The sequence below is a fragment of the Paraburkholderia fynbosensis genome, from assembly GCF_902859935.1.
GTDB classification, from domain to species: domain Bacteria; phylum Pseudomonadota; class Gammaproteobacteria; order Burkholderiales; family Burkholderiaceae; genus Paraburkholderia; species Paraburkholderia fynbosensis.
Genome location: NZ_CADIKI010000015.1, coordinates 1 through 57,671, shown reverse-complemented (window position 1 = coordinate 57,671; position 57,671 = coordinate 1). Strand labels below are relative to the sequence as shown.

At 60.8% G+C, this 57,671-nt stretch carries 49 protein-coding genes and 1 pseudogene (1 of these 50 running past the window's edge); 24 read left to right on the top strand and 26 right to left on the bottom strand.

The genetic code is table 11. The features are described 5' to 3' along the window. Positions 1 to 1,069, top strand: partial view of an adenosyl-hopene transferase HpnH gene (gene hpnH / locus HV770_RS23605; RefSeq protein WP_175163518.1) — the 3' portion only. The gene continues 83 nt to the left of window position 1, outside the view; the window shows 1,069 of its 1,152 coding nt (coding positions 84-1,152); its start codon lies off the left edge, out of view; it ends in the stop codon at positions 1,067 to 1,069. Positions 1,070 to 1,181: 112 nt separating this feature from the next. Here hpnH and HV770_RS23600 read toward each other — a convergent pair whose 3' ends face one another. Next, a complete protein-coding gene (locus HV770_RS23600) occupies positions 1,182 to 1,784 on the bottom strand; it encodes an MlaC/ttg2D family ABC transporter substrate-binding protein (RefSeq protein ID WP_175163516.1) in 603 nt (200 codons plus the stop codon). 212 nt (positions 1,785 to 1,996) lie between these two features. Here HV770_RS23600 and hpnN point away from each other — a divergent pair, with 212 nt between their 5' ends. Both hpnN and HV770_RS23590 read left to right on the top strand, forming a co-directional pair. Then, the gene (hpnN, locus tag HV770_RS23595) at positions 1,997 to 4,612 is read left to right on the top strand and encodes a hopanoid transporter HpnN (RefSeq protein WP_175163514.1); all 2,616 of its coding nucleotides are present in this window, start codon (positions 1,997 to 1,999) and stop codon (positions 4,610 to 4,612) included. A 2-nt stretch (positions 4,613 to 4,614) separates the two neighbouring features. Then, positions 4,615 to 5,619 carry an MlaA family lipoprotein gene (locus HV770_RS23590; RefSeq protein ID WP_175163512.1) on the top strand — a complete coding sequence of 335 codons (1,005 nt, stop codon included), beginning with the start codon at positions 4,615 to 4,617 and terminating at the stop codon, positions 5,617 to 5,619. A gap of 192 nt (positions 5,620 to 5,811) precedes the next feature. Here the strand turns inward: HV770_RS23590 and HV770_RS23585 are convergent, their stop codons facing one another. The 8 genes from HV770_RS23585 to HV770_RS23550 form a co-directional block, all read right to left on the bottom strand. Continuing rightward, positions 5,812 to 6,291 (bottom strand): acyl-CoA thioesterase, encoded by a 480-nt coding sequence (locus HV770_RS23585; protein WP_175163510.1) that lies wholly within the window; start codon positions 6,289 to 6,291, stop codon positions 5,812 to 5,814. Between the two features lie 170 nt (positions 6,292 to 6,461). After that, the gene (locus HV770_RS23580) at positions 6,462 to 7,196 is read right to left on the bottom strand and encodes a phosphorylase (protein ID WP_175163509.1); all 735 of its coding nucleotides are present in this window, start codon (positions 7,194 to 7,196) and stop codon (positions 6,462 to 6,464) included. Positions 7,197 to 7,199: 3 nt separating this feature from the next. After that, positions 7,200 to 9,251 (bottom strand): squalene--hopene cyclase, encoded by a 2,052-nt coding sequence (shc, locus tag HV770_RS23575; protein ID WP_175163507.1) that lies wholly within the window; start codon positions 9,249 to 9,251, stop codon positions 7,200 to 7,202. After that, entirely contained in the window at positions 9,248 to 10,516 is a 1,269-nt protein-coding gene (hpnE, locus tag HV770_RS23570; protein WP_175163505.1) for a hydroxysqualene dehydroxylase HpnE, read from the bottom strand. Before hpnE ends, shc begins: the two co-directional genes overlap by 4 nt. 4 nt (positions 10,517 to 10,520) lie before the next feature. Next, positions 10,521 to 11,369, bottom strand: coding sequence for a presqualene diphosphate synthase HpnD (gene hpnD, locus HV770_RS23565; RefSeq protein WP_175163488.1), 849 nt, complete (start codon positions 11,367 to 11,369; stop codon positions 10,521 to 10,523). A 204-nt stretch (positions 11,370 to 11,573) separates the two neighbouring features. After that, positions 11,574 to 12,512 (bottom strand): sensor domain-containing diguanylate cyclase, encoded by a 939-nt coding sequence (locus HV770_RS23560; protein WP_175163486.1) that lies wholly within the window; start codon positions 12,510 to 12,512, stop codon positions 11,574 to 11,576. Further along, entirely contained in the window at positions 12,509 to 13,132 is a 624-nt protein-coding gene (locus tag HV770_RS23555) for a chemotaxis protein CheC (protein WP_175163484.1), read from the bottom strand. Before HV770_RS23555 ends, HV770_RS23560 begins: the two co-directional genes overlap by 4 nt. After that, entirely contained in the window at positions 13,125 to 13,493 is a 369-nt protein-coding gene (locus HV770_RS23550; protein ID WP_175163482.1) for a response regulator, read from the bottom strand. Before HV770_RS23550 ends, HV770_RS23555 begins: the two co-directional genes overlap by 8 nt. A 687-nt stretch (positions 13,494 to 14,180) precedes the next feature. On the opposite strand from HV770_RS23550, the gene HV770_RS23545 reads away from it, so the two are divergent. Together HV770_RS23545 and HV770_RS23540 are read left to right on the top strand one after the other, a co-directional pair. Next, complete coding sequence (locus HV770_RS23545; RefSeq protein WP_175163480.1) at positions 14,181 to 16,475, top strand: hybrid sensor histidine kinase/response regulator; 2,295 nt, start codon at positions 14,181 to 14,183, stop codon at positions 16,473 to 16,475. Between the two features lie 225 nt (positions 16,476 to 16,700). Next, positions 16,701 to 17,723, top strand: coding sequence for a hypothetical protein (locus HV770_RS23540; RefSeq protein WP_175163478.1), 1,023 nt, complete (start codon positions 16,701 to 16,703; stop codon positions 17,721 to 17,723). A gap of 103 nt (positions 17,724 to 17,826) precedes the next feature. Here the strand turns inward: HV770_RS23540 and HV770_RS23535 are convergent, their stop codons facing one another. Then, positions 17,827 to 18,381: an NADPH-dependent FMN reductase gene (locus HV770_RS23535; RefSeq protein WP_175163477.1), complete on the bottom strand. Its 555-nt coding sequence runs from the start codon at positions 18,379 to 18,381 to the stop codon at positions 17,827 to 17,829. 456 nt (positions 18,382 to 18,837) lie between these two features. On the opposite strand from HV770_RS23535, the gene HV770_RS23530 reads away from it, so the two are divergent. Then, positions 18,838 to 19,044, top strand: a complete 207-nt coding sequence (locus HV770_RS23530; RefSeq protein ID WP_121319760.1) for a hypothetical protein — start codon at positions 18,838 to 18,840, stop codon at positions 19,042 to 19,044. Positions 19,045 to 19,309: 265 nt separating this feature from the next. Here HV770_RS23530 and HV770_RS23525 read toward each other — a convergent pair whose 3' ends face one another. The 3 genes from HV770_RS23525 to HV770_RS23515 form a co-directional block, all read right to left on the bottom strand. After that, entirely contained in the window at positions 19,310 to 19,597 is a 288-nt protein-coding gene (locus HV770_RS23525; protein ID WP_175163427.1) for a hypothetical protein, read from the bottom strand. Between the two features lie 255 nt (positions 19,598 to 19,852). Continuing rightward, the gene (locus HV770_RS23520) at positions 19,853 to 20,143 is read right to left on the bottom strand and encodes a DUF1272 domain-containing protein (protein WP_175163475.1); all 291 of its coding nucleotides are present in this window, start codon (positions 20,141 to 20,143) and stop codon (positions 19,853 to 19,855) included. Between the two features lie 133 nt (positions 20,144 to 20,276). After that, positions 20,277 to 21,653 (bottom strand): GntT/GntP/DsdX family permease, encoded by a 1,377-nt coding sequence (locus HV770_RS23515; RefSeq protein WP_175163473.1) that lies wholly within the window; start codon positions 21,651 to 21,653, stop codon positions 20,277 to 20,279. Positions 21,654 to 21,873: 220 nt separating this feature from the next. On the opposite strand from HV770_RS23515, the gene HV770_RS23510 reads away from it, so the two are divergent. Continuing rightward, entirely contained in the window at positions 21,874 to 22,857 is a 984-nt protein-coding gene (locus tag HV770_RS23510) for a sulfonate ABC transporter substrate-binding protein (protein ID WP_175163471.1), read from the top strand. An 85-nt stretch (positions 22,858 to 22,942) separates the two neighbouring features. Here HV770_RS23510 and arsC read toward each other — a convergent pair whose 3' ends face one another. Continuing rightward, a complete protein-coding gene (arsC, locus tag HV770_RS23505) occupies positions 22,943 to 23,302 on the bottom strand; it encodes an arsenate reductase (glutaredoxin) (protein ID WP_175163469.1) in 360 nt (119 codons plus the stop codon). 1,350 nt (positions 23,303 to 24,652) lie between these two features. On the opposite strand from arsC, the gene parA reads away from it, so the two are divergent. Beyond that, positions 24,653 to 25,315 carry a ParA family partition ATPase gene (parA, locus tag HV770_RS23500; protein WP_121319770.1) on the top strand — a complete coding sequence of 221 codons (663 nt, stop codon included), beginning with the start codon at positions 24,653 to 24,655 and terminating at the stop codon, positions 25,313 to 25,315. Between the two features lie 25 nt (positions 25,316 to 25,340). Then, entirely contained in the window at positions 25,341 to 26,396 is a 1,056-nt protein-coding gene (locus HV770_RS23495; protein ID WP_175163467.1) for a ParB/RepB/Spo0J family partition protein, read from the top strand. A gap of 46 nt (positions 26,397 to 26,442) precedes the next feature. Here HV770_RS23495 and HV770_RS23490 read toward each other — a convergent pair whose 3' ends face one another. Then, positions 26,443 to 27,792 (bottom strand): replication initiation protein, encoded by a 1,350-nt coding sequence (locus HV770_RS23490; RefSeq protein WP_175163465.1) that lies wholly within the window; start codon positions 27,790 to 27,792, stop codon positions 26,443 to 26,445. Positions 27,793 to 29,889: 2,097 nt separating this feature from the next. Here HV770_RS23490 and HV770_RS23485 point away from each other — a divergent pair. After that, a complete protein-coding gene (locus tag HV770_RS23485) occupies positions 29,890 to 31,116 on the top strand; it encodes a DNA-binding protein (RefSeq protein ID WP_175163463.1) in 1,227 nt (408 codons plus the stop codon). Positions 31,117 to 31,166: 50 nt separating this feature from the next. On the opposite strand, the gene HV770_RS23480 is transcribed toward HV770_RS23485, so the two are convergent. The 3 genes from HV770_RS23480 to HV770_RS23470 all read right to left on the bottom strand — a co-directional run bounded on the left by HV770_RS23480 (position 31,167) and on the right by HV770_RS23470 (position 33,461). Continuing rightward, positions 31,167 to 32,249, bottom strand: a complete 1,083-nt coding sequence (locus tag HV770_RS23480; RefSeq protein WP_175163461.1) for a tyrosine-type recombinase/integrase — start codon at positions 32,247 to 32,249, stop codon at positions 31,167 to 31,169. A gap of 58 nt (positions 32,250 to 32,307) precedes the next feature. Beyond that, on the bottom strand, positions 32,308 to 32,706 hold the full coding sequence (locus HV770_RS23475; RefSeq protein WP_175163459.1) for a DUF2471 family protein: 399 nt from the start codon (positions 32,704 to 32,706) through the stop codon (positions 32,308 to 32,310). Positions 32,707 to 32,822: 116 nt separating this feature from the next. Further along, a complete protein-coding gene (locus tag HV770_RS23470; protein ID WP_175163457.1) occupies positions 32,823 to 33,461 on the bottom strand; it encodes a helix-turn-helix domain-containing protein in 639 nt (212 codons plus the stop codon). Between the two features lie 167 nt (positions 33,462 to 33,628). Here HV770_RS23470 and HV770_RS23465 point away from each other — a divergent pair, with 167 nt between their 5' ends. After that, positions 33,629 to 34,828, top strand: a complete 1,200-nt coding sequence (locus HV770_RS23465; protein WP_175163455.1) for a glycine C-acetyltransferase — start codon at positions 33,629 to 33,631, stop codon at positions 34,826 to 34,828. 13 nt (positions 34,829 to 34,841) lie between these two features. Further along, positions 34,842 to 35,873, top strand: coding sequence for an L-threonine 3-dehydrogenase (tdh, locus tag HV770_RS23460; RefSeq protein WP_121319785.1), 1,032 nt, complete (start codon positions 34,842 to 34,844; stop codon positions 35,871 to 35,873). An 83-nt stretch (positions 35,874 to 35,956) separates the two neighbouring features. Here tdh and HV770_RS23455 read toward each other — a convergent pair whose 3' ends face one another. Next, positions 35,957 to 36,607 (bottom strand): YceI family protein, encoded by a 651-nt coding sequence (locus HV770_RS23455; protein WP_175163453.1) that lies wholly within the window; start codon positions 36,605 to 36,607, stop codon positions 35,957 to 35,959. A 108-nt stretch (positions 36,608 to 36,715) separates the two neighbouring features. Between HV770_RS23455 and HV770_RS23450 the strand changes: the two genes are divergently transcribed. The 7 genes from HV770_RS23450 to HV770_RS23420 all read left to right on the top strand — a co-directional run bounded on the left by HV770_RS23450 (position 36,716) and on the right by HV770_RS23420 (position 45,390). Further along, entirely contained in the window at positions 36,716 to 37,438 is a 723-nt protein-coding gene (locus HV770_RS23450; protein ID WP_175163451.1) for a TetR/AcrR family transcriptional regulator, read from the top strand. A 13-nt stretch (positions 37,439 to 37,451) separates the two neighbouring features. Beyond that, positions 37,452 to 37,931 (top strand): nuclear transport factor 2 family protein, encoded by a 480-nt coding sequence (locus tag HV770_RS23445; protein WP_121319791.1) that lies wholly within the window; start codon positions 37,452 to 37,454, stop codon positions 37,929 to 37,931. A 221-nt stretch (positions 37,932 to 38,152) separates the two neighbouring features. Then, the gene (locus HV770_RS23440; protein WP_175163449.1) at positions 38,153 to 38,671 is read left to right on the top strand and encodes a hypothetical protein; all 519 of its coding nucleotides are present in this window, start codon (positions 38,153 to 38,155) and stop codon (positions 38,669 to 38,671) included. Between the two features lie 1,441 nt (positions 38,672 to 40,112). Beyond that, complete coding sequence (locus HV770_RS23435) at positions 40,113 to 41,132, top strand: DUF6236 family protein (protein WP_175163447.1); 1,020 nt, start codon at positions 40,113 to 40,115, stop codon at positions 41,130 to 41,132. A gap of 362 nt (positions 41,133 to 41,494) precedes the next feature. Then, positions 41,495 to 43,324, top strand: a complete 1,830-nt coding sequence (locus HV770_RS23430; protein WP_175163445.1) for a hypothetical protein — start codon at positions 41,495 to 41,497, stop codon at positions 43,322 to 43,324. Next, entirely contained in the window at positions 43,321 to 44,892 is a 1,572-nt protein-coding gene (locus HV770_RS23425) for an argonaute/piwi family protein (RefSeq protein WP_175163443.1), read from the top strand. The genes HV770_RS23430 and HV770_RS23425 overlap by 4 nt, the downstream gene beginning before the upstream one ends. Positions 44,893 to 44,940: 48 nt before the next feature. Continuing rightward, a complete protein-coding gene (locus tag HV770_RS23420; RefSeq protein ID WP_175163441.1) occupies positions 44,941 to 45,390 on the top strand; it encodes a hypothetical protein in 450 nt (149 codons plus the stop codon). Positions 45,391 to 45,423: 33 nt separating this feature from the next. Here HV770_RS23420 and HV770_RS23415 read toward each other — a convergent pair whose 3' ends face one another. The 4 genes from HV770_RS23415 to HV770_RS23400 all read right to left on the bottom strand — a co-directional run bounded on the left by HV770_RS23415 (position 45,424) and on the right by HV770_RS23400 (position 51,980). Next, positions 45,424 to 48,588, bottom strand: coding sequence for a DEAD/DEAH box helicase (locus tag HV770_RS23415; RefSeq protein WP_175163439.1), 3,165 nt, complete (start codon positions 48,586 to 48,588; stop codon positions 45,424 to 45,426). Next, complete coding sequence (locus HV770_RS23410) at positions 48,578 to 49,384, bottom strand: Hachiman antiphage defense system protein HamA (RefSeq protein WP_246291123.1); 807 nt, start codon at positions 49,382 to 49,384, stop codon at positions 48,578 to 48,580. The genes HV770_RS23415 and HV770_RS23410 overlap by 11 nt, the downstream gene beginning before the upstream one ends. Before the next feature lie 62 nt (positions 49,385 to 49,446). After that, entirely contained in the window at positions 49,447 to 51,030 is a 1,584-nt protein-coding gene (locus tag HV770_RS23405) for a tyrosine-type recombinase/integrase (protein WP_246291121.1), read from the bottom strand. Beyond that, complete coding sequence (locus tag HV770_RS23400; protein ID WP_175163435.1) at positions 51,027 to 51,980, bottom strand: DNA-binding protein; 954 nt, start codon at positions 51,978 to 51,980, stop codon at positions 51,027 to 51,029. Before HV770_RS23400 ends, HV770_RS23405 begins: the two co-directional genes overlap by 4 nt. A 402-nt stretch (positions 51,981 to 52,382) precedes the next feature. Between HV770_RS23400 and HV770_RS23395 the strand changes: the two genes are divergently transcribed. Next, positions 52,383 to 53,324, top strand: coding sequence for a hypothetical protein (locus HV770_RS23395; protein ID WP_175163433.1), 942 nt, complete (start codon positions 52,383 to 52,385; stop codon positions 53,322 to 53,324). Further along, positions 53,224 to 53,610, top strand: a complete 387-nt coding sequence (locus HV770_RS23390; RefSeq protein ID WP_175163431.1) for a BON domain-containing protein — start codon at positions 53,224 to 53,226, stop codon at positions 53,608 to 53,610. Before HV770_RS23395 ends, HV770_RS23390 begins: the two co-directional genes overlap by 101 nt. 676 nt (positions 53,611 to 54,286) lie before the next feature. On the opposite strand, the pseudogene tnpC reads toward HV770_RS23390, so the two are convergent. Continuing rightward, positions 54,287 to 55,237: pseudogene (tnpC, locus tag HV770_RS23385) on the bottom strand (IS66 family transposase); the annotation flags it as partial. A 29-nt stretch (positions 55,238 to 55,266) separates the two neighbouring features. Further along, positions 55,267 to 55,449, bottom strand: coding sequence for an IS66 family insertion sequence element accessory protein TnpB (gene tnpB, locus HV770_RS39825; RefSeq protein WP_175163759.1), 183 nt, complete (start codon positions 55,447 to 55,449; stop codon positions 55,267 to 55,269). Between tnpB and HV770_RS39820 the strand changes: the two genes are divergently transcribed. The 3 genes from HV770_RS39820 to HV770_RS23365 all read left to right on the top strand — a co-directional run bounded on the left by HV770_RS39820 (position 55,371) and on the right by HV770_RS23365 (position 57,306). Beyond that, positions 55,371 to 55,733 (top strand): DUF5372 family protein, encoded by a 363-nt coding sequence (locus HV770_RS39820; protein WP_175163757.1) that lies wholly within the window; start codon positions 55,371 to 55,373, stop codon positions 55,731 to 55,733. The genes tnpB and HV770_RS39820 overlap by 79 nt on opposite strands. 177 nt (positions 55,734 to 55,910) lie before the next feature. Next, complete coding sequence (locus tag HV770_RS23370) at positions 55,911 to 56,375, top strand: helix-turn-helix domain-containing protein (protein WP_175163429.1); 465 nt, start codon at positions 55,911 to 55,913, stop codon at positions 56,373 to 56,375. Positions 56,376 to 56,661: 286 nt separating this feature from the next. Further along, positions 56,662 to 57,306 carry a recombinase family protein gene (locus HV770_RS23365; RefSeq protein ID WP_246291119.1) on the top strand — a complete coding sequence of 215 codons (645 nt, stop codon included), beginning with the start codon at positions 56,662 to 56,664 and terminating at the stop codon, positions 57,304 to 57,306. 58 nt (positions 57,307 to 57,364) lie between these two features. Here HV770_RS23365 and HV770_RS38230 read toward each other — a convergent pair. Continuing rightward, the coding region (locus tag HV770_RS38230; RefSeq protein ID WP_217468639.1) for a hypothetical protein at positions 57,365 to 57,671 on the bottom strand (307 nt) is incomplete at its 5' end.

Sequence of the window (57,671 nt, the reverse complement as noted above, 5' to 3'; positions counted from 1 at the left end):
TGCCCTGATGCTGGAGCCGCTGTTCCGCTGCAACCTCGCCTGCAACGGCTGCGGCAAGATCGATTATCCGGACCCCATCCTGAACCAGCGTCTGTCGCTGGAAGAGTGCCTCGGCGCCGTCGACGAATGCGGCGCGCCCGTGGTGTCGATCGCCGGGGGCGAGCCGCTGCTGCACAAGGAAATGCCGCAGATCGTGAAGGGCATCATCGCGCGCAAGAAGTTCGTGTACCTGTGCACGAACGCACTGCTGATGGAAAAGAAGATGGACGACTACGAGCCGAATCCGTATTTCGTCTGGTCCGTTCACCTCGACGGCGACAAGGAAGCACACGATCACTCGGTGTCGCAGGAAGGCGTGTACGAAAAGGCGGTGGCCGCGATTCGCGAAGCGAAGCGCCGGGGCTTTCGCGTGAACATCAACTGCACGCTGTTCAACGACGCGGTGCCGGAACGCGTCGCCGCGTTCTTCGACACGCTCGGTCCGATGGGCGTGGACGGCATCACAGTTTCGCCGGGTTATGCGTACGAACGCGCGCCGGACCAGCAGCACTTCCTGAACCGCGACAAGACCAAGCATCTGTTCCGCGAAATTTTCAAGCGCGGCAACAACGGCAAGAACTGGTCGTTCAGCCAGTCGGGCATGTTCCTCGACTTCCTGGCCGGCAATCAGACGTATCAATGCACGCCGTGGGGCAACCCGGCGCGTACCGTGTTCGGCTGGCAAAAGCCGTGCTATCTGGTCGGCGAAGGTTATGTGAAGACCTTCAAGGAGCTGATGGAAACCACGGAGTGGGAAAAATACGGCACGGGCAACTACGAAAAGTGCGCCGACTGCATGGTGCACTGCGGCTTCGAAGCGACCGCCGTGATGGATACGGTTGCGCATCCGCTGAAGGCGTTGAGGGTGAGCCTGCGTGGTCCGAAGACCACGGGCGCTTTCACGACGGACATTCCTTTGGGCAAGCAGCGCCCGGCTGAATACGTGTTCTCGCGTCACGTCGAGATCAAGCTCGACGAGATTCAGCGCAGCGGCAAGGGCAAGAAGGTGCAGACGGCAACCGCGCACTGATGAGTCAATGAGGCGGCCTCGCGCCGTCCCGGATTGTGCCCGACAAAAAAGCGCGGTGGCCAGTCGGCCACCGCGCTTTTTTTTTCTTTTGCGGCCTTGTATCAGTTGGGCGTCAGGCGCCGCGCGCGTTATGCGCGGTCAGGAACTTGATCAGCCCGTCGATCCCGCCTTTGGCGATCTGATCGGCGAACTGAGTCTGGTACACCTGGATCAGCCACGCGCCCATCATGTTGATGTCGTAAATCTTCCAGCCGGACGGGCCCTTGGTCAGCCGGTAGTCGATCGCATCATCGCCGCCGTTGCTGATGACGTGCGACTGCACGACGACGTCCGTCGCGCCGGCCGGCACGTTCACCGGCTGGAATTTGAACTTCACGTCCTGGTCGCGCAGTTGCGAAAGCGACGCGGCATAAGTGCGCACTAGCAGCAGCGTAAACTGCTCGTACAACTGCTTCTGCTGTTCAGGGGTGGCGGTCGCCCATGCCTTGCCGACCGCGATCCGCGTGGTGCGCTGGAAGTCGGTGGCCGGCACGAAGCGCGTCTGGACCAGACCGGTGATCTTCGCCATGTCGCCGCCGCGTGCCTGGGGGTCGGCCTTCATCGCGGCAACCGTGCCTTCGACGGCACTTTTTACGATCGCATCGGGCGCAGTTTGCGCGTAGGCCGCCGTGGACACCACGGCCGCCGCCAGAAAAGCAGACAGATAACGTTTCATACGTTCGTCAGGACCTGAGAAAAGTAAGCGCCTTGGGCCTGCGAGCCCAAGGCCAAAGCAGGATAGACCAGTATACCGACAATGCGTTCCCGCCCCTGAAAGCCCTTGCGGGAGCCGTACTTGCTACCGAAGTCGGGTTAAAGCGCTCTGGCTCTGTATACTTGTGCACTTTCGTTAAAAACAACATCCGTGATAAGGCTACGTTCGCCTACATGCTGAAGTCATCTATTGTCCGTCTCGTCGCCTCTTCGGTGCGCCATCCGTACAGGATCATCGCACTGTCGCTCGTGCTCGCCGTTCTGAGCAGCTTCTATGTTGTGCATAACTTCAAGATCAACACGGACATCAGCCGTCTGATCGAAACCGACAAGCAATGGACGGCGCTCGAAAACGCGCTGAGCCAGGCCTTCCCCAATCGCGGCGACACCGTGCTCGTGGTGGTCGAAGCGCGTGCGCCGGAATTCGCCGACGCCGCCGCCAACGCGCTGACAGCCGCGCTCAAAGCCGATACGAAGGAATTCGTCGCCGTTTCGCAGCCCGCCGGCGGCCCGTTCTTCGAACACAACGGCCTGCTGTTCCCGTCCACCGACGAGGTGATGTCCACCACCTCGCAGCTCGTCCAGTCGCGCCCGCTCGTGAATGCCCTCGCCCACGATCCGAGCCTGACCGGTCTCGCCGGCACGCTCACCACGAGCCTGCTGCTGCCGCTCCAACTCGGTCAGGTGAAGCTCGCCGACATGAGCCACCTGCTATCGCAAAGCGCGAACACGCTCGATCTCGTGCTGGCCGGCAAGCCCGCGGCATTCTCGTGGCGCGCGCTGGTCGACAAAAGCGCCGCCACCGATCCGGCCCGCGCGTTCGTGATCGTGCAACCGGTCGTCAACTATGACGCGCTGCAACCGGGGGCGAGCGCATCGAAAGCGATCCGCGACACGGCCGCATCGCTGCACCTCGACGCGCGCTACGGCGCGACGGTCCGGCTGACCGGCGAACAGCCGCTCGCCGACGAAGAGTTCGCGTCGGTCCAGGACGGTGCGGTGCTCAACGGCATCGGCACGTTCATCGTCGTGCTGGTGATTCTGTGGCTCGCACTGCGCTCGGGCCGCATGATCGCCGCCGTGTTCATCACGCTTTTCGTCGGACTCGCCATCACTGCCGCGCTCGGCCTGCTGATGGTCGGCGCACTCAACATGATTTCGGTCGCCTTCATGGTGCTGTTCATCGGCCTCGGGGTCGATTTCGGCGTGCAGTTCGGCGTCAAGTACCGCGAGGAGCGCAACCGCGACAACCGGCTGTCCGCCGCGCTGATGCACACCGCGCACCGCATCGGCGTGCCGCTGACGCTCGCGGCGGTGGCGGTCGCGCTCAGCTTCTTCTCGTTCCTGCCGACCGCGTATCGCGGCGTGTCGGAACTGGGGCAGATTGCCGGCGTCGGCATGTTCGTCGCGTATTTCACCAACATGACGCTGCTGCCGGCCCTGCTGAAAGTCTTCAATCCACCGGGGGAAACCGCCTCGCCGGGTTTCAAGCAACTCGCGCCCGTCGACGACTTCCTCGACCATCACCGCCGCCCGGTGCTGATCGGCACGCTGATCGTCGTGATCGGCGCGTCGCCGCTGCTCACGCATTTACGCTTCGACTTCAACCCGCTGCACCTGAAGGACCCGCATACGGAATCGATGGCGACGCTGCTGTCGCTGAAGGATTCGCCGGAAGCCTCGGTCAACAACGTGCATGCGCTGGCGCCGTCGCTCGGCGAGGCAGAGCGCATGGCCGAGCGTTTGCGAGCGTTGCCGGAAGTGGGCCGCGTCACTACGCTGAACACATTCGTCCCGACCGAGCAGCAGCAGAAGATGATGCTGATCGCGAGCGCCGCGCAGCAACTACTGCCCGCGCTGCAGCAGCAACCCGCGCAGCAGGCCACCGATGAGGTCCGTGTCGCCGCGCTCAAGCGCGCGGCGAACCAGCTCTCGCTCGCCGCCGAGGATCACCCCGGCCCGGGCGCCGCCGAAGCCCAGCATTTGTCGGCCACGCTGCAAAAACTCGCCGCCGCCGACGCCGCCACACGCGAGCGCGCCGAAACTGCGATGTCGCAGACGCTGCGCATCGCGTTAAAGCAATTGGAAAACCTGCTGCAGCCGACCGAAATCACCCGCGAGAACCTTCCCAAGGCCATCTCCGCTACGTGGGTGTCGAAGGACGGCCGCGCCCTCGTCGACATCGCGCCGAAGGTCAAACCCGGCACCGATCCCGGCGACGACGCGATGCTCGCCCGCTTCGCCCACGCGGTGAAGAAGGCGGAGCCGGGCGCGATCGGCGGCCCGATTTCGATCCTGCACTCGGCCGACACGATCATCAAGGCGTTCCTGCAAGCGGCCGGCTATGCGCTGCTGTCGATTGCCATTCTGCTGTGGATCGCGCTGCGGCGGATCGGCGACGTGCTGCGCACGCTCGTGCCGCTGCTGGTCTCCGCGCTCGTCACGCTCGAGCTGTGCGTGGTGTTCGGCATGCCGCTGAACTTTGCGAATATCATCGCGCTGCCGCTGATGCTTGGCGTCGGGGTCGCTTTCAAGATCTACTTCGTGATGGCGTGGCGCAACGGCCAGACCGGCCTGCTGCAGTCGAGCCTCACGCACGCAGTGCTGTTCAGCGCGGCGACAACGGCGACCGCGTTTGGTAGCCTCTGGCTGTCGCACCACCCGGGAACGTCCAGCATGGGACGGCTGCTGGCGCTGTCGCTGTTCTGCACGCTGATCGGTGCCGTGGTGTTTCAACCTGTGCTCATGGGCAAGCCGCGCCAACGTCGCGCGAAGCAAAAAGGAATATAAGCATGATGCTGCGTAACACCGCGCTGGCGCTCGCCGCTACGGGTCTGATCTCCGGTTGTGCGACCGGGCCCGACCGCAAGCCCGGCGACCCGTTCGAACCGATGAATCGGGTCGTGTTCAATTTCAACGACGGGGTCGACCGCTATGTCGCCGTGCCCGTCGCGAAGGGTTATCAGAAGGTGACGCCGCAGCCGTTGCGCACGGCGGTCAGCAACTTCTTCTCGAACCTCGGCGATCTGACCAATGCCGCCAACGCACTGCTGCAATTGAAGTTCACCGACGCGACGGAAGACATCATGCGCTTCGCGTTCAACTCGGTCTTTGGTATCGGCGGCCTGCTCGACTGGGCAACGCCCGCCGGTCTGCCCAAGCACCATCAGGACTTCGGCTTGACGCTCGGGCACTGGGGCATTCCATCGGGTCCGTATCTGGTTTTGCCGCTGTTCGGGCCGAGCACCGTGCGTGACAGCATGGGCCTCATCGTCGATGTGAAGTTCAATCCGCTGAACTACATGGAACCGGCCGTGCGCAATCCGCTGTACGTGCTGCAGTTCGTGAGCGTGCGCTCCGATCTGCTGGGCGCAACCGATCTGCTGCAGCAAGCCGCGCTCGACAAATACTCGTTCGTGCGCGACGCGTACACGCAGCAGCGCCGCGCGCGACTGCGCGGTTCAGGCGGCAACGCTACGCCGCTGCCCAACTACGACGACCAGGGCGACTCGGGCGCGGCAGCGCCCGCTGCCGGTGCACCGGTAGCCTTGCCGAACTACGCCGACCCGGGTGACGCAGCCGGCGCCCCGAATGCGGCCTCCGGGGCGGCCACGGGCGCACCGGCAGGCGTGCCCAACTACACCGATCCGGGCGACACGCCGGCCAGCGGCGCAGCGGGCGCAGAGCCGGCCGCGCCCGCGACGGCCCCGGCGCCTGCGTCCGCCACACCGGCGCCCTCGCCTCAATCCAGCCCGCCCGACGACAAACAGCCGGCCGCGGCCCCGGTCGCGCAATAGCGCGGGAAAGATGAGAGGTGGGAAAAGCGCCGGGAATGTACAAACGCGCTGCGGGACGCCCAGAACGGGCGTCCCGTAAAAACTAGCTAGAAACTGGCCACACCAGCGAACAGGAATGCCGCATCACCTCGGTGTGCGGCGCAGCGGCCCCGGCCGCGACTCTCGTCCACACCGGAGCGGGTCAACTCTGTCTCAATGCAGGCTGTCCGCCTCAACGCGCGCCGCCACCCGCTCGTCTTCAACGGCAACCGGGACTTGCGGCACCTGCCGCGCACTTTCGCGATAGCTGGCAAACGCCTCTTCAGCGTAACGGATCTGCGTGCGTCCATGAGGCGCGGGCTCGCCCTTCTCGTCCAGATTGACGAACACCATCTTCTCGACGGTCAGAATGCTCTTGCGCGTGATCTTGTTGCGCACTTCGCAACGAAGCGTGATCGACGTGCGGCCGAAATGCGTGGCGGTCATGCCGAGTTCGATGATGTCGCCCTGACGCGCGGAACTGACGAAATTGATCTCGGACATGAACTTGGTCACAACCCGCTGATTATCGAGCTGCGTGATCGCGTAGATGGCTGCTTCTTCGTCGATCCAGCGCAGCAGGCTGCCGCCGAATAACGTCCCGTTGGGGTTCAGGTCTTCGGGCTTGACCCACTTTCTGGTATGGAAATTCATCTGGCACTCCGTGCGTAAGGCACCCAGGTTCGACGCCGGATAGCGACTACCTAGGGTTAATACTGACATTGTACCAAGATAAGGGTTTTCCCCTAGCGTTTCAATAGCTGCTGAGTTAATTGCCGGCCAGGCCCCTTCGGAGCACGGCACCGCACGGCGTGGCACCGTCTTCAAACGACAGCGGCGATCCGCAACGCCCCAGCCTCGCCGATGGCTCGGCGCGCCTGCACCAGCGAAATCCGCGCGGCGCGGGCGTCGACGGCAACCTGAATCAGGCCGGCGAGCTGCGACGGCTGCCGCAACAGTTCCCGCAGAATCGGCCCGAGCGCCGTGCTGCCGTCATCTCGCAGACCGGCCGTCGCGGCGGAAGGCAGCGTGCGCCAAGCCGGATCGACGATCGCGCGACACACGGCAAACGGCACCCCGTGCGCAGCGGCCATCGCGCCTGCGATGTGCGATTCCATATCCACCGCCAACGCACCGGTCGCGCGATGCAGCGTGCGTTTGTCGTCAGCCGATACCAACGGCGCGGCGACCGCTGCCATCAGACCACGCTGCAAACGCCCCGCGAGCGGCCCTGCCATCATCGCGGCGGCGAGCCTGTCCGCCCATTGCTGGTCGGTTTCGTGCCGCCCAAACGGTCCCTCGACCGCGTTCGCGACGATCAGCGAGCCCGGTTCCAGGTCCGGCGCCAGCCCACCCGCCGTCCCGAAACTGACGATGCCCGAAGAGCCGCGCGCGACCGTAGCGGTCAGCGCGCGCTCGAGCAGATCGGCGCGAGCCGCGTAGACCACTTCGACGCCCTCGCCGCGCGCGATCCGCGCTTCGAACGCCATGCCCGTCACCACGATCACTGGCAAGCTGCTGGGTTCGGCACCGGCTGACGGTGTTGTCGAAAGCGGCATCCGTTACATCCCGACCGCGACGCGCGTGAGCCCGTTGCGCTTCAGATGACGGAACCGCGCCAACGCCCACAGCGGGAAGAACTTGCGATAGCCGTGGTAGCGCAAATAGAACACGCGCGGAAAGCCCGTCGCGGTGAAGCGCGTTTCGTCCCACAGGCCATGCTCGCGCTGTTCGCGCTGCAAATAATCGACGCCACGCGCGACCGCTTCGTGATTGACCTCGCCCGCCGCCATCAGGCCCATCAGCGCCCACGCGGTCTGCGATGCCGTGCTCGGCGCGCGCTCATAGCCGCGATAGTCGAGCTTGTAGCTTTCGCCGCCCTCGCCCCAGCCGCCGTCCGGATTCTGGATCGACAGCAGCCACTGCGCCGCGCGTTTGATGCGCGGATCGTCGTGCGACATGCCGGCGGCGTTCAGCGAACACAGCGCGGTCCACGTGCCGTAGATGTAGTTGAGGCCCCAACGGCCGTACCAGCTGCCGTCAGACTCCTGCTCCTGCAACATGTAAGCGAACGCGCGTTGCGCCGGCTCGCTGTTCTGCGGCAATTCACCGAGTTGCGCGAGCATCGACAGACACCGGCCGGACACGTCCGCAGTCGGCGGATCGAGCAATGCGCCGTGATCGGAGAACGGAATGTTGTTCAGGTAGTACTGAGTGTTCTCCGGCTCGAACGCGCCCCAGCCGCCGTCGCTGCTCTGCATGCCGACCACCCACTCGCGTGCGCGCGCAATGGCCTGGCGATCGGCCGTGGATTGCGTGATTGCCGCCGAGCGCTGCATCGCCATCACGACCACCGCCGTATCGTCGACATCCGGGTAGTGCGCATTGTTGTACTGGAACGCCCAGCCGCCAGGCCGCACGTTCGGGCGGCGCGAGATCCAGTCGCCGCGCACGTCGAGAATCTGCAAAGGACGCAGCCATGCGAGCCCGCGTTCGGCCGCCTGCTCGGCATGCGCTTCGCCGGTTTCCAGCAACGCGTGGGCGACGAGCGACGTGTCCCACACAGGCGACAGACACGGCTGGCAATATGCTTCGTCATCCTTGATAACGAGCAGCTTCTCGATCGACTGACGAGCGATTGCGCGATTCGGATGATCGGCCGGGTAGCCCAGCACGTCGTACATCATCACCGAGTTCGCCATCGCGGGGAAAATCGCACCGAGGCCGTCTTCGCCGTTCAGCCGTTCGTCGACAAAGGCCACCGCCGCGCGCACCGCGCGCTCGCGGGTGGCCTTCGGGAACAGGCCGTCGACCGTGCGCAGCAGCGTGTCCACACCGCGGAAAAAGCCGAACCAGCCGGCATGCTGATGCGGCGCCCGGTCGTTCATGCCCGTGTTGACCGGCGCGCCGCGGAACACCTCGTCGATGCGCACCTTGCGCGGATTGCGCGCGAGCGGGCGCTTCGCGTTGAGCACCAGCAGCGGCACGATGACCGTACGTGCCCAATACGACACCTTCGACAGATGGAACGGGAACCACATCGGCAACAGCATGATCTCGACGGGCATCATCGGCACCGCGCGCCACGACACCACGCCGAACAGCGCGAGCAGAATCCGCGTGAAGACGTTGACGTTTTCCGCGCCGCCGTGCGCGAGAATTGCTCCGCGCGCGCGGACCATGTGTTCGGCGTCGGCCGGGTCGCCGATCATCTTCAGCGCGAAGTACGCCTTCACGCTCGCGCTAATGTCGAGCGCGCCGTCGGTGAACAGCGGCCAGCCGCCATTGGGCAACTGGATGCGGCGCAGATAGCGCGCGATCTTCTGCTCGAGTTCGAGGTTCGGCGTTTCGCCGAGATAGTGAACCAGCAGCACGTATTCAGCGGGGATCGTCGCGTCGGCTTCGAGTTCGTACACCCAGTGGCCGTCCGGCCGTTGCGCGGCGAGGATCGCATCGGTCGCGCGCGTAATCGCCGCGTCGAGCGATGCGCTCGATGCCAACGGCGCGTCGTTCGCTTGCGTGTCAACAGCCAGCACATTCGGCCGATTCAGCGCCGGGTCGGCGAGTTCGGGCAGGACGTCGTCCAGCGGCTGGGCTTGAGATAAATCGTTCATCGGCGTTCCATCGGTTCGTTCAGCAACGTATCCGCAGCCTTCTGGCCGGAGCGGATCGCGCCTTCAATCGTTGCGGGCAGGCCGGTGGCCGTCCAGTCGCCCGCGAGCGTCAGGTTGTTCCAGCGAGTGCGCGTGCCCGGACGCAGCGTTTCCTGGTCCGGCAGCGCGGCAAATGTCGCGCGTTTTTCCATCACGACCTGCCAGGCCGGCAGCGGCGTGGCGGGCAGATCGACAGCCCGCGCCACGTCGGCCCAGACGGTGCTCGCGAGCGCTTCGTGCGGCATGTCGAGCAGCCGCTCGGCCTCGTTGAGCGTGACCGACAGGCGCCCGTCGAACGCGAACAGCCATGCGGCCGTCGCGTTGAGCAGCGTGGTGATCGGCGGCAAACCGAACGGCGGCTCGATCGCGAAATGCACGTTGACGGCCGCCGCGAAACGGGTCGGCGCGCGCAGACCCGGCACGACGCCCGGCGCGACCTCCGGTGGCAGGGCAAGGATCACCGCGTGGTTCGCTTCGAGCGCGACGCTTTCGTCGGCGAAATTCAACGCCTGCACGCGAGCACCGTTGGCGCTCAAGACAATGTCCGTCAGCCGCGAGCCCAGCTTGATAGTCGCGCCGCCATGCTGCAGCAAACGCAACGCGGGATCGACGAACGCGCTGCCCAAACCGTTGCGCGCGATCAGCGGCCGGCATGCGAGGCCGCCGGCCAGCACGGTCTCGCGCACCATGGCGCCGGTCAGTTCCGCCGATGCATCGCGCGGCTCCAGATTCAGCATCGCATGAAACAGCGGTCTCAGCAGACGGTCCCACAGCGGGCCGTTGCAGCGCATGGTCTGCGCGAGGTTGCGGCCCGGTTTCGCGAACAGCAGCGGCACGAGCGAGAGATAGTCGCCCGGACCGGTGTTCGGCACGCGCGCGTTCGGGTCGAAGATCCACCAGGGCACGTGTCCCGGCGACAGACGCACGGTCCAGCGCGCCCGCGTGGCGAGATCCATGAACGGAAACTCGGCTTGCGACGGGCCGACCAGTTCGTCGGCGGCACCGATCGCCCGCAGATAGTTGAGCGTCGCGGTATTGCCTGAGAGCACGACGTGATTGCCACTGTCGATGGTCGTGCCCAGCCGCGCGTCGTAGTACGAACGGCAGCGGCCGCCTGCCTGGGGCGCCGCTTCATGCAGCACGACTTGCGCACCGCGCCGCTGCAACTGCACTGCGGCGGCGAGGCCCGCGAGGCCCGCACCGACCACATGTACGAGCTTCGGCATCAGTTCAGGAGAGCGCGTAACGCGCGACGATCCACAGCATGCGCAGCTTCGGCTTGCTGACCTTCGTACGCGGAATGTCGAAGCCCCGTTCCAGCGTGCGTTCGAGCAGCAGGCGATAGACGCCCGACATGATGCGCGGCGCCTTCACCTGATTGCGCGGCTCGCGATCCATGATGGCGTCGGACGCGGCGAAGTGTTGCTGCGCGCGCTCGGCGAGCGTGGCGCACACGCGCGGCAGCGACGGATCGTCCGCGATCTGCATGGGGTTCGTCACTGCGATACCTTCGCGCGCCAGCAGTTCATGCGGCAGGTAGCAGCGGTTGATACCGGCGTCTTCGTCGATATCGCGCAGGATGTTGGTCAGTTGCAGCGCCCGGCCCAGATGGTGCGCGAGCAAACGGCCGGCCTCTTCCTGCATCCCGAATATTCTCACCGATAAACGGCCCGCCGCGCTGGCGACGCGATCGCAGTAGACATCGAGCGTGGCTTCGTCGGGGGCGCAGATGTCGGCGGCCGCGTCCATCGCCATGCCGTCGATCATCGCGTGAAAATCTTCGCGCTGCAGGTGAAACGTGTGAATGTGCCGCGTCAGCGCGCGCAGCGATGCGCGCGGCGCGCCTGCGTAGCATGCGTCGATGTCGGCGCGCCAGTCTGCGAGCGCGGCGGCGCGTTCGGCGCGCGGCATGTCGCTGTCGGCGATATCGTCGACAGCGCGGCAGAAGGCGTAGACCTGATACATCGCATCGCGCTGCGCAGCCGGCAGGATGCGCATGGCGAGATAGAACGAGCTGCCGGACGTGGCGGCAGCGGCGTCGATTTCTGTATCGTCCACGACAAGATTGGAAACAGCCAAGACGATCTCCGCAGGAGGCGCCCGCTGAAAGGCGATCAAAGAGGTTTAATGCTTACCCGCAGGGCAGTAGCCCGCGCGCGCGGACACGCGCGAAACAGCCGGCCGGGATGCCGGAAACGGCGAAAAGTATAACAACGTTTGCGATAGGCCGCAGTTTTGCCGGCGAATTAAGGGCGGGAAGGATGGCGCGGCCGGGAGGCGCCGTCAGCCGAACGCGACCGAGCGGTTGCGTCCTTGCCGCTTCGCGCTATACAACGCCGCATCGGCCTCGTTGATCAGCACGTCGTACGCCGGCACGCCCTGGCGCGCCGCCGCGCCGCCGACGCTCGCGGTCACCGGCACGCTCGTGCCCAGCACTTCGACCGGCGTGTCGGCGATCACCGAGCGGATCTTGTCCGCGACGCGCATCGCGTCGTCGAGCGGCGTGCAAGGCAGCAGCAAGGCAAACTCCTCGCCGCCGAAACGCCCGAAGGTGTCCTGCGCCCGCACCACCTCGGCGACGCGCTGCGCCATCACGCGCAACACCGTATCGCCGACGCCGTGGCCGAACTGATCGTTGATCTTCTTGAAGTGATCGAGATCGAACAGCAGCATCGACATGTCGCCGCCATAGCGCTGCCAGCGCGTGAATTCATCGAGCAGACGCGCTTCGAAGAAACGGCGATTGGCGATGCCCGTCAGCCCGTCACGGTCCGCGTACTCCTGCAACTTGGCGACCGCCTCTTCCCGCTCGCGCTGCACGATGCTCACGTGCGTGACGTCCGAGATCGTCACGCACACGGCGACCACTTCGCGATCGCGCGTGAGCGGCATGAACGTGCAGTCCTGCTGCATGAAATCGACCCCGCCGGTGATCGGGCGGTCATGGTCGAACCGGAACAGATACGGCCGCTGCTCCCACGAACTGAATGCAAAACTGCCGAGCTGAAACACGCTTTCGATCTTGCGCGACAACCACACGCGCGGCAGCTCCGGAAAGTGCGTGAACAACGACTTGCCGACCACCTGTTCCGGCGACAGACCACTGTGGTCCTGCATGAAGCGGTTCCACATGAGCACGTTCATCTCGCGGTCGAGCACGAAGATGCCAAAGCCGACACGTTCGACCACCAGGTCGCTCAACGAATCCACGGTTACATTCATAGGCTGGACAATAGCGCGTCGAGCGCTCCGTTCATGTGGCGAATCGATTCTTCGGCCATCAACATGACCAGGTGCGCGCGGAAGCTGTGATCCTCCAGCGCGAAATTCACTTCGACGAGCAGCGCGACCCGCCACTGCAGCACGCTGGGCTGAAAGACCTCGTCGAGCGTCATCGTTTCGCCGAGCACCCCTGGCGCGGAAAACACCGGCGTGCGGCCGAGCTGGTCGAGAATCGACGACACGCATGCGCCCGTCAGCACGTTGGCGACGTCGAGCATCAGTTCTTTCTGGCTCACCGCCTCGTAGCTCGAACGCGCATACGGATCGCTGACGAGCGAGCACAGCTGCGCGATGCTGTCGCTGCGGCAGATCACCAGCGCCTCGCCCTTGATGTCGGAGCGAAAGCCCTGGCGCACCGCGCTCACCGTGTCGTCGATCCCGGTCATCTCGCGCAGCGCCTCGGCCGCCTCGCTGAGCGCCACCATTCGCACGCGCGGCACGGACAATTCGATGAACGAATCGAGCAGTCGCGCGAGCCGCGTCGCGGCCTGGCCCATCGCCAGATTGGCGACCTCCTGCAGCGCGTCGCGCTGATCTTCGGTGAGGACTGGCTCAGACATACAACCCGTACTCCTTGAGGATGGGCAGTACCGCCTCGGGCGTCACGGGCTTGGCGATGAACGCGGCGGCGCCGAGCGCCCGCACGCGCGCCTGGGCCATCGGTTGAACATCGGCGGAGACGACGATCACGAAGGTGTTCAGATCCTCATGCTGCAACGCTTCCAGCACCTGGTAGCCGGTCATGTCCGGCATCGTCAGGTCGAGGAACATCACCGACGCCTTGCCCTCGCGATACAGACCGAGCGCCTCGCGCCCGTTCGATGCGTAGGACACGTCGACATCCCAGTCCGACGGCAATGCCTTGGTGAGCACCTTACGGGCAAGCAACGAATCGTCGGCGATCACAATGGGCAAGGGCATGGGCGGGTCGAAAAGCGAAAAGATCTCTTACGCATAACGGCGCGTAGAGGCGGTTTCTTTAGCGCGAGGTCTGTCGACCTACGGCAAAGTGCGATGAAGCCCGCGAAAACGCAGGTTGCGAGCGAGCGGAGAGCGTGCGCGGCGACGCGCGTTTGGAGAATCCGGTTCGCCTGCATGAATGCGAGTGCGCACCGTGGACGACGGCAATGACCGGCATGTTCGAGCCTACCCCGTAGATCAATCTGTGCGGCTCGATGGATCAGGCTGCTTTCCTTGGCCGCGCGCGGCGCCGCGAACGCCTTGATCCCTGCATGGTATGCATGGACTGGGTGCCCTCACGGCCTATACGTCCGAACATGGCAGACGAATGTTTATCGTGAGGGGATTTTCGGAGCAAATTCGCGTAAAGGCAACTCACCAAAATCGCATACCGTAATGAGATATTCTTCGCTGGTGCTTTTTATAAAAATGTTTATATAGGATGATGCCGGTTTATTTTATATTTATACTTTTTGATACGTTTGCGCTTCTGGATTCGTCGCTGTTTAACCAGCAGACAAATAGGTGCAAACCCCGGCAGCGCCGCTCTTCACCGGTAACGTCTGGTGCCGCGCTATGTCTGTGCTTCTGCGATGAAGCCGACGGTGCAGGCTCCTTGGACCCGAACGACTTTGGCATGATCGAAAAATGACACCAGACCCGTTCGACCCACCTCGCGCAGGCCGCCTTTCCCCTCATTCCGCGAAACCACGGGAGGACGCATCGTTCCCCGCCGTGCCGGAGCAGAATTTCCAAGTGCGCCGCATCACGTTGATCGCGCTGCTGGTCGCGGCGATCCTGCTGCCGTGCGTGTACGTCGCCGCGATGGCGCTCAGCGATCTGCGCACGCGCGAGGCCGACGCCACCGACATGACGCTGCGCACGGTGCGCGTCGCCGAAGAGCACGCGCTGAAAGTGTTCGACATGAACGAGACGCTCGACGCGCGCATCATCGATCTGACTGAAGGTCTCGACGACGACGGCATCCGCGCCCGCGAAGCCGAGATTCACGAGAAGCTCCGCACGATGGGCGGCGGCTACCCGCAGGTGGCCGCCGTGTCGATCTTCGGGGGCGAAGGGGCGCTGCTCGCGAGCAGCCGTTACTATCCGTCGCCGGTGCTGTCGATCGGCATGCGCGACGACTTCGTCGGCATTCGCGACGGCAACGCGCGCGAGCAGGTGTCGAAGGTGATGACGGGGCACGTTGCCGGCGAACAGGTGTTCAACATGGGCGTGGAGCGGCGCGCCGCCGACGGTTCGTTCGCCGGCGTGGTCTCGGTGGCGCTGCGGCCGAGCTACTTCGATGCGTTCTACCGCGAACTGCTCGGGGGCAGCAACAGCACACCGATGATCATGACTCTCGTGCGCACCGACGGCGCGGTGCTCGCACATTTTCCGCGCACGCCGCGCGAAGCCGCGGCCATGGCGTCCAATTCGCCGTTCGCCGAAGCCGTTGCGCAAGGGCGGCGGGCAGGCGTCGTGCGCATGCGCTCGAACGTCGACGGCGACACGCTGATCCTCGCGTTCCGGCATGTCGGCGCGTATCCGGTGTACGTGCTGTGCGGTTACCGCACGTCGGCGATCTGGGCCGCGTGGTACCGGCACCTGAGCGTCCTGATCCTGTCGATGTTCACGCCGTCGATCGCGCTGTGGTGCGTGATCTGGCTGTCGCTGCGGCGCCTCGGCGCGGAGGAGGAAGCGTGGGAGCGCTGGCAGGCCGAAGCGTCGATGCGCCGCTCGATCGAATCCGCGTATCGCCAGTCGCGCAAAATGGAGGCGCTCGGCACGCTGGTCGGCAGCGTCGCGCACGACTTCAACAACCTGCTGATGATCCTCTCGTCCAACGTGCAGATCGTGCGGCGGCGCGGCGTGGGCGGCCTCGAGCGCGAATTGTCGGCGATGGAGCGGGCGCTCAAGAGCGGCCAGTCGCTGACCCGGCAATTGCTCGGCGTCGCGCGCAAGCAGCCGCTGCGCACCGAGACGTTATTGCTCGAACAATGGCTGCCGACGTGCCGCGAGTTGCTGCGCGCGTCGCTCGGCGCGAAGGTGTCGCTCGTGATCGATCCCGGCGCCGAGACCTGGCCGACGCGCGTCGACGTCGCGGAGCTCGAGCTGGCGCTGATCAACATTGCGGTGAACGCGCGCGACGCCATGCCCAATGGTGGGCGCTTCACCGTGCGGGCCGCCAACATCGTGTTCCGTCACGAGGACGGTTTTCCGCTGACCGGTGACTTCGTGCAACTCTCGCTCGAAGATACCGGCGTCGGCATGGCGCCCGATGTGCTCGCCCGCGCGTTCGAACCGCTTTTCACGACCAAGCCGAAGGGCATGGGTACCGGCCTCGGCTTGCCACAGGTTTTCGCGTTCTGCGAGAGCTCGGGCGGCCTCGCGGCGATCGACAGCGCGGTCGGCGCTGGCACGTCGGTGCGCCTCTATTTGCCGCGCGCCGCGGCCGAAGCCGAGATCACGATGCCGGCGCAAGCGGGCGCCGTGGAGAGCAGTGCTCCGCAAGGTTTGCGCATCCTGCTGGTGGAGGACAACGAGGAAGTGGCCGCCGGCACTGAAGCGCTGCTGCAGATGATGGGCCACCAGGTCACGTGCGTCTTCAACGCCGACACGGCGCTGCGTCTGTTCGACGATGCGCATGCGCGGCGCGCGCGCACCGGCGAGCCGCTACCGTTCGATCTCGTGCTGTCGGACATTCATATGCCCGGCAAGCTGAACGGCATCGATCTGGCCGAGGCGGTTCTGGCCTTCGACACCAAACTGCCGGTGATCCTCGTCACTGGTTACGCGGAGGAACTCGACCGGGCGCGGCGTGTGGACGCGCGGGTGTTGTCCAAGCCCTTCGATATCGGCTTGCTGGAAAAGCTGCTCGAGACGATCCAGCGCGATCTGGCGCAAGCGGGCTCCGACCCGGCGGAGCACCCAGCGCAGCAATAGAGGCGAGTCGCCTGAGCGGCCCTGCGCGTCATTTACCGACAGTTGTAAAAAGCGTGGCGATGTCCCGCCGCGCCTTACGCACGAACCCCGCGCCGATGGACGCGGGCAGGCACTTAGGGTAGCCGGGAGCACTGGGCTGGTCCCGGCATGATCGTTGCGGGCAGACACAAGAAGCGGGCGGCTTGCTCCAGCGCCGCCCTCCGCTAAATACGTCGGGAGACTGCCATGCAACATACCGTGATTGGTTTATTCGACACCTACATGCAAGCGGAAAGCGCTCGCGACACGCTCGTGCAGACCGGTTTCGCACGCGAAGCCATCGAGTTGCAGGCGAACCCAGAACCGTCGGTCGGTTCGGCAACCGACGAAGTCGCCGGCGCCGGCGTGCTCGCCAATATCGAGCGCTTCCTGTCGAGCCTGTTCTCCACCGGCTCGCGCGCCCCGGACGCGGCGCGCTACGCCGAGGCCGTGCGTCGCGGCGCCGTGCTGGTGTGTGTCAACGCCACGAGCGAGTCGCATGCCGAACTCGCCCGCAGCACGCTGACGAGACTGGGCGCGACCGACATCGGCGAACGTCTGCCGGATTGGGAAACGCAATCTTCAAGCGGACGCGAGCATTCGGTGCTCGACGAACTGGGCATTGGCGCCATGACGCCGGGCACGCCGCGGACATCGAGCGCGCCCTCTGCGGCCACGACGACCACGCCCGACGCGAGCGCGCGGCCGGCCCCTACCGCCGATCCCCTGTACACCGCGCCGCCGGGAAGCACGGACGCCGAGCCATTTGCGCCGCCGCCACTCAGCGAGCGGCCCACCGTCGATCCGGTGAATGAGCCGGTTCGCGATCCCTTGGTCGGCGACGTGGGGCGCAGCGCAATCGCAGCCGGCTCGATGCCGGGCTCAGGCGCGGTCATGCAGCCCTCGGAGGTTGTCTCCGAAGCGGGACAGCCGACCGCTGGTCTGGGCGGGCAGATGCCGAACGAATATCTGGAATACGAAGAAGATTTCCGCACGCACTATGACGAGCAATACGCGTCTGAAAATGCGCGATACGAAGACTATGTGCCGGCGTATCGCTACGGCGCGGAAATCGGCAGCGACGCGCGGTTTCGGGACCGTCCGTGGGACGACATCGAGCCGGAAGCCCGGCGTCATTGGGAAACGACGTCTCCGGACAGTACCTGGGAGCGTTTCAAGCTGGCGGTGCGTCACGGATGGGAACGGGTGACCGGGCATCACCACATTTGAACGTTGCGGCGGCGGCTGGTTTGGCGATGGCAGCCGGCTTGCCCGCGTTGGATCTGGTGTGGCGGAAGTGGCGAGCCATTGGCGCTCGCCACGCGGGAATCTGTCAGGCCGCCGTGTGCTGCTTGACCCACGCGACGTAACGGTCGACGAAAGTCTGCAGGAATTTGCGCGTGCCGTCGTTCAGGATCTCGCCTTTTTCGTTGATGACCGCCGCGTCGTGCTTGATAAACACCTCGGGCTGACCCAACGTCGGGACGTCGAGATACGCGAGCACGTTGCGCAAATGTTGCTGCGCGAGCGCCGTGCCGGTCGCGCCGAGCGAGGTGCCGATCACCGCGCCGGGCTTGTTACCCCACGAGTTCGTGCCCCACGGACGTGAGCCCCAATCGAGCGCGTTCTTCAGCACGCCGGGGATGGAGCGATTGTATTCGGCGGTGACGAACAGTAGCCCGTCGGCGGCTTCGACACGCTGCTTCAACTGCTTACCGGCTTCGGGATAATCGGCGTCGTACTCCTGGCTGTAGAGCGGCAACGAGCCGATGTCGATGAACTCGAAGGAGAAATCGGCCGGCGCGAGAGAAATCACGGCTTGCGCGAGTTGCCGGTTGAAAGAGTCCCGGCGCAGGCTGCCGACGACGACTGCAATGTGATGGGCCATGGTTCGCTTCCTTGATTGGCGCTTTATGCGCAGAAAGGTACGGACTGTCCATCATAGGCAATAGATGGGCAGTTGTGGACGAAGACGCTTGCGAACGCGACTGTTGCATCGGCGCCGATATGCGGCGCGCAAGGTGATCGGTGGATAACTCCGCGACCCGCAAAGTTATCCACAGAAACCCTGAATAACCTTGTGGATAACTGGTATTTTTGCCTTGTCAATCAAGCATGCCTTCGGTACTGGACGATTTGAGGCAGATGTGTGGTCAGGATGTGGTGGCGGGGCTGTAGGTCGGCTGCGACGTGTCGCATTTGGCAAAAATCACCGCGAACCCGGTTGGCGCGGAGCATGGCGAAGGGTAAATCTGAAGGCGGTCGCGCGTCGACTCCCGGCTGCCATGCGCGCATGCGCGTTGCTTCAGCTATAGCGGGAGTGCAATTTTTGGAGGAAACAGCCATGAGTCTGAATTACGCAGGCAAGTCCCACGACGAAGCGGTTGCGGCTCGCAAGAAGGAAAAGCAGCGAGCGCAGGAGCAACCCGGCGGCGAGATGGCCGTCGATGGTACGCAAGCGGACAAGGTGCATAGCAGTGGTGAGCTATCCGAGCGCGGCAAGGAAGTGTGGCGTAAGGGCAGTGGGATGGATGGCGGCGGCAAGATTTAGCGGCCGTTCGCAGGGCGGGGCGCGTTGGCGAGAGGCAGTCGGGCGAAGGGACGCTTGAGCGGGCATCTCACCGATGCGGCGCGGCTTGGTAAGCGCGAAGTGAGGTGAGCGTTGCCATTGCCTTGGGAGTGCCTCGCCATTGCGACATCACGCAATTGAGCTTGAATGCAAAGAGGGCGCCATATTTGGCGCCCTCTTTTTGTCTTCGCAAACCAGCTCGGCAATGAACGCGTTCCAGACGGAGTCCGTCGCGTCCGTCGGCCGATTAGTTGCCGAAAAAAACGTTGCAGTACGATGCCGGGCCGTTGCACTGTGCCGGAGCGGCAGCGTGAGCTGCGCCCGAAGCGGCTGCAAACAAAGCAACGGAAGCAATCAGGGCGGAAAGAATGCGTTTCATGGTGCTACTCCTCATCAGCGTTGGTTCGCGATCTGTGCGATCGATGGCTGAAGGATAGCGATTCAGTAGCTGCCTAAAAATACCGAAGACAGGAAGACATTTTTTCAGTTTTTGAAATAATCCGAAAGCAGTGCCGGCATTGATTTGACGGTACATGTAACAGGCAGGCCGCGATCGAGGTCTAGCCATGAACTCGCGGAAAACCGGCTTGATTTCAATTCGCGCAATAATGTTTTTCTAGCCCTGCGGCGATTTCACTGGGTGACCGATGCGACCTGGCTCGGCCGGTTGCCTTGCTGGCGAACACAGAGTCAAACATCGGCAACGCGGGAAAGAAGGACGAGGGCGCGCGCCACCGATGATTGATCCATCGCGTCGGCATACTGGCAGCGAGCAACCCCGCCGCCATGATTAGCGCTCGTTAGGAGGTGTGTCGCTATAACGCTCGAAAAACCGCGCATGCGATGCCTCATCGAGCGCACCGACATGCGGTTCAATACGCGCCGGATGTTTCTGCAGCTGGGCGCGCGTGCGAATCGGCCGATGCTGGAAATTACCACCGCAATTCGGACAAACGTTGCGCAGCCGGGTCAACGCGCAGACTTCGCAGAAGGTACATTCGTACGTGCAGATCATCGCGTCGGACGCGTTTGGGGGCAGCGACTTGCCGCATCCTTCGCACGACGGCCTCAGTTCGAGCATGGCAGTGGCTCCGCTTTCAGGGCGCGAGGCACGGGGTGCGCCTCGCTTGCCGGCAAGTGTAAGCGGCCCAGGCCTCCCCGGAAAGCTGCCGGGCCTCAGCGCCGGCAGGTGCTCCGCGCGGTCGATCCCGTTGTCACGTCAACGCGGTCCACAATACGAGCGTCAGCGCGAGGCCGACGACCGAAACGATTGTCTGCAATACAGACCAGACCAGCACCGTCTGTTTCAATTGCAGGCCGAAGTATTCGCGCACCATCCAGAAACCCGCGTCGTTCACGTGGCAGAAGAACACCGAGCCCGCGCCGATCGCGAGCGCCATTAGCGAGTTGTGCGTCGCGCTCAATCCGGCGACGACCGGCGCGACGATACCCGCCGTGGTGGTGGTTGCGACGGTCGCCGAGCCGGTAGCCTGGCGCAGTGCGACGGCGATCAGCCAAGCCAGCAGAATCAGCGGCATGTGCGCGCCCACCGCGATCTTCCCGATCGTCGTGCTGATGCCCGCCACCACCAGCGCCTGCTTCAGGCCGCCGCCAGCGCCAATGGTCAACAGCAGCGCGGCGATCGGCGGCAGGCTCTTGCGCAAAATCCCGCCGACGCGCTCACGCGCCATCCCGCGCGACCAACCGAGCGCCACTACCGCGAACAGCACGGTGAGGCCAAGCGCAATCAGCGGTTCACCCAAAAAATTCAGCGTGTCGAACACGAACGTTTCGGGCAGAAGCAACAGCTTCGCAATGGTGCGGCCGAGCATCAGCACGACGGGCAGCAGAATCGTGATCAGCGAAATGGCAAAACTCGGCGGCTCGGCGGTGTTTTGCTGAGCGGTGAAGAGCTTGCCCATCTCTTCCGGCTCGGCGACATGCATCCGCTTGGACAGAAAGATGCCGTAGAGCGGCCCCGCGAGAATCACCGCAGGAATCGCGACGATCAGCCCAAGGCCGAGCGTCAGACCGAGATCGGCGTGCAACGCGCTTACGGCGATCAGCGGACCCGGATGCGGCGGCAGCAGTGCATGCAACGTGGTCATGCCTGCCAGCGCGGGAATCGCGATGCGCAGGATCGGCTGCTGCGAGCGGCGCGCCATTACGAAGATGATCGGCACCATCATCACGAGGCCGACTTCGAAGAAGAGCGGCAAGCCGATGATCAGCGCGACCACGGCCATCATCCACGGCAATGTGCGCGGGGTGGAGTGTTTGAGAATCGTCGACACGAGCCGGTCGGCGGCGCCTGATTCTGCCATCAGCGCACCGAGCATCGCTCCGAGCGCAATGATGATGCCGACGTCGCCGAGCAACGCGCCCGCGCCTTTGCTGAATGCGCTCGCGACCGCTTCGAGCGGCAAGCCGGCGGCAGAACCCGCCGCAAACGTGCCAACCAGAATCGACAGAAACGGCGCGAGCTTCAGCACGCTAATGAAAACGATGATGAGTGCGAGCCCCAGCGCACACGACAAAATGAGTTGAGTGTCGTGGGATGCCCACGGAGTAAGTGTTGCCGTCAGATGCACGATGGTCCTTTTTAATCAATGACGCAGCCGCGGTTTTGCGAGTGGCAAATTGTAGCGGCCGGTGACGGCCCGGCGCAGCTAGGCCGGCGGCACGGTTTAGGTGCGTCGCTCACTTGCATGATTTGCTTATGCGAATTTATCGGTTCGTCCAGGCTTGCAGACGAATTATCGTCGGTGCCAATCGACCCGTTTTGCGGCCGTCTTTTTAATGAGCCTTTCCATGTCAGATCATTCGCATCTCACGCGCCGCGCGTTTCTTGCCGGCGCAGGCGCTTCGCTCGCCGTGGCCACGCTGCCAGCCGTTTGCAGTTCCGCTTTCGCCGACGATACACACACGAAGGAATTTCGCATCGGCTATCAGAAAGCCGCCAACACACTCGTGTTGCTGAAGTCGCACGGCACGCTGGAAAAGCGGCTCGCACCGCAGGGCATCACCGTCAAGTGGACCGAGTTTCCGGCTGGCCCGCAATTGCTCGAAGGGCTGAATGTCGGCGCAATCGACTTCGGCTATGTCGGCGAGGCGCCGCCGGTGTTCGCGCAGGCCGCGGGGGCGAACTTCGTCTACACCGCATATGAAATTCCGACGCCACACGCCGAAGGCATCCTCGTGCATCAGGATGCGCCGATCAAAACATTGGCCGATTTGAAGGGCAAAAAGATCGCGCTGAACAAAGGCTCGGACGTGCACTGGTTTCTGGTCGCCGCGTTGCAGAAGAACGGCGTGGAGTACAGCGAGATTCAGCCCGTCTACCTGGCGCCCGCCGATGCACGCGCGGCCTTTGAACGTGGCGCCATCGACGCATGGGCCATCTGGGACCCATTCCTCGAAGCCGCGAAACGGCAGACGAACGCGCGCCTGCTCGCGGATGCCGACGGTATCGTGAGCCACCATCAGTTCTTCCTGAGCGCGCGGCCGTTTGCGCAGCAAAACAGCGCGGTGCTCGCAATCATGATGGATGAGGTCGCCAAAGAGGGAGCGTGGGTGCGTGGTCACTACGCAGAGGCCGCCGCTCAACTCGCGCCGATTCAGGGGCTCGACGCGAGTGTGATCGAAGCGGGCTTGCGCCACTACGCGCATATCTACAAGCCCATCGATGCGAGCGTGCTCGCGGAACAGCAACGCATCGCGGACACATTCAGCGAGCTGCGCCTCATTCCGACGAAGATTGTCACGAAGGATGCGGCGTTGCCGGGGAAAGCTTAGTTTGCTTTCGGGGTTGGGCGCTGATGTGCTGCGGCTTGTGACTCTCGACGCTGTTGTATCACGCGAGCCGGCTTTCTTTCGACGCTCAGGCAAATAGCGCAGCAACGTTTTCCGGCGGGCGACCGATTACAGCACGCCCGTTTCGCAAGACGATTGGTCGCTGCAAAAGGATGGGGTGCGCCGCCAATGCTTCGTATAACTGAGCGTCAGTCAGGGTGGTCTCGGCGAGTTGCAGGTCTTTGTATTCGGCTTCCGTGTCGCGGATCATCTCGCGGACCGTGCAGCCTAGTTGTGCGTTGAGTTGTTTGAGCTGAGCGACGGTGAGCGGATGCTTTAGATACTCGATGACTTCAGTTGCTTCGTTCGTGCTGTTGTAAGTGCTGGTGATGAGTTCGCAAGTAGCGCGCGATTTCGAACAGCGGGGGTTGTGGTAGATCGTGATCATGGGAGTAAGTGCTCGGTAGTCTGGGTGGCGTGTGCGGAATTTTAGCCGGTGAAAGTAGGCCGGCGCGTTGGCAACCTTCCTGTCTGTTTCTTATCCGGTTGGAGGGAAGGGAGAGCGGCCGCATTTGGGGGAGGAATTTCGCAGTTCACAGACGGTGGTCTACTTGTTGGATGTAGATGGGTAGGGTCGCGTGAAATTGTTTCGAGGCTGTTTTGTTTTTTTGTGTCTTACTTACTCATGTCGCTTTTGTGCTCGGGTTCAGACAGGAGGGCGGGGAACGGGAGCTATTGGGATGGAATAAGAGGGAAGGGTAGTTTATGCGCATAAACTTTTGGCACCGGCAGTGACATGGAAACCGCAGCACTTGGCTCGACAGACAGTGTCAGTTCATCTCCTCATTTCCGACTCGATAGCAGCCCTTTCAGGAACAGCAAGAGGTCAAGCCCGAAGCCGCGAGCGGTGCGCCATGGGCGCAGGCTTGAGCTTTGACTCTCCTCCGGAGAATCATAATCTGGTCGGGAAAGACGACATCTCGACTGACAGTGTCTGATAGGTCGAGTACCGGCTAGTACCAGTAATACGCAGCCGAAGCGACCCGTAACTCAGTTCCAACCACGAAAAAATCTCCCAGCGGGTTCACATTGGGCGAATCTGCAGCACGCTTTATTCTGCAGTTTCGAACTTAATCACATCCCCTTTTCTGACACGCCAGCGATTCTCGGTTATGAGAGGAGATGAACTGACGCCATCCGTCAATTCACACGCGGCAGCAAGCCCGAAACCATCCTGAGATTCACATGCATCGCCGGCATCGCGCGTGCGTCTTTTATCTCCCGCTACCACGCGCATGCGGGGACGCTCCTGCGATCGAAAAGCGACCGACGGGCCTCTCTCTCTCTCTCTCTCTCTCTCTCAATCGCTGTCGGGACGCCTCCAGCGGGACCATCCGGCCCACTCGCGTGAGTAGACTTTATGCGCATAAAGTCCTGTCACATCATCCACCGAACATGGGTCAGCGCTAGCCCACCTTTGCTGAACGCTTACTCTTCCATGAGAGCTTCGGAAGAATGCCCACACCAACCCCGATGCGTGCAGCGAAACACCAAAATCAAATCGGCCCGCTCAGAAGCCGATACGGATCACGCTCCACCCTCTTTCGTTCAAGCATTCCCAACCCTCGTCCGCCTACCCAGCGGACCGCCGCACCAACAGCCTTTTCCCGCCTTCACGCTCTTTATGGGCATAAACCTATATCGAATGGCCAATTTCTATCTCGAATTCATAAAAATGATTGAAATGGAAATCCATCCAGGTAAAATCCATTTGCGTCCAAAAAAGAGGAGGTGAAATTTGGCAGCAGAAATCATCGCGGTAACACAGCAGAAGGGCGGGGTCGGGAAGAGCACAATCGCGATGCATCTCGGCGCCGCGTTTCACGAGAAAGGCAAACGCGTCCTCGTCGTAGACGCAGATGGTCAGAACACACTGATTCACTGGGCCAGTGCATCATCAGACGGCGACACCGGCATCCCTTTCCCGGTAGTCAACCTCTCCGAAGCAGGCAGCCAGATCCATCGTGAGATCAAGAAGTTCGTGGCTGACTATGACATCATCGTCGTCGACTGCCCGCCCTCCATTACCGAAAAGGTTTCTGGGGTCGTCCTGCTTGCAGCGAGCGTTGCAGTCATTCCCACGTCGTCATCGCCCGCCGACTACTGGTCGAGCATCGGATTGGTCAAGCTTGTCCAGCAAGCCCAGGTAATGAACGAAGATCTGCGCGCAGTCTTTCTACTCAACAAGACCGAAGAGAAACGGATGCTGACGCGCGAACTGAAGCGTGCGCTGGAAGAACTCGGCTTTCCTCTGCTCAAGACCCAGATTCCGACACGTGAAGCCTACAAGCAGGCCATGGCGTTAGGGCAGACGGTACTTCAGATGAACGACCGGGGCGCCAAGCTTGCCGCCCTTGAAGTACGGGCGTGCGCGAACGAGATCGCCGCCTTGCTCCCGTGAAATTTATGCGCATAAAGGACCCTGAATGAAACCCTCCCAATTCGCCAAAGGCTTTCAAGCACGTCCTGATACGACTAGCAGCGAAAAGCGAACCGCGCTCGACCGTCTGAATGCGATCGACGGCCTAGTCAAGAATAGCCCCGGGAACAGTGCGGCCCCTGCGCGTCCAATGTCCACCACGGCGGCGCCAAACGTCCCGGAAACCGATACCGTCGATACTGCCAATGAATCGGCCGCCTACCGGGCGTGGAGAATCGAACACGGGTACAAACCCAATCAGGTCATCGAGCTTGCGCTGAAAAGCATCAAGCCTAGCCCGTTCAATCCCCGGCACTTCTACCTTAAGTCGTCGATTGCGGACCTTGCTGTCAATCTCGCCAAGCAGGGCCAGCAGCAGGCGATTCACGTCATTCCCGATTACGACAGTCCTGGCACCTACTTTGTCAGCGATGGTGGTCGACGTGTGCGCGCACTGAAAGAGGCGAACAAGGAATCCGTGAAGGCGGTCGTTATCGATCTGCCAATCGGGATTCAGAGCTACAAGCTGGGCTACGACCTCAACGTCCAACGCGACTCGCAGACGGTCTTCGACAATGCAGTGGTCTGGAAACGCTTTCTTGACGATCGTCATTTCCAGAGCCAGAAGGAGCTTGCAGAACATCTCGGCCTGGACGAATCCACTGTCGCGGTCGCCTTGTCCATCGCCAAGTTGCCTGAGCCCGTGATGCACGAGATGGTCGCGCGTCCTGACCGCTTCGGGTCCAACATGGCGTATCAGGTGGGTCGATACCACACCGCCCGGGGTGCCGACGCAACACTGCGGTTGATCAACAAGATCCTCTCCGACGACCTGAGCACGCGGCAAGTCGCGGATATCGTGAAGGGCAGAGTGAGCGCGCAGGAAAGCGTCAAACCGGCAGGTCGACAACGCTACGCGCAACGTCTCGAAATCAAACTCGAGGGCGTGTCGGTGGGCGATCTCAAATCGTATGGGGATGATCGAATCGAACTGCGCCTGAAGGGGCTCACGCGTGAGAAGCGTGATGACATCCTGCGGCAAATTGAAAAGATACTGAAGTAAGAGCGCTGGGCGGCGTTCAATCGTCGCCGCCTACCTCTTCAAAGAATCAGGCTGCGCGCGATTGGCTCAGCGTGAAGGCGAGCAAGTCGCCGTCGGTCGGCTCGCCCCAGGTCTTGCGTGCGAGCCAATCGAAAAAGGCCGTTTCGACAATCTTCGAATCCAACCCGCGACGACGCCAGTCGTCACGCATGTGCGTCCCGAGTCCCGGCAATTCATCTTCTTCAAACGACTGCCGTGCGATCTCCCGCTCCGCCTCGCCTTGCTCGTTGTACAACTCGTACGCTTCTTTGCGCCGATGTGCCGAATATTCGCCCAGCAATCGCGCTTTGAGATCATCTGCCGGCGCGGCGACCGCAACCTTCCCGCCACTGCCTGACGGCAATGCTTCGACGGGCGGCGCATAACCCTTTTTCAACGCGTCCTTGAACAGCGCGGGCGCGCTGCGCACAGCCGGCAACGACGTGCTGCGCATGCGTTGCTCGGTCATCTGCAACGCGGCGCGAATACGGTTCTCTTCACTGTCTGCATACAGTGTTTGCGCTTCTTTCAGCGGGATGCCGATCTTCACCATCCGGTCGACCAGCGTGCTGTCGAACACATTCGGATGCTCGTCGAGAGCGAGCATTGGCTGCTTGCGCTCGGTCACGCGAAACTGGATTTCGGCCACACGCCGCCCTTCGCGATGCTCGATCAACTCGACGAAGATATTGGTGACAGCGTTGACTTCAGCAATCGCCGGCCGCAAGTAATCGCGCTTGAAGTACTTGTATTCGCGTTTCGCTTCGTCGCCGGCTTCCGTGTCCGGCGTGCCCGAGAGAATAGGGCGCCACCATTCCCACGTCTCACGCATCGTCAGATGGCTCGGGTTGGTCAGATAGCGCACGCAGATCTCGTAAAGCGCAAGACCCGCGCTGCTGCGCAGTTGGCTCTGGAATTGCAGACTTAGACGCGCATACTGGACCGGGTCGAGCAGCTTCTTCTTGATCTTCGGCGCGAAAGAGAATTCCACCCAGACGCGGCGGGTGGTGGGGTCTTCGAGAATTTCCGCGTCGGCGATCAACGTGGAAATGCCCCATTTGCGACCGGGTTTCTGGCTGGACGTGCCCGTGCTCCATTCGACCTGCACGGACACCATGCGCCGCAGGTGCTCCTTGACGAGTGCCGTGTCGTTCGAATCGAATGCGGAATTGGCGACGATGTCGGACAGCAAGGCCCGGTACGTGTCGCCCGATTCGTCGGCTTGCTGAGCCACGGCGAGGAGCACGTTGAACAGCTTGCGGGTGAGCAGCGTGATTTTGCCGCTCTTCGGCTGAATAGCGATCGCCTCGACGGCTTTGCGCAATTCCGCGGAGCTCGGGCTGACTACATCGGTCTTCTTCGCGCGCTTCGTGGCCATGCGTCTGGTCGAGGAGGGATTTGGCGAGAGCATACCGGCTGTGGTGATGCGCGTCTACAGCTTGAATCTCACCGTTCCCGGTGAAGTGAGCTTACGAGCCACGACTCACCTCGAGCAACTCCCGAAAACCCTCACCTCAACCGTTTGACGCCAGGTTCGGGCCATCCTTACGGGTCGCGGCCTTCGCAAATTCCCAGTTTTTCGCAGCGCGGGCGAACGGGGAGCATTCGATCCCGAATCTCCTCACCATAAAAATTTCGTGAATTTCGGGCAACGTCGCCTCGCAGTGCGAATTGGCCTTAGGGTGAAACCAGGCTCCGGGGTGCTTCACAACGTTTCGTGGGCGGGAAGGGGAAGCAGCGGGAAGAATTCAGTGGAGTCGGCGAGCAGCAGTTGCGACCCCGCGTGAAGCGTTTCTTGCGACAAAGCCGTGTGAATCCCGCTCGCAGACCGCCTGCCGCCGCAGAAGCCGAGGTGGACAACGCAACAGCCTTTCCCGCGCGGCGCCGTCGGCAACGTCTCACCGAGCACGAGAGGTGCCGCGCCATCGCCTTATCTTCTCCATGGGTACGCGCGGCAATCCGATAATGGCTGCGGGTTAGATCAATGAAAATGCCAAAGCTTCTCGGCAATGCCGACAACCACCCGAATCACGTCAACACCGGTGGGCGAAATCGACGGAAAAGACTGCCGGTGTCAGGACGTGACGCATTGCTCACGCCCCCTGAAAAAGCTCACCTTTGCTCCCCCTGAACGCTCGGAATGATGCGGGCTCCCGCAGCATTGCGCCCAAAACGCACTCCAAAATGATCCCGAAAAGCCTCACCTTTGGGCTTTCCGGGCACTTTCCCCATCCCGAGGATATCTTCCCGAAAAGCCTCACCTTTAAAAAGGTCCAACCGATATCTCAACAATTTCAATGACTTAGCTTAGACATATTAACGAGAAAACCAATGGGCGTCCCGTATTTCCTCACCTCTAACCATTTCTTGCCAAGAAGAGTGCCTTTCAAACACCTCCTCGAAGGTCCCGAAAAACCTCACCCATGAAATTCGAGCGCGACAAAGTAGCAGTGCCGAAGGCGGCTTCCGTAGGGCTTTTTCAGGCCGCGGGCACCATTTTGATCCCGTATTTCCTCACCTCAGCCGTAAAAAGCTGTTCGGAATCCTCCCGAAAAGCCTCACCTTTGACGAAAACAAGGCAATTCTGCCGGCAGCAAATCCGGCCGCACACCACCTCCCGAATTTCCTCACCTCTCCAATTCCAACACCCGGCAGCCGAGGCCCCAGCCCACAATTTTCGCCCTCAGCGTCTTCGTACTCCCGCAAAAGCTCACCTCACGCCCCGGAATGCACAAAATTATGGCAAAAACGCCCCTTGGCCCCGTAAAGTCTCACCTTCGGTTCTCGTTTTCTCCTGACTTCGCTCACCGATGGGGTTGACGGCCTCTAAATAAGACCGTCAACCACCATCGCCGACACTCCCGAAAGCGCTCACCCTTGACCCGACGCACGTCGGAAGAGACTTTTCAAGCGCCATCGGGCTGCCAACCGCAATCAGGTCCTGCAAAATCTCACCTTTGGTCAGCCGCATGTTGACGGCGGCTCCCGAACCCGCTCACGTTCTGTCCCGGACCTGCTCACCGAGCCCCCCGAACCCCATCACCCAACGTTCCCGCAAAACCTCACCACGTCTCCCGCAAAGCTTCACCCTACCGTGCTGGAACCCTTGCCAGATAAGGCTTTGCCGTGGCGTTAACGTTTTTAACATGGGTTCAAAGGTGTTTACTTTTATTACTCTCTAGCATTTCTCCCCGCGAGTCCTCCGGACAAAGCCTTCACCCACCGTCCTCTCATCAAAGGTTCGTGAAACAGTGCACGATCGGCGGAAAGTAAGCAAAAGAGCTTTCTATACAAAGGGTTATTGGTTAATCTTCGTTTTGTTTCACGGAAAAAACCAGTAGACGTGAGTCAGTCAGCCTCCGGGGTGCTCAAAAGCACATCAATTCAACAAAACCGCCACGCTCCGAACAAATAGGTAGCAAACGTTACGTAAATTGTTATGATCCATCCAATTCGAGCGACATCGAGGGCTGACATGAATCTGGACCAGGAACGACAAGCTATTCGCGGCGAGCTTGAAACGATGCGTGCTCAAGGCGTCCGACGGCAAGACTTGTCTCTGCATGCATGCAAACGCCTCTTTTTCGATCTTGGCGTACGCCCATCCATGGCGGCGGTTCGCGATCTCACGCAGACCGGCAGTGCAAGCGACATCCCGAAGGACATCGACCACTTCTGGGAACGCATCCGGAACGTGTCACGAGTGAAAGTCGGTGCCGGGGCCATCCCTAAAGCATTGGAAGATCGCGCTGGCGAGCTGTTGGGGGCATTGTTCGAAGAGGCGCTTGCTCACGCGCAGACAACGCTCGTGAGCGAACGCGAGGAAATTCGTGCGGAAATCGCGGTCGCCGAGCAACGTGCACGGGACGCGGAAATTCGCCGGGATGCAGCGGACGAGGCGATCAAGCGCAGCGAACTCCGCGCTGAAGCGGCGTGGGAGCGTGTTCGTGCGCTCGAAACCGAGCTATCCAGTGCAACCACGCATGGAAATGTTCACCAGGAAGGCTTGCAGTCGACGGTGCGTCGACTCGAGCGGGAAAACGAAGCGCTCCGTCAGCGTCTCGATAATGAACTGGCGACCAACGCCACGTTGCGTGACCGGATCGACGCATTGCATGTCGAGTTGCGCCAAAGCACCGAACACTATGCGCAACAGATCAAGGACGCGGTCGCCGAAGCGGAGCGGCGCGTCAAGCCGATGCTGGTGGAACTTGATTCGCTGCGCAGCATGGCGGCAACGTATCAATCGGGCGTTCGCGACGCGAGTCGCAAGGAATTCGAGTTTATTCAGCAAATCGCGGCGGCCAAGGCGCGCGGCGATCGGCTCGACGCTCAGTTGCGCGAGCAATCGGATGAGGTGGATGCCTTGACGAAAGAGGTCACCGTGTTGCGCGGCCGACAAGGCATCGATGCGGCAATCGGTGGCTTGATTTGTTCGCTCGTCGAAGCGGGCCGGCTCACCAGTGACGAGCTGCGCGTGATCGGCACGTCGGCGGACGGCCATGTCATGCTGCCGCAACGCTGCCCGAAATGCGATGAAGGTGAGCCGGAGCTGTCGCAAGTCGATCACCGCTTCGAGCTCCTTTGCCCGGAATGTGAGCACTCGTCGGGACTCGGCGAATCAAGGCTTGCAGCGCTCAGCCGCTTTTTGTCGAGCGACCCGGCTGCCGCGCCGGCACGCCAATTCGACGCGGTGCGATAGCGGATAAAACGCCAAAGGTGAGGAAATTCGGGACCGGAAAGGTGAGGATTTCAGGGCTCGCCGGCTCCCGATTTTCGCGTCAAACGCCCGTCACGCCTAGGTGCGGCCAAAGGCGGCGCGGCCGGATCAGGAACCTCGGCGGCAGTCAAATCCTGCTGGTCAACCCACGTTTGCCACGCGCGATACAGCCGGTTGGCCGACACGGCCTGCACAAATCCCAGCCATTGGCCGACCAGTTCGGCCTCAACCCCACTTTCGAATAGATCTGCCGCAAAAGTGTTGCGCAAGGTTTGCGGACTAGCGCGCGACTGCCGCGACGCGGCGATCCCGGCCCCGTCGACCAACGCGTCGACCGCGCGCAGCATGGTGGCCTTATGCATCGGCCGCCCGGAAGGGGCCGCCGGGAAAACCAGGTTGCCGGCCAATTCCGTATGACGCCGCTCGGCGAGCCACGCGTCGAGGATCGCAGTCGCGAAGGGCGCGAGCCGGGTGCGGCGCGTGAGCATCGGATTGGCCGACTCGACGGTCACCCAGGGCGAACCGATGTTCACGCAACTAACCGTAAGCACCGCAGCTTCGCCTGTCTTCAAGCCGCCGCCGAGAAACACGGCGATCAACGCGCGGTCGCGGCGCTCTCGCCAGCGCTGCGCGGTCGATAAATCAGGCAGCGGTGCAAACAATTGCGCGATCAGCGCGGTTCGTTCGGCATGGGTGAGAAAGCCGGTCGGCTCGTTATCGCGCGCATTTCGCCATGCTGCCTCGCCATCCTGAGCAATGAAGCGCGCCGGGTTGGTCGACGCGGATTCGATTTCGCGCACGTGATCCAAGACCCGCTCGATCAGCCGCAAATACCGGATTCGTTGAGGTTTCCGGACATCGAGTCCGGCGACGAATTCGGCAATCATAGGCGTGTCGACCGTGATCAGACTCTTCTGGCGCGCGCTTAGCCAATCAAGAAAAAGCCCCCACTGCGCCTGGTAGACACTTGCGGAGGAACGTCTGAAATGCTGCTTGGCAAGCCAGGCGTCGAAGGCGATTTGCGGATCGCGGCGCCAGTCTTCGCGTTGCTGATCGAACAGATCAGTCGACGGCGCAGGACGTGGGACCGGGTCGGACAGATGAGGGGGGGACATCGGCTATCCTTCCGTTAGTTGCGCGTATTGTAGGCGGCAACCGACCAAAATGGAGCCTTCAGCCGCCCCAAGGCCGCGAGCGCTTCAGCGTGGATCTTTCCGACGCCGGCCTCGCTGCGTGGCGAGCGGCTTCTTCATAAGCGCTGACGGCGAACGCGAACACCGCAGGTAGCGCGGTGGACGTGCCGAAATCCACCGCCTCATCGGTTTCCGGATAAGGCAGGTCGGACGGACGTTGGAACAGGCCTAGCATGAGCGCGTCGTGCCGGCTGGCAAACCCGAGGTCGGCCAGCGCCTCGGCTTCGATGGCATGCAGCAAACGCCACGTGAGCGGCACCTGCTGGACGATGTAACGCGCCGCGATATTGCGCACGATGTGTTCGAGATCGCGCGCTGCGGTTTGATAGCGCAGCGCGGCTAGGGCTTGATCGGTAGGGTCGGCTCTTAAATTGTTCATTATCGGCTCCAGTCGATACCCTGTACTGTACAAATATACAGTGTCAGACGCAACCTCAGCCGAATGGCCAAATCCGCCAACGGCTAGCCGCAAGACGCCCGGACCCTGAGCCTGAATCAGCCGTGGATCACCACTAGCAATGCTTTCGCTTCGCCCTTGCCGGCATTGCGGATCGCATGCGGTTCGTCGGCGACATAGCGCGCGGTGTCAGCGGCCTTGAGCCGTTTCGTCGTACCGGCCGCCTCGATTTCGATCGAGCCGTGCAGGACGGTCAAATGCTCGCGCGTACCGGGTTCATGTGCATTCGACACCAACGCCCCGCCCGGCTGCAGCGTCAATTCGTACCATTCGAACTTGCCGGCCAGCTCGATCGGCCCCCACACCCGCAACTGATACTTGGCCTCGTGCCCGCTCAACGTGGGAATCTCGTGCGGGCCGGAGACCGCGATCGCTTCCGGCGCTTTGGGCGGCGCGAACAGTGAATCGAGACTGACGCCGAGCGCATTGGTCAGCCGCCAGGCAACCGCGATCGTCGGATTGGCCTTGTCGCGCTCGATCTCCGAGAGCATCGATTTCGACACGCCGGCCGCGCGCGACAGATCGTCGAGCGTCATGCGCCGTTCGGCGCGCAGACGCTGAATCTGTTCGCCGACGCGCGGCGGCGCGGCACTCGCCGGCACCGATGTCACGCCTGACGTAGGCGCCGCGCTGGCCGCGGCGCGGCGAATACCCGAACTTGCCATTTCCTGACCCATCGTTTAGAGTTGTTCGATATACCGGATTTTAGTTCGGAAAAACGAAAAAATCCGATAAAACTGACAGCCGACTATAGCAGGCCGTCTTGCCGCCGTCGCCCATGCCGCGCCCATGCCCGACAGGCGGACGCGGGCAGGCGCCACCATCCCATTCAGGAGAAGGGTTCATGCGTGACCAATATCTCGCCCACCTGCGCGGCACCCTCGAGCAGATCCGCGCCGACGGCTTTTACAAGAACGAGCGCGTGATCGCGAGCCCGCAGTCGGCCGATGTGCGTCTTGCCAACGGTAAGGACGTGCTGAATTTCTGCGCGAACAACTACCTCGGCCTCGCCGACGACACCCGGCTGATCGACGCCGCCAAACAAGGTTTGGACAACGATGGTTTCGGCATGGCATCGGTGCGCTTCATCTGCGGCACGCAAACCGTGCACAAGGAACTGGAACATGCGCTCGCCGCGTTCCTGCAAACCGACGACTGCATTCTCTATTCGAGCTGTTTCGACGCGAACGGCGGTCTGTTCGAAACCCTGCTCGACGAGAACGACGCGATCATCAGCGACGAGCTGAATCACGCGAGCATCATCGACGGCGTGCGGCTCTCGAAGGCGAAGCGTTTCCGCTACAAAAACAACGACCTCGCCGATCTCGAAGCCCGGCTCAAAGAGGCGGACGCCGCCAGCGCGCGCTTCAAACTGATCGCCACCGACGGCGTGTTTTCGATGGACGGCATCATCGCCAACCTCGCCGGCATCTGCGATCTGGCCGAGCGCTACGGCGCGCTCGTCATGGTCGACGATTCGCATGCGGTGGGTTTCGTCGGCGAACATGGGCGCGGCACGCCGGAACATTGTGGCGTGCTGTCGCGTGTCGACATCATCACCGGCACACTCGGCAAAGCATTGGGCGGCGCATCGGGCGGCTATGTCGCCGCGCGCAAGGAAATCGTGGAGTTGCTGCGGCAGCGCTCGCGTCCCTATCTGTTTTCGAACACGCTGACGCCGAGCATCGCCGCCGCGTCGCTGAAAGTGCTCGAACTGCTAGCAAGCGACGAAGGCGCGCAATTGCGCGCACGTGTGCGCGAAAACGGCGCGCACTTCCGCAGCAAAATGAGCGCGCTTGGGTTCACGCTCGTGCCCGGCGAACATCCGATCATTCCCGTGATGCTCGGCGACGCGCAACTCGCTTCGAAAATGGCCGACGCGCTGTTGAAGGAAGGCGTCTACGTGATCGGCTTCTCGTTCCCGGTGGTGCCCAAGGGGCGCGCGCGCATCCGCACCCAGATGAGCGCCGCGCACACGCCCGAGCAGATCGACCGGGCCGTCGATGCCTTCGCGCGCGTCGGTCGTGAACTCGGTGTGATCTGAAACGGAGGCGCATATGAAAGCATTGGCAAAACTCGAACGCGCGCCGGGCCTCACGCTCACCGACGTCGAGAAACCCGAAGTCGGCCACAACGACGTGATGATTCGCATCACGCGCACCGCGATTTGCGGCACCGATATTCACATCTGGAAGTGGGACGACTGGGCGCAAAAAACCATTCCGGTGCCGATGCACGTCGGTCACGAATATGTCGGCGAAATCGTCGAGATGGGACAGGAAGTGCGCGGCTTTGCGATCGGCGATCGCGTGTCGGGCGAAGGACATATCACATGCGGCTTCTGTCGCAACTGCCGCGCGGGGCGTCGGCATTTGTGTCGCAATACGGTCGGCGTCGGCGTGAATCGTGAAGGCGCGTTCGCCGAATACCTCGTCATCCCGGCATTCAACGCGTTCAAGATTCCGCCTGAAATTTCCGACGATCTCGCGGCGATTTTCGATCCGTTCGGCAATGCGACGCACACCGCGCTGTCGTTCAATCTGGTCGGCGAAGACGTGCTGATTACCGGGGCGGGTCCGATCGGCATCATGGCGGTGGCGATCGCGAAACACGTCGGCGCGCGCAATGTCGTGATCACCGACATCAACGACTATCGCCTCGAACTCGCGCGCAAGATGGGCGCGACGCGCGCGGTGAACGTGTCGCGCGAATCGCTGCGTGACGTGATGGCCGATCTGCATATGACCGAAGGTTTCGACGTCGGCCTGGAAATGTCCGGCGTGCCGAACGCGTTCACCAGCATGCTCGAAGCGATGAATCACGGCGGCAAGATCGCGTTGCTCGGTATTCCGCCCGCGCAGACCGCAATCGACTGGACTCAGGTGATCTTCAAAGGCCTTGAGATCAAGGGCATTTACGGGCGTGAAATGTTCGAGACCTGGTACAAGATGGTCGCGATGCTGCAAAGCGGCCTGGATCTGTCGCCGATCCTCACGCACCGTTTCAAGGTGGACGATTATCAGCAGGCCTTTGCCACGATGCTCTCCGGCGAGAGCGGCAAGGTGATTCTCGACTGGACGGCTGCGTGAGTTGACGCTTTAACTATATGACCACGTGCGAATAAGCCCGCTGAACAGCCAGAACAACGTCCAACGCAACGCCCGCATCGCGCTCAGCCGCCTGCGGGCGTTTTCACGAACTCCGCCTGAATGCGCACATGAATCTCGTCGCCGACGGCCGGATACCACGTCGACAAACCGAACTTCGCGCGGCTGAAACGGCCTTCTGCCGAGAAGCCGAGTGTGTCTTTCTTCGTCAGCGGATCGGGCGCAAAACCGTTGAACGTGACCTCGAGCGTGACCGGTTGCGTGACGCCGCGAATCGTCAGATCGCCGCTCAGTGTGCCGCGCGATTCGCCGGTGCGCTGGAAGTGCGTGCTCGCAAAGCGAATCGCAGGATTGCGTGCGACGTCGAGCATGTCGGGGCCCTTCACCATCTTGTCGAGCAGCGGCACGTTCGTATCGATGCTCGCCGCGTCGATCGTCACCGACGCCGTGCTCCGTTCGAGCCCGCCCTCGTTCCAGTCGAGCTGCCCTTGCTTGCGATCGAAGCGTATCGTAAAGCGCGAGTATTTGAAGTGGTCGATGTCGAACGTGATGCTGGTGTGGTCCGGGTCGATCTCGTAGCGGCCGACCGGCACGCGCGCCTCGTTCTGGCTGACCGAGTGCGTGAGGACCTGCACCGGCGTGCAGGCGACTGCCGTCAACAGTGTGGCGGCCATTAACACGCGCGTCAGCATGGCGCGCACAGGTGATGGGCTCATGAAGTTTGTTCCGGGTGACCGATCGTCATCACGATAGCAGCTAGCGTATCTACCTGCCGGAACCCGCAAAAACTTGACGGGGGAGAATGATCGTTCTACTCTTCGTTCATGGCTACCGACACTCTCACTGAAGCAGCCGTGCCCGGCACTGCGCGCGAGCGTTTGCTGGATGCCGCCGAAGCGTTGATCTACGCCGGCGGCATTCACGCAACCGGCGTGGACGCGATCGTCAAGCAGTCCGGAACGGCGCGCAAAAGCTTCTACACGCATTTCGAATCGAAAGATGCACTCGTCGCGGCCGCGCTCGAACGGCGCGACGAACGCTGGATGAACTGGTTTATCGCCGGCACACAGCGACGCGGCAAAAGTGCGCGCAAGCGTCTGCTCGGTATGTTCGAGGTGCTGCGCGAATGGTTTGCGTCGGACGATTTTCATGGCTGCGCGTTTCTCAATGCGGCCGGTGAGATTGCGTCGGCGGAAGATCCGATCCGGGTCGTCGCGCGCAAACACAAGGAACGTCTGCTCGATTTCGTGCGGATCCAATGTGACGAATTCGCCGCAGAGTCAGACATGGATGCGCGGCGCGCCGCGCGATTGTCGCGTCAGTGGCTGCTTCTGCTCGATGGTGCAATCGCCGTGGCGCTGGTGAGCGGCGAGGCCGGCGCCGCGCTCGACGCGCGCAGCGCAGCCCAGACCTTGCTCGACGCCGAGGCCAAGCCATCCGCCAGTGAACCCGCCGCGTCCGCTGGCACCGTCACAGGCGCTTCGCCAGGCAAATCCACAAGCGCTTGCGCAAATCGGCGACCGCCATCCCGGCGCGCTGCAACCTGACCGAGGAAACATCATGGCCGACTCCATCGAAACCCGCCCGCCGCTGCCACCGTTCACGCGCGAAACCGCGATTCAGAAAGTGCGCGCTGCGGAAGACGGCTGGAATACGCGCGATCCCGAGCGTGTATCGCTCGCGTACACGCCGGACAGCATCTGGCGCAATCGGGCCGAGTTCACGCATGGCCGCGCGGAGATCGTCGGCCTGTTGCGCCGCAAATGGGCGAGGGAGCTCGACTACCGGCTGATCAAGGAACTGTGGGCATTTACCGATAACCGTATCGCGGTGCGCTTTGCCTACGAATGGCACGACGATTCGAACAACTGGTTCCGCTCGTACGGCAACGAGAACTGGGAGTTCGACGAGCATGGACTGATGGCGCGCCGTCATGCCAGCATCAACGATCTGCCGATCCGCGAAGCCGACCGTCTGTATCGCTGGCCGCTCGGACGCCGTCCTGACGATCATCCGGGCTTGTCGGACCTCGGGCTCTAGACCTGCCATTCAGAATGGCGGTGGATGCGGGCACGCATTCACCGCTTTGCCATCGGTTCTCCGTTATCGTTGCGGTTCCAGGCTGCGGGCAGGTCTTGTGCCCGCACGTCCGAGCGCAGCCTCAACATCGCGTGTGCGGGTTGAGGTACAGTGCGCGACGGGCGGCAAACTCATAGCCAGAACATAGATGACACCGGCGCTCGACCGGTGGCGGAGAGGACATGCATTTTCGGCAGATCAAGAAGAACATCCGACGTACTGCAGTGGCGCTCATCGCGAGTCTGGCGGCGGCATCCGCCGCGCAGGCCGGCAACTGGTGCGAGGGCGGCATATGGGTCGACGCCATGCTCGGTTCGTATCACATCAACCCCGATCCGAATACCGATTTCGAACAGTTCAATCCGGGCCTCGGCGTCGAATGCTGGCTCAACAATCAATGGGCGCTGACCGCCGGTGGCTTTCGTAACTCGCTGCGCCGGCCCTCGTACTATGGTGGCGGTGTCTGGGCGCCGGAGTTCGCGCATTGGGGCATTGTGCGGCTCGCGGCGATGGCCGGGATCATCTCCGGCTATAACTACGGCAATTGGGGCTTGGGCCGCAATCACACGATCGGACCCGTGGTCGCACCGATCGTGATGGTCGAATACAAACGCGTCGGCGCGAACTTCATCGTAATTCCGCCGATTCCTTCGGACGATCTGCCGTTTACGATCGGATTTCAGGTGAAGGTGAAGTTCTGAGCGAACTGTGCGTTGTCAAAAAAGTTGCGACTTGCGGGAAGTCCTAGGTTTTTGGCAATAAAGTTGCGACTTGCCTTGCCCGGCAGCCATGTGACCTTGAAGAGTTGACGATCTCCGCACGTCTGTTTACCTGGTTGACCGAAAGACAGTTACGACTTCACCTGTCACACGGGACTTTCTCGTCTTCGATGAATCAAGGTATCGGTCTCAGATAGGTGACGAAGTTGAGCATGACTGCCACCAAAATATTCCGCTAAACCGGGCTTGAGTATAAGCCAACGTTGTTGAAATGATTGATTTGATTTTCTCGTTGCGCTCCGCCGTCCGTATTCACGGGACGAGTAAATGAGCCCCATAACAGATAAGGCACAACAGTCGCGGCCGTAAGGCGCCTCCTAGAACGACTCACCGTGCACGTGAGCGGAGTCTTACGTCAGGTATCGTGCACCGTTCTCGGCGGTCCGGGCACTTCCTGGAACCGCTCACCTTGCCTGTGGTGAAGAGGCCGGTCAGATGCCCGTGCACCGTTCTCGGCGGTCGGGCACCTCCTGGAACTGCTCACCTTGCCTGTGGTGAAGAGGCCTGTCAGATGCTGTGCACCGTTCTCGGCGGTCGGGCACCTCCTGGAACTGCTCACCTTGCCTGTGGTGAAGAGGCGGGTCAGATGCCCGTGCACCGTTCTCGACGGTCGGGCACTTCCTGGAACCGCTCACCTTTGCCTGTGGTGAAGAGGCCGGTCAGATGCTGTGCACCGTTCTCGCTCGGGCACCTCCTGGAACCGCTCACCTTGCCTGTGGTGAAGAGGCCGGTCAGATGCCTGTGCACCGTTCTTGGCGGTCGGGCACCTCCTGGAACTGCTCACCTTGCCTGTGGTGAAGAGGCCGGTCAGATGCCTGTGCACCGTTCTCGGCGGTCGGGCACTTCCTGGAACTGCTCACCTTGCCTGCGGTGAAGAGGCCTGTCAGATGCTGTGCACCGTTCTCGGCGCTCGGGCACCTCCTGGAACCGCTCACCTTGCCTGTGGTGAAGGGGCCGGGCAGATGCCCGTGCACCGTTCTCGGCGCTCGGGCATCTCCTGGAACCGCTCACCTTGCCTGTGGTAAAGAGGCCGGTCAGATGCCCGTGCACCGTTCTCGGCGGTCGGGCACCTCCTGGAACTGCTCACCTTGCCTGTGGTGAAGAGGCCGGTCAGATGCCTGTGCACCGTTCTCAGCGGTCGGGCACCTCCTGGAACTACTCACCTTGCTTGTGAAGGTTGAGGTCGATGCCCGCACGTTAAAGCACATAATCTTCAAAATGGACCGAGCTAACAACCGCAACCTCCAGGCTCCAGCTCTAGCCCTCTCACTTTAGATGCCTCCTTTTCGTGACGCGGCGGTCGTAAGGTTCGTTAGTGTCGGAACATAGAGTGGGTCCACCATGAATCTGAACCGGAAATCTTATGCGTAACAACGCACTGTACTTCCCATACGTCTCCATTCCAGATACGGCATGGACAATGCGTACCCTTCTCTATTGGGACAAAGTTTCCGCCATCGTCCCGCTCGAATTGGCGTATCGCCCCGAGGAGCTCGATGTGTTCATGCGAGAGCTTCTCGACGTAGGATTGGTCAACACCGTTATACCGGCGCAGTATCTGTGGCGATTGGAGCAGTTCGATACCGCATTCGTGAAACTCGTCGAAGCAAGGTTGAGAACATTTCACTACTCACCGGAGAAAATCAAGGCGCGGCCTCGCGTCCGTATCCACATCGAAAAACTTCAAGGCATACCGGAGTTTCTGGTTCGCTCCGGCGCAGCCGAACGATTGGACGACTCGTGGTACATGGTCGAGGCATCGATAGCAAAACTGTTCATGGCGTATCTCGCTGTATGCCTAGGAGGACTGGAAGAGGTCGATGCAGCACCTGTGACGAACAGGTGGGAGTACACATCTCTGTTAGGGTTAGGCCGAACTCAGCGTCGCCCACAGAGGCCTGCGCATCAAGACGCCCGACATGAGATTCTCGACTGTCTCTTACCTGTGCCTGAGGGCGAAGTAAATCTGGCTGCCATCGTGAAGTTTAAAGAACAGTATGGCGACCTACTTCCTGCTCTACGGAGGGTGATTGAAGTTCGCTCCGCCGAGATCGCCCTTCTACAGGACGCCGAAGACCGTGCGGACGCCATTAGCGATTTCGTCAAACAATCTAAGCTGCAGATTGATGAACTCAGTGACGCAATGCGCTTCAACTGGAAGAAGCTAACGTTCGGCGCGTTGTTCCCTCTCGCTGCCAACGGCATTCAATGGGCCACAACCTCACCTGACAGCCCAGCGTTGTGGGCAGGCACAGCTCTGAGTTTCGCAAGTGCGGCGTACACTGCGCTAACCTCGCCGGGCGAAAACAGCGCTAGCCTGCGCAAAGAGCCGCTTGCGTACATCGCGCACGCGCATCGGCGATTCGCGACGAAGCGCGACTAGGTGCTGAAACCGACGCAATGAGTTCGCGCGATCTTTGAAAAACTTGGGCGACGCTCGTGTCAGAAGCTGTGACCTAACGAGATGGCTGTCATGCCAGCCGACTGTCACGGATAGGACATAAAGTGAGCGCCCAACACTTGGTGTTCCGTTCGCAGTAACTCAACTGCACGGAACACCGGATGCCAAGGCTAACTGGGGGGATGGTGCGAAATCTCCAAGTGCGGAAAAATCTCAATAGACATGACCGAGCGAACCTCATAGTCCGTTGCGACGAAATCCCCGCTATGATGCAAAGTACGCCTCGCTGGCGAAATTTCCCGCTCCCTTATTAGCAATCCGACCATTGTGATGGATTAACGGCCATGTCCGCCGACCCGATTCTTTATTGCCTTGAAAATTTAACCAATTACCGTGTTTTCGAGCGTCTTTGTTCGGCCTTGTTAGCTGGCGTCGGATATATCGCCATCGACCCATTAGGCGGAACCGGGGATGAAGGTCGCGATGCAGTTATCATCCCGCTCGAAGATGGCAGAAAAATAGTTTTTGCCTACACAGTGCGCAGCGACTGGAGACAAAAACTGCGCTCTGACTGCAATCGAGTTCTTGAGAAAGGCCACGGTCCTGACCTCTTCGTGTTTGCTTGCACACAGGCCCTCTCGGCCTCAGAGAAGGATTGGGCCCGCGAGCTCTTGGCAGCTGAGTACGGTTGGAAACTGGACCTGTTCGACATTGAACGTATGCGGGTACAACTCGCCGGCCCCCAAAAGCATTTGTTGGCACAACACCCGAGCATTTTTACTCCACCGTTCTTCCCACAGCGCGGAGGCCAATCGATATCGGCAAGTCACGACACGATTCTGATTGACCATGTTCCCGCAGACCACGCCGCCGCCGCTTGGCTCGCCCGCCGCCTCACCTTGGCCGGATACCGGACTTGGTGCCAAGGTACTGCCCCCGTCCAGGGAGAGAATGTCGACGATACCGTTCGTCAACTCATTGAGTCACGTGCACGCCTCTACCTTCCCTTTTTGTCGACATCCGGCCTGGAAGATTCTGCGTTCCTCGAAAGATGCACAATTGCCGGCATGCGAGAGGATTTCGTTGTGCCTTGCGCAGGTAGTGGGTACGTTGCTGGACGCCTTCCCTCGAGGATTGCAAAACTAGAACCTGCAAGCTTCACGCCATCTTGGAATACAGGCCTTCAACACGTTCTGCAGCGTCTTTCTTCACTCGGTGTCCCCTTGTCCCATGAAGTAGAGCGTGGTCGGCAGATAGCGTTGCGCGACTATTTCCCTTCCTCGGTCACAGTGCCCGAACCTGAACCGGTCTTTGCAAACGCGTTTGCCGTGAAGGTTCCTGAGGCGATGCTGCTCTTCGATTTGGTGAAGACACTAACCAAATCCGAAATGAGCGACCTCCGAAAGTCGTGGGCGTTTGCAATCATTCATGAGCGAAGAGTAGCTGCCTTCACTCATCCTCCCGCCACAGCACCGATTCGTCGAAGCGCACGCCCCTCGGAGGTTCTCTGGTCGCACTTTCCAGAAACAGAGGGGCGTCGAACCAAGAACGTGGCAACAGAGCTGATTCGTCGGAGTCTGGAGGTCGCCTGTTATGAAAAAGGCCTCGAACGATGCATGTCACGCGATGTACTCTATTTTCCTGCGCCGAAAGTCGGCGAGCGCAAGCAGACAGTCCGGAACGTCGATGGCCGGACGACGTGGACCCAACTGACCGGCCAAGTCCAAAAAGGATATGGCGAGCGGGCGTCGAAGTTCGCTTACCAATTGTCACCCGCATTCTCTCCCAAGCAGGGCCCAGACGGCAGTTGGGAGGTTTTATTGCGCATATACGTTCGCGTAACGACTCTCGAAGGCGTGCCGTTTGAGGGTCCTGAAATCAATCGTCGAAGAAAAATCGTCACGAAGTCTTGGTGGAACCAAAAGTGGCTGCGTTTGCTTCTCGGCATAGTCCAAAGCCTCGAAACGGGCCCGGACACAATCCAGATAGGAACGGGACCTCGCTCGGTCACGATGTCAACGCGACCTTTGATGTGGGAGTGTCCAGTAGGTCTGGATGTTGTGGCTCTGGCCCGCGCGCCAGACATCGGCGAAGAAATCGCTGAATATCGTTCGCGAGATGCAGAAGGCACTGAAGATTACGCACCGTCTGGCGAGAGGCACGAAGAAGCATGAACAAATTTCACTATCTTGGCGAACCACTGCTCTTATTCGGCCACGACCAGATGGCCGAAGACCCCCACGACGGACTCGCACTGTTTGGCCCCGCCGAAGCGCGAACACAAATTCCAGACACGGTAGTAGTCGGCACGAAAGAAGGGATTGAACTTTGGAGCGAATGGTGCGAAGCATTGAACGCGCCGGCGTCTTGTGTTGACCCGCAAAAGCATCGCGCATGGCCGCCTTACCCCGGGTTCGATGTAGCTTTCGGTCCTAAATGGCCAAACCCAGTTCGAAGCTTCGCAATTGACGCAGTAGCCCTGTCTGATGCGTCCCGCATCGCCGATAAGTTCGACCGAGCCTTTGCCGTGGCAAACCTCTACGTGAACGAGATGGGCCGGCTTGCAAAATTGGACTCGAGGCCTGCCCTCGCTATCTGTGTCGTGCCAGACGAGGTCGCCGAGAACTGCCGACCGAATGCCTCTGTTGCGGTCTCGAAGCAAAGCGAGTTGTCACGAAGTAAAGACGAGAAGACGTTTCTGACCAAAGCAATCGCTGACCGCGACGCGGGCCAAACGCGGATGTTCGATGACGAACCCGATGTCGCTGAGATAATTGGTGACATCGAAGAATTTGAAGAATCGCACTCGATGTCCCCAGATTTTAGGCGCCAATTGAAGGCCAGAATGATGGAGGCTGAACTGCCTGTTCAAATCATCCGAGAATCGACATTGCGCATTACGGAACAGGTGAGGCAAGGGTTGAAGGGAGCGAATCCACTGTCGGACCGACTTTGGAATTTTGCCACAGCCGTTTACTACAAGTGTGGCTCGAAACCCTGGAAGACCCCTTGGGCTCGCGAAGGCGTTTGCTATGTCGGCTTGGCATACAAGCGCACAGACACCGGTCAGAACGCGTGTTGCGCGGCGCAAATGTTCTTGGACAGCGGGGATGGAGTCGTCTTCATAGGCGAGTTTGGCCCTTGGTATTCCGCTGAGCGCAAGGAGTTCCATCTGCCACCAGAAAAGGCCGAAGCGCTACTGCGCGGCGTCTTGGCAACGTATCGAGAACAGGACGGAAGGCCATTGAAGGAGATTTTCCTGCACGCTCGGTCTGGCATTGACGCGGAAGAGTACGAGGGTTTTAAACGGGCTTGCCCACCTGGAGTCGACCTCGTCGCAATTCGAGTGAACCAAGAGCGGAACACGTACCGCCTCTACCGGCATGACAACAATCCGGATACTGCGAAGCGAGGACAGCATCCAGTTTTACGAGGTGTACTCTGGGAACGGACATCCCGTTACGGATTGCTGTTCACGAATGGATTCAAGCCACGATTGGGCACTTACGATGGATTCGAAGTACCAGTACCTTTGTCAATCACCATCCAGCACGGCGAGGGAGACTTGGTCCAGATTGCAAAAGATGTTCTCGGACTGACCAAGCTCAACTACAACGCCTGTGTACTGGGTGAAGGACAACCGATAACGGTGAAGTACTCGGATCGTGTTGGTGAAATTCTGCTCGCAAACCCTGGACTTCCACCGGAGAAGTGGCGCGCGAACTTCAAATACTATGTGTAGAACCCCGCCGTTTAAGAAGTACAGGCTATCGCCTCGCTAATTTTCCGCGTGGCAGAAGAAGCTCAACAACTGCATGCCATCGGGGCCATCGAGACTGCACAGACGGAACGGCAAGCTAGCTACTTTGAAGCTCGTCTGACTGACATCGTCAAAAGCGTGGCGGCCGACCTACAATTGAGATACGAAAAGGACATTCAGTTGCCCATCGCTGGCGGGTTGGTTGCTGACCATCTGTTGCAAAGCCAAACACCTCCAATCGTCGTCGCGGCAGCTAGCGCGGCACGGTTACTTCAGGCGGAGGTCATCCATATGCAATGTCGGATGGAACGAAATCCGGGATTTGTTCTTGCCGTAGTCGAGGACCGGAATGTTCTGGACAAGCATCAATTCGAACACGCGAACTACTATACGGGCAAGACAGTCACGTCAACGAACAAGACTTTTGTTCGTTGCTCCCGTCGACCCGTACCTAGGTTGGCCCGGCATGCAGACGTTTAGACCTGCCCATTCGATTCGATCAACGAGCCACGCTCATCCCTGAATGATACCGTCGAGCACCATCCGAAAATAAGATGGGTATCGGTCCAAGGTCGGACGGACAGCGTCCGGGTTATTTCGAACATACTCGAAAACGGCCGTGCGCGAGTGGCGCACACCCTCAAAGACGGGACGCAAATCCTGCGACAGCATCCTGTCTGAGAAGCCTGCCTCCTGAATCGCCACAGTCAGGGGGTCTGGCAGGCCGTACTTCAAGCCGCTCTGCAACTCCTTTATCAAGTCCACGGTACCTTCTGTGTTTGGGTCCCCGTCTTGGTCGAAGTATGTCACCAATGCAGTCAAATACAGTGAAAACTCGTACCCAAAACAGTTGTCGCAAATATCGACGACATCTTCAGGCGTGAATCGACGAGCGCCTTCGCCGTGTCGCTTTGCGACTCCGGCGTCCAAAATGACCTCGCCGATTTGAGCGTAGGGTGCCCCCGACAACCATGTCTGCGCGACGTTGATGAGGAACTCCTTGCCGATTATTTTTTGCAACAGCTCATCCTCTGCCACCTCAAGCAAAATCGGCCAGATGATGCTCAGCAGTTCAGCCTGTGTCTGTGCGGAAAGCACAGCTTCACGGTCGCGCTCACACCATCTGTAAATCTTCGCAAGTGCGTTCAAACCCAACAACGTACGGGAGTTTCTCGTCTGATTTGCAGCTTCAGGTTCTCGCTCTTGCACTGCACGAGCGATAGCGATAAATATATCAACGAGCAGCGTCTTTTCTGCGTCCGATGCCAACGTGTATGCCAGCGTACTCTGCGCGAGGCCTTGAACCACCTCAACGAAGTCTTCGAATGGGACATTTCCACGACTGGCCTGCAGGAAGCTGGCAACAGCGTTCACAAGCCTCTCTTTAATTTTGACCTGGGCGGCGACATGCTCCGGTGTCGCACCGACGCGACCAAGGTATTCTGCATCGTCGTTGATTTGCGCGAGGGCGTTGTCCTCGTCCGCGAGCAGAGCGACAATCACGTCGAACGCGGGCTGCACTTCTTGAGAGCCGTCGTCGTTCATGATTGGAAAAACAAGTCCAAGCAGCGAGCTACCGGTAGGCTCGACGTTGTCAACTTTCAGCAGGTCTCGGACAGTATTCCAGCGCCAGCGTTCACGTCGCACGTTCCTGCCGTCAAATACGCGAGTGTCGGCGAAGATAACCGACCCCTCAATGTGCATCCCAGCGCGCCCGGCCCGTCCCATCAAATTGTGAAAATCACGGACCTTCACGCGTTCTCCACCTTGATATATCGTCGACACAATCAGATAGCGCAGCGGTAGATTTACTCCCTGCGCGAGCGTGGACGTGCATACCACAAGCGGCACGAGTTCCTCTTTCACAGCATGCTCGATACAAAGGCGCAGGCCCTGCGGCGTATTGCCATGATGAGCCAGCAATCCGAACCTCGCACCTCTGGTAACAATAGCGTCCTCGCCGAAATGCTTAACGTGAAGATAGACGAGCTTTGCCAGTTCGTCCTGATTCGCAATATCAGCAGGCGACGGATATGGCAGACCTCTCTCAAAGTATTGCACCCCGTCTTTCACGATGCCGGCAGCACTATCTTTCCTTCCGCAAAAAATCGCTGCGCTACCTTGGGGTGACAGCTTCAAACCGAGATATAAAGCAACATCTGGCGGTTCCCGTCCCGGAAAGACCCGAACGACGCGCTCCTTGCCGCGGAGCGGAAACGTAAAGGGCTCAATGACTCGTGGAACGAAGTAGGGGAAATCATCCGGCTGGCCAAGTGCATCGAACTGAAGGGTGCCAAGGGCATGCTGCCAGCTCGTGAAAACTACTGAGCGCTGCGTTGGCATCAAGCCTTGTCCGTCGACGACGAAAGCGCGCTCGCCAATCAGCCAACGCCCGACGGCTGCTGCATTGGAGATTACCGCGGACACCAACAGGACCTGAGCATTTCGCTCAAGATGTTGTTTAAGGGTCGTCAGTAGCAGCTCATACGTTACGCCCCGAGAACCCGAGTCGAATTGGTGTCCTTCATCGTAGACAACCAATCCAATCTTTGTTGCTATCTGGGGAGCTTGCCGCAAGACATACAGAAGCTTTTCTGGCGTCAGCACTAACACTTGCGGCGTACGGTCGATAACTTCGGCTAGCAGCTCGGCAAGCGACTCCGAGAAATCTTGCTGTAATACATCCGATAGTTCATCAATGGAAATTTGCTCGCCAGCAAATGTCTGACGCAGAGAATTCGAGATTTCATGGCACAGTGCGCGAAACGGTGCGACCACGACAGCCGTTCGAGTTCTGCCGGATAACTTTGCGCTTCGAATCACAAGCTCAATTGCACGAGTCTTCCCTGCGCTTGTCGGCATCTGAACGACTGCTGACGCGCCTGCGAAGAGGCCCGCTTTCCCTAGAAGACGCTGTGCCGGCCAAAGTTCAGATACAAAGCCTGCCTTGCGAAGAACGTCTGACCACGCTTCTTCATCGAGTCGCGAGTACCGAGGCAAATTCAAACGACTTGAGTTCCTGGCCTTCTGAAGCGTGACTGCAACACATAAATCCGCGAACGCAATGTCTCGCGAGGCGCCATTGCGATACACGGCTTTTCGCAACGCATCGCAGTGTCTAAGAAGGATTCGCTCATCACTGCCGTCACGGGACAGTAAATCGCTCGCGGCGCGGAGCATGGTCTTCAACAAATGCGAAAACCGATTGTCGGGAGAGATTTCGTCAGTGTCCCAACGGTTGATTAGCGCCCTACGCAAGCCAAATGCGAAGGGGTCCAACCGTGGCAGGAATCGCTCAGACAACAGGTTGCTGACGACCAAACTGCTTCCCGGCGTTTCTGCAAGGTAGAAGGTGGCGGCTGCAAGCGTGAGCAGTTCTTCGTCGAGTTCAGTATCGAACTTCGACTCAACATACGCATAGAAAAACGATGCCGCAAACCGAAGAGCCTGCTGGTCCGATTCATTTCGGGTTCCGAGGACCGTGCCACGCTGATGACACAAGTCGCAAATCGCTGCGGCTTCATCACCCAATATGCCAATCGCTAGCGCGAATAGGTCCTCTGGATGAGTGCCGGCGGGAATAACGATGTGCTCGTCGAGTCGCACTCCGTACTCGTACATTCTAGCTTTTGCCTGCGTTATCCCGAACAGGCGCTTAGAATTCTCTTCAGGCTTCATTTGCGGCTCTCGCGTAAAGACTGTGAGCGAGTGTCATCAAATCCTCACCCCGGATTACTAGTAGTAGGAGAGTTGACCCTGGAGGATGTGATGCTGTTGTTGTCGATGCAATCAGCTCGGCATCGAATGCATCGTTACTCAAAACAGCGGCCGCGCCCGTCTGCTCTCTAAAAGGCCTGTCGGCCTTTGCCTGGAAGCGCTCAACCAGCGCAGCTCGCTCATTGTCGCCATGCATGAGCGCTTTCCGCTTCATGGCAAGAAGGGTAAAAGCCTGCCGCACTTTGTCCTTCGCTGCATCGTCGACTGCCACCTGCAGTCTCGCTTGAGGTCGACCTGCGCTCAACTGAGCCTTGACTTCAAAGGTCGTCAGCGTGTCCTCGGCGGTAATACCGTTTGGGGACATATATAGGCCTATGATATCCGTGCCTTTCACCGATTCGTTTGGCGTTGCTTTCTCCGAGAATCGGGAGCGCGGAACCCAGTGATTCATTGAGAATTCGAGAAAATCACATACTAGTATTTCCGCAAAGTCTCCCGAGCGTATCGACGGACCCGGCTTGACTGTGCTCGGGAATATCATCTGCGCGAGGAACTCCGCGCGCGACAGTCCCGTCGCTGACCGCAGCGCGTCGATGTCCTCATCTGGACAGTAGTGTTGTCGGAAATGCCGAGCCCACGAGGACAGGGTAACGTTATCGGGTTGATGCGCGAATTCGAACAACCTGACTTGCTTTCCCTCGATTGTCGTCACTGGCGGCTGCTCCACTAGCCAGTTGAGATGCTCAGGCGGAGGCATCGATACCCTCAAAAATTTTTCTCTTAAAGTACATTGTATTTCTGCTTGTTTTTTTACGACAGCTAACCTGAAGGAAAACTTCCCTCCACGAATGCCCGCGTCTGCGTCAGGTCCGTGCGCGCATAGGCGGCGGTCGTCTGCACCGACGCATGACCGAGTAGCGTCTGCGCCACCGGCAAGGGCACTGCGTGATCCACCACCAGGGCCCGCGCATAGCCATGCCGTAACCAGTGCGTGGAGGCCGCGCGCAGCAGCGTGAGCGTCGTCAGGTCGCCCGGCGCCACCCGTTCTTCAGCGGCGAGCAGGACGGCCTTGACCTCGTCGTACAGGCCGCTGTGACCGAGCGCGTCACGCTTCTCGCTGTGAATCAGGGCGAGCCGTTCAAAGGGCGACGGACAGGCCGGCAGGCCCCGCGCGAGCCGGTAGGCGCGTAATGCGGGCACGCACACCGAGGGCAGCGGAACCGACCGGCGCTTGCCGCCTTTGCCCTGCACGTGCAGGGTCCACTGGTCCTGCGGGTCAGCCTCGAGCCGGGGCAGGCCGTCGGCTTCCGACCACACCAGTTCCGCGAGCCGCACGCCGGCGTAGCGGTACAACGACCAGATCGCGCGGCGACGCGCCCAGACCAGCGCCGACATCGTGTCCGGTGCGGCGCCGCTGACCACGGCGTCGCACAGCGCCAGTACGCTGGCCGGCATGATCCGTGACGGCGTCCAGCTGTCCCGGGTGGCCGCCCCGCCGGACAGTTCGGCAGCGGGGTTGGCGATCACGTAGCCGGTCTTTAACCAGTAGCGGAACAGGCTTGAGACGACGGCGATCGCCCGCGCGCGGGTGGTGGCCTGCAGACCGGCTGGGCGGTTGTGCGTCGGGTCGTGCGCTGTGCCCGCGGCCGGCGTGCTGCGCCGGGTCCGTTCGAGCGCCGTGCGGTACGTGAGCAGGTTTTGGCGGGTCAGGTCCGACAGCGGCCCCAGCTGATGCCGGTCGCACCACCCGATCAGGCGTCGCAGTTCCGCGAGGTACGCGCGCAGCGTATGCGGCGAGCGGCTCGCGCGGTCGCGCAGGAACAGGGCGACGGCCTGCGCGTCGTCCGCCGCCCCTAGCGTATTGGTGACTGGCGACGGATTGGCGAAGCGGCCCGCGCGCGCCAGCCACGCGCGGCCGGCGGAATCGGGCGCGAGCGCCGCGAGCCAGAGCGCGGGACTCGCCGAAGGACCGGACGTGTCCGGACCGGCGAGGGCAGGGACGCCAGTGTCTTCAGTGTCTATAGTCGACACCGTGGGCGTGGCCGGGTCGTCCGGCGCGAACCGGAACCGCCGGTGCTGCTTCAGCAGCCGTAGCAGCACCGTGTCGGGCGCCGGTGCGGTGTCGCCGGCTGCGACCCTGATCCGACCGCGCTCCCAGTACTCGACCGCCGCGTCGTGATCGAGCAGCAGGGCAAACACGAGGGGATGGTCGCGTCTCGCGTCGGCCAGTGACGGACATCCGCGTTTGAGTAATGGAAGGGTCCAGCGCGTGTAGACCGGGTGGCCCAGGGCGTCGGCGACATAGGCGAGCGCCACGTCGATACTCTCAGGCAGGCGCTGCGGGGGCGTGCGGGCCATGTCGAACCAGCCGGAAAAGCCAGGTACGCCGGGTGGGTGGTTCATTTCGGGCGGCGCCGTCTGGTGGTCGTCGGCGTCGGCGACGTGCTGGCCGGCTTCCGGTGGTGCGAGGGGTGGGGCGAGGGCCCGGCCGTATGAGCGCGGCCGTCGACGGTGGCCAGCAGCGCACGCTGTTCCGCGACCAGCGTGGTCAGCGCCGCGACTTCCGCGGCCGCGCGCAGGTGCGCGTCGCGTTCAGCCGCGAGGTCGGCCAGCAGGCGGTCGCGGAGCCCTTCGAGCGCCGCCACCCGCTCCTGCTTTTCGGCAACCTGTTCCGTCAGCCGTTCACGCTCGGTCTGCAGCGCGTGGCGCTGGTGCTCCGTTTCCTGCAGCAGCTGTCGCGACAGCCCTTCATAGCGGGTGTGGACGGCCGCGAATTCACTGGCATGCGCCTCCTTCATGTCAGTTAGCGCGAGCTGGGCCGCGTTCAGCTGTCCCTGCAGGTCGGCGGCGGCCGTCCGGTACGCCTCCGTCCGCTCGGTCAGGCTGCGGTAGTCGGCCCGCAGCGTCGCCAGTTCGGTGTCGCGCATGCCGAGTTGCGCGCGCAGCTCCGCCAGTTCCACCCGCAGCATTTCCGTGCGCAGGTCGGCTTCATGACGGGCCGCCGCGGATGCTTCGGCCTGTTGGGCGGCGTCGGCACGCAGCCGCATCACGTCGTCCAGCTGGACCGCGACGGCGGCCTGCCAGAGCGCGCGCATGTGCGTCGCGATTTCATCGGGCAGTTCCGGAATCGCCACCTCGGTCATGCCCGCGCGGACCACCTCGGTCTCGATGTCGTTGAGGATGCGTGACAGCGTGGTGGGATCGCCCGCGCCCAGGCGTGCGCGCAGTTTACGCACCGACACGACCTGGCGGAAGCGGGCGCCCGAGGGCGGCTCGGGGTCGCCGGCCTCGGCGAGCATCGCGAGGACGGTGGCGCGGATGTCGTCGCGGGTGGCGGCAGCGGGACGCGGCATGGCGGTCTCCAGCGCGCCGCGCAGAAATGGCCCGAAAGCAGTGCGGAGGCGGCGCAGGCACGTGAGTTCAGTCTAGATGACGCACAGGTCTTACGCCAGACAACCGTTTTTCTGCCGGAAACAGAACGCGTGCCGGAGATAACTGCCCTTATCACCGGAAAACGCGAAACCTTATGTCCCAACTGGCTGCTCAGTCGCGGCCCCGGCCAACATGATCGTTGCGCTCCGCTCACAGTTTGTTCGGCAACTAAGCGTGGATCTCTGGTGCGGAACGAGGGCGCTAAATATTTACGGGCGAGGGAGATGGCATAGACGTCGCCATACGTCGACAGATGGATGTGTATGTCGAAAGCCTTACGCACTGACCGATCAGCCCCATATTGCGGAAAATTGGCGGCCTTGATGTATCAAGGCCTGCGCGAGGGCAGCAGTGTAGAGACACTTCAGACGGTGTGCATGATTTTTAATATGAAGGGTTTTGAAAGGGATAGCGCATCAATGCTGACTGCTGAACTGTGTCAGTATAACCATCAGGAAAACATTGGATTCAGCAGGCCGGGGTTAAGCAAGGTTTGGTCGAAGCATTGCACGCGTTGCGCGACCCGTACCTTGAAAAGCATCCGCAAGATCCCGGCACGTTATCGAGGACACGTTGAGATGACGACTCCCAGTGAAACCAGCGGCGTGGACCGACAAGAATTAGTGCGCTGGAGTGTTGCATACCAGAAGGATCTCTTTGCACTGCTCCAATCGATATTCACGATCGCCGCGATCCTGGCGGGTGGTTTATGGTTCTGGTTTCAAGGACAACCTCTCACCAAAGCGAACACTACGTTGTCCGTCGAGGATCGTCGCCTCACAGGTACTGATTGGACGTTGCTAACCATAACGATTAAATTCGAGAACGTCGGTTTGCGAACGATCAAATTAACACAAGGCGATTTTCGAGTAGCTGAGGTTGTACCGGTGCCCGAATCGATATCCAAACAGTTGCCCTCTGAGCGCATCGCAGGAACGGCGCCTCACTGGAAAGACCTCAAAATGCTGCAGATCGACGACAAGGCAGAGAACCTACCGGTTTTCCTGAACGCTGGCGAGACAGAGCATGTGTTAGCCGAGATTTTAGTTCCGGCTTCGTGGAAGACCGTTCGAATCTATGCGAGAGTCTCCTCGGCTAAAGATGAAAATTATTGGAGCATGACCGCACTTCACGATGTGCAACCCGTCAAAGTTGGAGAAGAAGATGAAACCGCACAAGCCGCTTCAACTATTATCCGTCGGAGCGCTGCTAGCGTGCTTGGTCGCAAATCCGGCGCTCGGCCAGCACGTGCCACCGGCAAGTGACAGCCAAGTCGCGCAGCACCCCGCGGACGCGTCTGACGCCTCCAATCTAGAATCTGCAAAAGCAACAAAAGCGGCAAATAGGGCGCTAGGTCGGAAAGTGCGGCAGGCGCTCGCAAAGGCTCAAGGTTTGGACGTCAGCTCTGTCGTTGTGCGGGCACGAGGTGGCGCTGTAACCTTATCGGGAAGTGTGCCGGACAGCACTCAGATCGATAAAGCGAGTGAGGCTGCAAAAGGTGTTGCGGGCGTCAAGTCCGTCGAGAACAAATTGACGATCCAGCAGCAGTAGGCCATATCCGTCAGGGTCGTGGCCGTGAAGTGACGATTGGCACGCCATCTCATTGGTCCACAGACTACTTCGTCCTCAAGCCGACGTAAGCTAACACAGGGAATCACCTGAGTACCATGCTCAGGTGAACAGCGTCGTTCGGCGCATTTTCTGCGGGCGGCGGTTCCTCGGGGTAGTGCGCGCCAGTGCGCCGTGACATACGCGAAAGTGGCCCGGGCAATGTCGCAATGATCGGAAGTGAGTGAGGTAACATCGCGCAAATAAGTCCGTTCGCGCGAGCTTTCTTGCACATCAAGACGTAACGCACGGGCGTAGATGCCGATGTGCTGCGTATGACACACTAAACCCCGACACACGGGCTGAGCGATTTCACAAAATCCGTTGCATCGACCGGTTGAATCCGCAACTGGTTGCTGCTCTGGAAGGCCGGTCGAGGCGTTATCTCGGGGTGGAGGTCGCGGCTCTTCGCCTGACCCCCGGTTCAACCACCTTGGCACGACGGCGATCATGGGTATAGGGACAAGAAGGATTATCTTCACCCTCGGGTTATATGTCGGTTTCTCGGGGAAACTTGAGTTCGTTGGTCGACCTGAAGAGCCCTCCACCTGGGCGTGACGAGCCGGGCGATCCTCTATGCGCTGAACCGGTGGGAAGCGCTCACACGCTATTGCGATGATTCGAGATGCTGTCGCGGATGGATGCCCTTGCGATCCGGCGTAAAGACGAACCACACCGCCGGCGGCGTCGTATCGGCCGATGCACGGTCATCGCGCACGTACACCCACAGCCGACCGGTCTTCGTCTTGCCGTTGCCCGGTGCAAGCACTGGAACCGGTGTGTCGTCGGCGTGCAGTTTCGTCGCCGACATCACGTGACGACGCAGCGTTTCAACGAGCGGCTGCAGCAGCGTCGCCGCGTGACCGACCCACTTCGCAAGCAGCGAGCGATCAAGCTCGACACCTTCCCGCGCGTACATGACTGACTGCCGGTAAAGCGGCACGTGGTCTGCGAACTTCGACACCAGCACGTGTGCCAGCAGCCCAGGACCGGCGAGACCGCGTTCGATGGGACGGCTCGGTGCAGGCGCCTGAGAGATGTGATCGCAACACATGCACGCAAACTTCGGGCGCACATGACGGATGACCCGGAAGCTGGCCGGTACGTACTCAAGCTGTTCGGCGACGTCTTCACCCAGCGACTTCATCTGGCCACCGCACTCAGCGCACTTCCCGGCAGATTCGGGCAGGTGTGTTCGGATCTCGCGCGGCAGATGTTCAGGCAGTGGCTTGCGCGGGGACTGTTCCGCAGCCGTGCGCGGCGTCTTCGGGATTTCGACTGGCGCCGCGCCTTCGTCGGCCTCAAGCTCTTCGAGGCGCAGCTCCAGTTGCTCGATCTGATGGTCCAGCTTCTCCGACTTGCGACCGAACTGCATACGGCGCAGCTTGACAATGAGCAGCTTCAGGTGTTCGACCTCGACTGCGCGCGAAGCCAGCGCGGCTTGTTGCGAGTCCACCGTTTCCTGCAGTTTGAGCATCTGCGCGTCGCGCTCGCGCAGCGCCGCCTCCTGGCTGAGCAGCATCGCCTTCAGCGTTTCGACATCGTCGGGAAGTGGGCTCGCGCGCGTCATGCGACCAGTTTACGCGCGAGCCACGACGTTTACAACGCCGAGGTCGGTCGTGCCGTTCTCGTCGGTTGCCGCCAGTCGATGCCTTCTAGCAGCATCGATAGTTGTGCCGGGCTCAGGCAAATAACGCCACCGTCTGCTTGAGGCCATACGAAGCGCCCCTTCTCGAGTCGCTTGTAACATACCTCGGAATGCGAATCTTGTTGTTGCCTCAGAACACCTTGTCCGCATTACCCATCCGTTTCATCCATTCAGTGGGCAGCGACTTCTGTGTATTGGTGAACGCTATAACCGGTCTGGCAGACGTCTCTTGCTGCGCATCGACGACAAGAGCTATTGCTCCGTTCCTCCGAAGTGGACCGATATGAGCGAACCCGATCCTGAAGTCACGATCGGACGAGCTCGCGCGCTGTTCACGGTTGCGGATTTGATGGAGCTTGCGCTCCTCGTGAGACGCTTCTCTTCACACAGGCATGCAGAGGACGCCTCGTCTATGTAAGAGTAATTATGTCGCCGATGTAAGGCAATTAATGCCGCATATCCTGACTTTTTGATGTTTTATCGCGCTTTAGAATGTCCGTGTTCCGGGCTGCTACCATGCAGAGTCATAGAGCTTGACAAGTTTCATTGTGCGGCATAATTTAATTACAACAACGTGCATATTTTTGGAGTGATCGTGCCACCGAACGAACGCAAGCGCTCGAAGACCGATGTTCTCGCGGAAGACGGTACGCTGAATCAGACGCCAGAGAGCGTTCTTGATCCCAAGTTCCAAGAAGGCGGATTCTTCGATCCCCACGACGCCGTGCAGGTCAAGTACGAGATGTTGCGCCGGGTCTCGGTAGAGAAGGCATCGGTGACGCAGATCTCCGACGAATATGGTGTCTCGCGACCGACCTTCTATCAGGCGCGGGCAGACTTCGAGGAAGGAGGGATCGCAGGTTTGGTCCCGAGGAAGCGTGGACCACGTGGTCCACACAAGATCCAGGGCGACGTATTGGCCTTTCTCAAATCGCAGTTCACGCCCGGAGAACCGATTCGGGCACGCGAACTGGCAAAGCTGGTTCGCAAGGAATTTGGTCTCGATGTGCATCCTAGAACGATCGAGCGCGCCTTCGGTGTAAAAAAAACGGCGGAATAGCACGAACCGGTGCTTGGCCGTTGGTAGTTTCATCTGCAATCGCTGCGCAATACGAGGTGCTGCGCTCCGCAATGCTTGGCGAGGCCTTGCCCGCAGAGGCCCGCCGCGGACTCAGCGTCTTTCTTGCTCGAGGCATGTGGGCATGGGCACGCATGATGGTTTTAGGGCGTGCTCCACTGGATCCGATCGGTACCCGGTCCTCTCCGTACACACAGTCCTTCGAGCGCCAGAGTGTCATCTATGCACTCGCAGGCATGGCTATGGCGCTCAATGAGTGGAGAAGACCGTGAACGCATCGCTTAAAGTTCAACCTCACCACCTCGAACGGAGTGCTTATCTTTACATCCGGCAATCGTCGATGCGGCAAGTCGTCGAGAACGTTGAGAGCACGAAGCGGCAATACGCCTTGCGTGGGCGTGCGACCTCGCTCGGCTGGCGCGACGAGCAGATCGTCACGATCGACAGCGATCAGGGCGAATCGGGAGCATCAGCGTCATGGCGGGAGGGGTTTCAACGGTTGGTCACTGATGTTGGCATGGGCCGCGCTGGCATCGTCATGGGCCTGGAGGTTTCACGCCTTGCAAGAAACAATGCCGACTGGCATCGGCTGCTGGAAATCTGCGCGCCTGCGGACACGTTGATTCTTGACGAGGACGGGATATACGATCCGGCAAGCTTCAACGATCGGCTCCTGCTTGGGCTCAAGGGAACAATGAGTGAAGCCAAACTGCATGTTCTCAAGGCACGACTACGCGGCGGAATCCTGAACAAGGTAAACCGTGGCGAGTATCGCTGCCTGCTACCGACCGGCTTTGTGTACGACGAACTCGGCAATGTAGTGCTTGACCCAGATTCGCAGGTCGGGGAAATCCCTAATTGCTTTTCATGTACATGTTGTATGGCCTATTGTAGGTCATGGCTTTCAACTTGAAGCGCGAGTTTTAGGCCCAACCGGTAACCACAGGACGGACTTACCTTGTCCCGGTAGGTCAACGCCAACACGGACTTTTCATCCGGGTCGGCGGAGTCTCGCCGCGCTCCGTGGCGCCTGTCTGGTGGTATCGAAAATGAGAATAAAGGCAGTTGAAGGGCATGATCTTTGGTTCATATCGCTCTTCCGCAGCATAGAATAAATGACAAGCTTGGCTTGTCTGTGCGTTTTGCGCGAATGCCCCTTTTCTGTCAGATTGTGTTGAAAAAGTCTTGTTTTGGCTCGAAGCGCTGAAGTCCGCGGCACGTTTTCGAGTTGTGGTGATCGGCGAAGCGGCAAACTTGAACGAGGCAACGATCCCCGTT

Bases quoted from the DNA above. Each gene is read 5' to 3' on its own strand.
- HV770_RS23600 (WP_175163516.1), bottom strand. From the start codon at position 1,784: ATGAAACGTTATCTGTCTGCTTTTCTGGCGGCGGCCGTGGTGTCCACG.
- hpnN (WP_175163514.1), top strand. From the start codon at position 1,997: ATGCTGAAGTCATCTATTGTCCGTCTCGTCGCCTCTTCGGTGCGCCAT.
- HV770_RS23590 (WP_175163512.1), top strand. From the start codon at position 4,615: ATGATGCTGCGTAACACCGCGCTGGCGCTCGCCGCTACGGGTCTGATC.
- HV770_RS23585 (WP_175163510.1), bottom strand. From the start codon at position 6,291: ATGAATTTCCATACCAGAAAGTGGGTCAAGCCCGAAGACCTGAACCCC.
- HV770_RS23580 (WP_175163509.1), bottom strand. From the start codon at position 7,196: ATGCCGCTTTCGACAACACCGTCAGCCGGTGCCGAACCCAGCAGCTTG.
- shc (WP_175163507.1), bottom strand. From the start codon at position 9,251: ATGAACGATTTATCTCAAGCCCAGCCGCTGGACGACGTCCTGCCCGAA.
- hpnE (WP_175163505.1), bottom strand. From the start codon at position 10,516: ATGCCGAAGCTCGTACATGTGGTCGGTGCGGGCCTCGCGGGCCTCGCC.
- HV770_RS23560 (WP_175163486.1), bottom strand. From the start codon at position 12,512: ATGAATGTAACCGTGGATTCGTTGAGCGACCTGGTGGTCGAACGTGTC.
- HV770_RS23555 (WP_175163484.1), bottom strand. From the start codon at position 13,132: ATGTCTGAGCCAGTCCTCACCGAAGATCAGCGCGACGCGCTGCAGGAG.
- HV770_RS23550 (WP_175163482.1), bottom strand. From the start codon at position 13,493: ATGCCCTTGCCCATTGTGATCGCCGACGATTCGTTGCTTGCCCGTAAG.
- HV770_RS23545 (WP_175163480.1), top strand. From the start codon at position 14,181: ATGACACCAGACCCGTTCGACCCACCTCGCGCAGGCCGCCTTTCCCCT.
- HV770_RS23540 (WP_175163478.1), top strand. From the start codon at position 16,701: ATGCAACATACCGTGATTGGTTTATTCGACACCTACATGCAAGCGGAA.
- HV770_RS23535 (WP_175163477.1), bottom strand. From the start codon at position 18,381: ATGGCCCATCACATTGCAGTCGTCGTCGGCAGCCTGCGCCGGGACTCT.
- HV770_RS23530 (WP_121319760.1), top strand. From the start codon at position 18,838: ATGAGTCTGAATTACGCAGGCAAGTCCCACGACGAAGCGGTTGCGGCT.
- HV770_RS23525 (WP_175163427.1), bottom strand. From the start codon at position 19,597: ATGTACCGTCAAATCAATGCCGGCACTGCTTTCGGATTATTTCAAAAA.
- HV770_RS23520 (WP_175163475.1), bottom strand. From the start codon at position 20,143: ATGCTCGAACTGAGGCCGTCGTGCGAAGGATGCGGCAAGTCGCTGCCC.
- HV770_RS23510 (WP_175163471.1), top strand. From the start codon at position 21,874: ATGTCAGATCATTCGCATCTCACGCGCCGCGCGTTTCTTGCCGGCGCA.
- arsC (WP_175163469.1), bottom strand. From the start codon at position 23,302: ATGATCACGATCTACCACAACCCCCGCTGTTCGAAATCGCGCGCTACT.
- HV770_RS23495 (WP_175163467.1), top strand. From the start codon at position 25,341: ATGAAACCCTCCCAATTCGCCAAAGGCTTTCAAGCACGTCCTGATACG.
- HV770_RS23490 (WP_175163465.1), bottom strand. From the start codon at position 27,792: ATGGCCACGAAGCGCGCGAAGAAGACCGATGTAGTCAGCCCGAGCTCC.
- HV770_RS23485 (WP_175163463.1), top strand. From the start codon at position 29,890: ATGAATCTGGACCAGGAACGACAAGCTATTCGCGGCGAGCTTGAAACG.
- HV770_RS23480 (WP_175163461.1), bottom strand. From the start codon at position 32,249: ATGTCCCCCCCTCATCTGTCCGACCCGGTCCCACGTCCTGCGCCGTCG.
- HV770_RS23475 (WP_175163459.1), bottom strand. From the start codon at position 32,706: ATGAACAATTTAAGAGCCGACCCTACCGATCAAGCCCTAGCCGCGCTG.
- HV770_RS23470 (WP_175163457.1), bottom strand. From the start codon at position 33,461: ATGGGTCAGGAAATGGCAAGTTCGGGTATTCGCCGCGCCGCGGCCAGC.
- HV770_RS23465 (WP_175163455.1), top strand. From the start codon at position 33,629: ATGCGTGACCAATATCTCGCCCACCTGCGCGGCACCCTCGAGCAGATC.
- tdh (WP_121319785.1), top strand. From the start codon at position 34,842: ATGAAAGCATTGGCAAAACTCGAACGCGCGCCGGGCCTCACGCTCACC.
- HV770_RS23455 (WP_175163453.1), bottom strand. From the start codon at position 36,607: ATGAGCCCATCACCTGTGCGCGCCATGCTGACGCGCGTGTTAATGGCC.
- HV770_RS23450 (WP_175163451.1), top strand. From the start codon at position 36,716: ATGGCTACCGACACTCTCACTGAAGCAGCCGTGCCCGGCACTGCGCGC.
- HV770_RS23445 (WP_121319791.1), top strand. From the start codon at position 37,452: ATGGCCGACTCCATCGAAACCCGCCCGCCGCTGCCACCGTTCACGCGC.
- HV770_RS23440 (WP_175163449.1), top strand. From the start codon at position 38,153: ATGCATTTTCGGCAGATCAAGAAGAACATCCGACGTACTGCAGTGGCG.
- HV770_RS23435 (WP_175163447.1), top strand. From the start codon at position 40,113: ATGCGTAACAACGCACTGTACTTCCCATACGTCTCCATTCCAGATACG.
- HV770_RS23430 (WP_175163445.1), top strand. From the start codon at position 41,495: ATGTCCGCCGACCCGATTCTTTATTGCCTTGAAAATTTAACCAATTAC.
- HV770_RS23425 (WP_175163443.1), top strand. From the start codon at position 43,321: ATGAACAAATTTCACTATCTTGGCGAACCACTGCTCTTATTCGGCCAC.
- HV770_RS23415 (WP_175163439.1), bottom strand. From the start codon at position 48,588: ATGAAGCCTGAAGAGAATTCTAAGCGCCTGTTCGGGATAACGCAGGCA.
- HV770_RS23410 (WP_246291123.1), bottom strand. From the start codon at position 49,384: ATGCCTCCGCCTGAGCATCTCAACTGGCTAGTGGAGCAGCCGCCAGTG.
- HV770_RS23405 (WP_246291121.1), bottom strand. From the start codon at position 51,030: ATGAACCACCCACCCGGCGTACCTGGCTTTTCCGGCTGGTTCGACATG.
- HV770_RS23400 (WP_175163435.1), bottom strand. From the start codon at position 51,980: ATGCCGCGTCCCGCTGCCGCCACCCGCGACGACATCCGCGCCACCGTC.
- HV770_RS23395 (WP_175163433.1), top strand. From the start codon at position 52,383: ATGTATCAAGGCCTGCGCGAGGGCAGCAGTGTAGAGACACTTCAGACG.
- HV770_RS23390 (WP_175163431.1), top strand. From the start codon at position 53,224: ATGAAACCGCACAAGCCGCTTCAACTATTATCCGTCGGAGCGCTGCTA.